The 42,086-nt window shown below is 60.6% G+C and carries 43 protein-coding genes and 1 tRNA gene; 26 read left to right on the forward strand and 18 right to left on the reverse strand.

Annotation, left to right across the window (positions count from 1 at the left end; genetic code table 11):
* Positions 1-22: 22 nt before the first annotated feature.
* Together HMPREF2565_RS09975 and HMPREF2565_RS09980 are read left to right on the forward strand one after the other, a co-directional pair.
* A complete protein-coding gene (locus HMPREF2565_RS09975; RefSeq protein WP_046648617.1) occupies positions 23-409 on the forward strand; it encodes a hypothetical protein in 387 nt (128 codons plus the stop codon).
* Positions 351-920, forward strand: a complete 570-nt coding sequence (locus HMPREF2565_RS09980; RefSeq protein WP_049156695.1) for an HAD-IA family hydrolase — start codon at positions 351-353, stop codon at positions 918-920. The genes HMPREF2565_RS09975 and HMPREF2565_RS09980 overlap by 59 nt, the downstream gene beginning before the upstream one ends.
* Here the strand turns inward: HMPREF2565_RS09980 and HMPREF2565_RS09985 are convergent.
* Complete coding sequence (locus HMPREF2565_RS09985) at positions 917-1,993, reverse strand: ROK family protein (protein WP_046648615.1); 1,077 nt, start codon at positions 1,991-1,993, stop codon at positions 917-919. The two genes, HMPREF2565_RS09980 and HMPREF2565_RS09985, sit on opposite strands and share 4 nt — an antisense overlap.
* A gap of 97 nt (positions 1,994-2,090) precedes the next feature.
* Between HMPREF2565_RS09985 and HMPREF2565_RS09990 the strand changes: the two genes are divergently transcribed.
* Positions 2,091-2,660, forward strand: a complete 570-nt coding sequence (locus tag HMPREF2565_RS09990) for an LOG family protein (RefSeq protein WP_049156802.1) — start codon at positions 2,091-2,093, stop codon at positions 2,658-2,660.
* A gap of 70 nt (positions 2,661-2,730) precedes the next feature.
* Entirely contained in the window at positions 2,731-4,392 is a 1,662-nt protein-coding gene (locus HMPREF2565_RS09995; protein WP_070702518.1) for a DUF885 domain-containing protein, read from the forward strand.
* A 47-nt stretch (positions 4,393-4,439) separates the two neighbouring features.
* Here HMPREF2565_RS09995 and HMPREF2565_RS10000 read toward each other — a convergent pair whose 3' ends face one another.
* The gene (locus tag HMPREF2565_RS10000; protein ID WP_371441015.1) at positions 4,440-5,486 is read right to left on the reverse strand and encodes an AbrB family transcriptional regulator; all 1,047 of its coding nucleotides are present in this window, start codon (positions 5,484-5,486) and stop codon (positions 4,440-4,442) included.
* A gap of 16 nt (positions 5,487-5,502) precedes the next feature.
* Between HMPREF2565_RS10000 and HMPREF2565_RS10005 the strand changes: the two genes are divergently transcribed.
* Positions 5,503-6,279, forward strand: coding sequence for a TSUP family transporter (locus HMPREF2565_RS10005; RefSeq protein ID WP_371441016.1), 777 nt, complete (start codon positions 5,503-5,505; stop codon positions 6,277-6,279).
* Here the strand turns inward: HMPREF2565_RS10005 and HMPREF2565_RS10010 are convergent.
* Genes HMPREF2565_RS10010 through HMPREF2565_RS10020 form a run of 3 tightly spaced genes read right to left on the reverse strand, consistent with a single transcriptional unit; the run spans position 6,276 to position 10,238 of the window.
* The gene (locus tag HMPREF2565_RS10010) at positions 6,276-8,465 is read right to left on the reverse strand and encodes an ATP-dependent RNA helicase (protein WP_071407270.1); all 2,190 of its coding nucleotides are present in this window, start codon (positions 8,463-8,465) and stop codon (positions 6,276-6,278) included. The two genes, HMPREF2565_RS10005 and HMPREF2565_RS10010, sit on opposite strands and share 4 nt — an antisense overlap.
* Positions 8,458-9,072 (reverse strand): sugar O-acetyltransferase, encoded by a 615-nt coding sequence (locus HMPREF2565_RS10015; protein WP_371441017.1) that lies wholly within the window; start codon positions 9,070-9,072, stop codon positions 8,458-8,460. The genes HMPREF2565_RS10010 and HMPREF2565_RS10015 overlap by 8 nt, the downstream gene beginning before the upstream one ends.
* A 23-nt stretch (positions 9,073-9,095) precedes the next feature.
* On the reverse strand, positions 9,096-10,238 hold the full coding sequence (locus HMPREF2565_RS10020) for a Fic family protein (RefSeq protein WP_046648684.1): 1,143 nt from the start codon (positions 10,236-10,238) through the stop codon (positions 9,096-9,098).
* A gap of 82 nt (positions 10,239-10,320) precedes the next feature.
* On the opposite strand from HMPREF2565_RS10020, the gene HMPREF2565_RS10025 reads away from it, so the two are divergent.
* The 8 genes from HMPREF2565_RS10025 to HMPREF2565_RS10055 all read left to right on the forward strand — a co-directional run bounded on the left by HMPREF2565_RS10025 (position 10,321) and on the right by HMPREF2565_RS10055 (position 14,208).
* A complete protein-coding gene (locus HMPREF2565_RS10025) occupies positions 10,321-10,857 on the forward strand; it encodes an NADPH-dependent FMN reductase (RefSeq protein ID WP_046648604.1) in 537 nt (178 codons plus the stop codon).
* A 5-nt stretch (positions 10,858-10,862) separates the two neighbouring features.
* Complete coding sequence (locus HMPREF2565_RS10030; protein ID WP_053089091.1) at positions 10,863-11,555, forward strand: SDR family oxidoreductase; 693 nt, start codon at positions 10,863-10,865, stop codon at positions 11,553-11,555.
* Positions 11,556-11,635: 80 nt separating this feature from the next.
* Positions 11,636-12,322, forward strand: coding sequence for a LysE family translocator (locus HMPREF2565_RS10035; RefSeq protein ID WP_046648600.1), 687 nt, complete (start codon positions 11,636-11,638; stop codon positions 12,320-12,322).
* Entirely contained in the window at positions 12,303-12,581 is a 279-nt protein-coding gene (locus HMPREF2565_RS10040) for an RNA-binding S4 domain-containing protein (RefSeq protein WP_046648682.1), read from the forward strand. The genes HMPREF2565_RS10035 and HMPREF2565_RS10040 overlap by 20 nt, the downstream gene beginning before the upstream one ends.
* A complete protein-coding gene (locus HMPREF2565_RS10045; RefSeq protein ID WP_070517092.1) occupies positions 12,581-13,285 on the forward strand; it encodes a VOC family protein in 705 nt (234 codons plus the stop codon). The genes HMPREF2565_RS10040 and HMPREF2565_RS10045 overlap by 1 nt, the downstream gene beginning before the upstream one ends.
* Positions 13,257-13,550: an MGMT family protein gene (locus tag HMPREF2565_RS13540; protein ID WP_080975120.1), complete on the forward strand. Its 294-nt coding sequence runs from the start codon at positions 13,257-13,259 to the stop codon at positions 13,548-13,550. The genes HMPREF2565_RS10045 and HMPREF2565_RS13540 overlap by 29 nt, the downstream gene beginning before the upstream one ends.
* A 2-nt stretch (positions 13,551-13,552) precedes the next feature.
* Positions 13,553-13,903, forward strand: a complete 351-nt coding sequence (locus HMPREF2565_RS10050; RefSeq protein WP_049156726.1) for a DMT family transporter — start codon at positions 13,553-13,555, stop codon at positions 13,901-13,903.
* Positions 13,900-14,208, forward strand: coding sequence for a DMT family transporter (locus HMPREF2565_RS10055; RefSeq protein ID WP_049156727.1), 309 nt, complete (start codon positions 13,900-13,902; stop codon positions 14,206-14,208). The genes HMPREF2565_RS10050 and HMPREF2565_RS10055 overlap by 4 nt, the downstream gene beginning before the upstream one ends.
* Before the next feature lie 41 nt (positions 14,209-14,249).
* Here the strand turns inward: HMPREF2565_RS10055 and HMPREF2565_RS10060 are convergent, their stop codons facing one another.
* Entirely contained in the window at positions 14,250-15,524 is a 1,275-nt protein-coding gene (locus HMPREF2565_RS10060; protein WP_071407272.1) for an HNH endonuclease signature motif containing protein, read from the reverse strand.
* Positions 15,525-15,815: 291 nt separating this feature from the next.
* On the opposite strand from HMPREF2565_RS10060, the gene HMPREF2565_RS10065 reads away from it, so the two are divergent.
* Positions 15,816-16,583: a hypothetical protein gene (locus HMPREF2565_RS10065; protein WP_141745906.1), complete on the forward strand. Its 768-nt coding sequence runs from the start codon at positions 15,816-15,818 to the stop codon at positions 16,581-16,583.
* A gap of 100 nt (positions 16,584-16,683) precedes the next feature.
* Complete coding sequence (locus tag HMPREF2565_RS10070) at positions 16,684-17,286, forward strand: zinc metalloprotease (RefSeq protein ID WP_046647030.1); 603 nt, start codon at positions 16,684-16,686, stop codon at positions 17,284-17,286.
* Between the two features lies 1 nt (position 17,287).
* Here HMPREF2565_RS10070 and HMPREF2565_RS10075 read toward each other — a convergent pair whose 3' ends face one another.
* Both HMPREF2565_RS10075 and HMPREF2565_RS10080 read right to left on the reverse strand, forming a co-directional pair.
* Positions 17,288-18,130 carry a PrsW family intramembrane metalloprotease gene (locus tag HMPREF2565_RS10075; protein WP_049156732.1) on the reverse strand — a complete coding sequence of 281 codons (843 nt, stop codon included), beginning with the start codon at positions 18,128-18,130 and terminating at the stop codon, positions 17,288-17,290.
* Positions 18,130-18,621 (reverse strand): hypothetical protein, encoded by a 492-nt coding sequence (locus HMPREF2565_RS10080; RefSeq protein ID WP_049156735.1) that lies wholly within the window; start codon positions 18,619-18,621, stop codon positions 18,130-18,132. Before HMPREF2565_RS10080 ends, HMPREF2565_RS10075 begins: the two co-directional genes overlap by 1 nt.
* A 42-nt stretch (positions 18,622-18,663) precedes the next feature.
* Here HMPREF2565_RS10080 and HMPREF2565_RS10085 point away from each other — a divergent pair, with 42 nt between their 5' ends.
* Positions 18,664-20,580, forward strand: a complete 1,917-nt coding sequence (locus HMPREF2565_RS10085) for a M13 family metallopeptidase (RefSeq protein ID WP_071407274.1) — start codon at positions 18,664-18,666, stop codon at positions 20,578-20,580.
* Between the two features lie 13 nt (positions 20,581-20,593).
* The gene (locus HMPREF2565_RS10090) at positions 20,594-21,403 is read left to right on the forward strand and encodes an alpha/beta hydrolase (protein ID WP_246819143.1); all 810 of its coding nucleotides are present in this window, start codon (positions 20,594-20,596) and stop codon (positions 21,401-21,403) included.
* Positions 21,404-21,405: 2 nt separating this feature from the next.
* On the opposite strand, the gene HMPREF2565_RS10095 is transcribed toward HMPREF2565_RS10090, so the two are convergent.
* The 5 genes from HMPREF2565_RS10095 to HMPREF2565_RS10115 all read right to left on the reverse strand — a co-directional run bounded on the left by HMPREF2565_RS10095 (position 21,406) and on the right by HMPREF2565_RS10115 (position 29,328).
* Entirely contained in the window at positions 21,406-24,699 is a 3,294-nt protein-coding gene (locus HMPREF2565_RS10095) for an arabinosyltransferase domain-containing protein (protein WP_071407275.1), read from the reverse strand.
* 31 nt (positions 24,700-24,730) lie between these two features.
* Positions 24,731-26,677 carry a galactan 5-O-arabinofuranosyltransferase gene (locus HMPREF2565_RS10100; protein ID WP_071407276.1) on the reverse strand — a complete coding sequence of 649 codons (1,947 nt, stop codon included), beginning with the start codon at positions 26,675-26,677 and terminating at the stop codon, positions 24,731-24,733.
* A 38-nt stretch (positions 26,678-26,715) separates the two neighbouring features.
* Complete coding sequence (locus tag HMPREF2565_RS10105) at positions 26,716-27,474, reverse strand: decaprenylphospho-beta-D-erythro-pentofuranosid-2-ulose 2-reductase (RefSeq protein ID WP_049156749.1); 759 nt, start codon at positions 27,472-27,474, stop codon at positions 26,716-26,718.
* A 14-nt stretch (positions 27,475-27,488) separates the two neighbouring features.
* Positions 27,489-28,904, reverse strand: coding sequence for a decaprenylphosphoryl-beta-D-ribose oxidase (locus HMPREF2565_RS10110; protein ID WP_046647038.1), 1,416 nt, complete (start codon positions 28,902-28,904; stop codon positions 27,489-27,491).
* A gap of 145 nt (positions 28,905-29,049) precedes the next feature.
* Positions 29,050-29,328, reverse strand: a complete 279-nt coding sequence (locus tag HMPREF2565_RS10115) for a hypothetical protein (protein WP_046647039.1) — start codon at positions 29,326-29,328, stop codon at positions 29,050-29,052.
* Positions 29,329-29,364: 36 nt separating this feature from the next.
* Between HMPREF2565_RS10115 and HMPREF2565_RS10120 the strand changes: the two genes are divergently transcribed.
* Genes HMPREF2565_RS10120 through HMPREF2565_RS10135 form a run of 4 tightly spaced genes read left to right on the forward strand, consistent with a single transcriptional unit; the run spans position 29,365 to position 31,563 of the window.
* Positions 29,365-29,787, forward strand: coding sequence for a hypothetical protein (locus tag HMPREF2565_RS10120; RefSeq protein WP_071407277.1), 423 nt, complete (start codon positions 29,365-29,367; stop codon positions 29,785-29,787).
* Between the two features lie 20 nt (positions 29,788-29,807).
* A complete protein-coding gene (locus HMPREF2565_RS10125) occupies positions 29,808-30,683 on the forward strand; it encodes a plasmid pRiA4b ORF-3 family protein (protein WP_046647041.1) in 876 nt (291 codons plus the stop codon).
* Positions 30,684-30,694: 11 nt separating this feature from the next.
* Positions 30,695-31,105 (forward strand): GtrA family protein, encoded by a 411-nt coding sequence (locus tag HMPREF2565_RS10130; RefSeq protein WP_046647042.1) that lies wholly within the window; start codon positions 30,695-30,697, stop codon positions 31,103-31,105.
* A 2-nt stretch (positions 31,106-31,107) separates the two neighbouring features.
* On the forward strand, positions 31,108-31,563 hold the full coding sequence (locus HMPREF2565_RS10135) for a GtrA family protein (RefSeq protein ID WP_046647043.1): 456 nt from the start codon (positions 31,108-31,110) through the stop codon (positions 31,561-31,563).
* Here the strand turns inward: HMPREF2565_RS10135 and HMPREF2565_RS10140 are convergent.
* A complete protein-coding gene (locus HMPREF2565_RS10140; RefSeq protein ID WP_180963921.1) occupies positions 31,560-32,474 on the reverse strand; it encodes a galactofuranosyltransferase GlfT1 in 915 nt (304 codons plus the stop codon). The genes HMPREF2565_RS10135 and HMPREF2565_RS10140 overlap by 4 nt on opposite strands.
* A 34-nt stretch (positions 32,475-32,508) precedes the next feature.
* On the opposite strand from HMPREF2565_RS10140, the gene HMPREF2565_RS10145 reads away from it, so the two are divergent.
* Both HMPREF2565_RS10145 and HMPREF2565_RS10150 read left to right on the forward strand, forming a co-directional pair.
* Positions 32,509-33,114 carry a GNAT family N-acetyltransferase gene (locus tag HMPREF2565_RS10145; protein WP_071407281.1) on the forward strand — a complete coding sequence of 202 codons (606 nt, stop codon included), beginning with the start codon at positions 32,509-32,511 and terminating at the stop codon, positions 33,112-33,114.
* A gap of 63 nt (positions 33,115-33,177) precedes the next feature.
* Positions 33,178-34,068: a Fic family protein gene (locus HMPREF2565_RS10150; RefSeq protein ID WP_049156758.1), complete on the forward strand. Its 891-nt coding sequence runs from the start codon at positions 33,178-33,180 to the stop codon at positions 34,066-34,068.
* On the opposite strand, the gene HMPREF2565_RS10155 is transcribed toward HMPREF2565_RS10150, so the two are convergent.
* Both HMPREF2565_RS10155 and HMPREF2565_RS10160 read right to left on the reverse strand, forming a co-directional pair.
* Positions 34,065-34,862 (reverse strand): galactan export ABC transporter ATP-binding subunit Wzt/RfbE, encoded by a 798-nt coding sequence (locus tag HMPREF2565_RS10155; protein ID WP_071407278.1) that lies wholly within the window; start codon positions 34,860-34,862, stop codon positions 34,065-34,067. The two genes, HMPREF2565_RS10150 and HMPREF2565_RS10155, sit on opposite strands and share 4 nt — an antisense overlap.
* A 12-nt stretch (positions 34,863-34,874) precedes the next feature.
* On the reverse strand, positions 34,875-35,726 hold the full coding sequence (locus HMPREF2565_RS10160) for a galactan export ABC transporter permease subunit Wzm/RfbD (RefSeq protein ID WP_046647242.1): 852 nt from the start codon (positions 35,724-35,726) through the stop codon (positions 34,875-34,877).
* Between the two features lie 195 nt (positions 35,727-35,921).
* Here HMPREF2565_RS10160 and HMPREF2565_RS10165 point away from each other — a divergent pair, with 195 nt between their 5' ends.
* On the forward strand, positions 35,922-37,133 hold the full coding sequence (locus HMPREF2565_RS10165) for an aminotransferase class V-fold PLP-dependent enzyme (RefSeq protein WP_070510707.1): 1,212 nt from the start codon (positions 35,922-35,924) through the stop codon (positions 37,131-37,133).
* On the opposite strand, the gene HMPREF2565_RS10170 is transcribed toward HMPREF2565_RS10165, so the two are convergent.
* Both HMPREF2565_RS10170 and HMPREF2565_RS10175 read right to left on the reverse strand, forming a co-directional pair.
* Positions 37,130-38,086 (reverse strand): NAD(P)H-quinone oxidoreductase, encoded by a 957-nt coding sequence (locus HMPREF2565_RS10170; protein ID WP_049156764.1) that lies wholly within the window; start codon positions 38,084-38,086, stop codon positions 37,130-37,132. The genes HMPREF2565_RS10165 and HMPREF2565_RS10170 overlap by 4 nt on opposite strands.
* A gap of 15 nt (positions 38,087-38,101) precedes the next feature.
* A complete protein-coding gene (locus HMPREF2565_RS10175) occupies positions 38,102-38,998 on the reverse strand; it encodes an NAD(P)/FAD-dependent oxidoreductase (protein WP_049156767.1) in 897 nt (298 codons plus the stop codon).
* Positions 38,999-39,224: 226 nt separating this feature from the next.
* Between HMPREF2565_RS10175 and HMPREF2565_RS10180 the strand changes: the two genes are divergently transcribed.
* Positions 39,225-40,946, forward strand: a complete 1,722-nt coding sequence (locus HMPREF2565_RS10180) for a SulP family inorganic anion transporter (protein WP_071407279.1) — start codon at positions 39,225-39,227, stop codon at positions 40,944-40,946.
* 82 nt (positions 40,947-41,028) lie between these two features.
* Positions 41,029-41,116, forward strand: a tRNA-Ser gene (locus tag HMPREF2565_RS10185).
* Positions 41,117-42,086 lie beyond the last annotated feature (970 nt).

Raw genomic sequence — 42,086 nt, forward strand, 5'->3', positions numbered from 1 at the left:
GGTTGGTGGGAGAATTTCTTTTATGACTACAACGCGCCTGATGCTCATTTGCGGTGCCCTGGCCGGCCTTGTGATCGCATTGGTCGGCGGCACGTGGCTGGCGGCAACGAACATGGCGCTGGGAACCTTCTTCTTTGCTCTTGCCGTCATGCTTGGTCCGTTTGCAGGACTTGCCCTCTTGTTGGGCGCGGCTGCGGCATCGACGGCGCTGAGCCGCTCCTTGTTTAGCGTGGGCGGCTTGTTCCTCGTGGGAGCGATCTCGACGTTGTGGGCCCACGGCACGCTGTCGCTTCCGCTTTTCGTGGCGGGCACCCTGACCGGCGCTATTGCGGTCTGGCTACACTGGGCGCATGGCCACTTTGCTCTTCGACCTCTACGGCGTGCTCATGCGGCCCGCTGGGAACGCTGAGCTGGAGGATTATCTCCGTCCCGAAAACCCGGAGCACTTTTGGTCGCTCTATGAGGAGTTTCGCCCAGCTTATAATTCTGGGCACCTGAGTGATTCGCAATATTGGGGGCGCATCCGCGCGCTGACTGAACTGGACTCCTTTGACGTCAGCCACGCGACCGAACTGGACACTGAGCGCCTGCTGGTTGCCGACTCACAGGTAGTTCGTGCGGTGCTAAACCTCATCGGTCAAGGCCACAGCGTCGGCATCCTAGCGAATGTGCCGGCGGTACTGGGAACCCGGATCCGCCAGACGCAGACCTGGCTTCAGGAATGCGCCGCCGTGACGCTGAGCTGCGATATCGGGGTAGCTAAACCAGATCCGGAGGCCTACCTCGTGGCCGTCGATGCCCTGGGCGCGCAGGCCAAGGACACGCACTTCTTCGATGATCGGCCCGACTTCGTCACTGGCGCGCAGCGCCTCGGGCTCAAGGCCCACCTTTTTACGGGCATCAATTCGATCCCTTTTTAGGCAGCTTTCGCCTCGCGGCCGAGCTCCAGCGGTACGCGCAGCAGTGGATCGAGCGCCACAGCGCGGGTACAGGCGCGCACAATTTCGGTGTGCGAGGGGATCATGCGCAGCTCCACTGGGTGATCGGTGGCCTGGCGCACGGCGGAAGCAAAGAGCTTCGGGGCCGCCGGATCATCCGAAAAGGCACCGCCGGCCACAACGAGAGTATCGGGCGTGTGCTCCGTCAACAGCTCAGCGGCGGTGGTGCCGAGGGAGCGCGCGCGGTCGTCGAGAAGCGCTCGCGTCTGATCGTTAGCATTCGCCACCACGTCTGGGAATGAGTCTCCGCCGGTCTCATTCAGTATCGCCTGCGTGGCCAGGGCGTCAGCACCGTCGAGTTCGAGCTGCACAATTTCATCGCCGACTGTGAGCGCAGCACCGACGGAGTCATCCGCGTAGAGCACCATGACGGGCTTTTCCGCGCCCAGCTCCGCGGACTGCGTCTCGGATCCCAGGATGGCGGGGATGACGGAAGACACGACAACCGGAACGCCGAACTGGTACTCCAGACGGCTGGCGATGTCCATCTCGTCCCAGCCCAGGTTGTGGGCAGTGATGCGTCCGGCCTCGTTGACGCTTCCGGAGGTGGTCACGCCGACTGAAACCAAACGGAGATCCAGGCCGGTCATGAGGCGATTGACACCAGCGATGATGTGCTCGATGACATCGCTTGCACTCAAACGCGAAACCGGGGTAGCCACGTCTTCCTCGCGGAGGGTGCGCCCCTTGGTATCGAAGAAGGCGATGTGGGTAAAGGCGGTACCAACCGCAATGCCGGCGAGCATCCAGTTATTATCCGCTACCTCTAGGGGCACGGTGGGGCGTCCGCGCCCGCGGGACTGAGTCAAATCCGTGCGCTCGCGAATCAGCCCAGCGCCCAGCAGCGCGGCAGTGGCGCGGGTAATCGTGGGCTGGGATAGCCCCGTGGCTTCGACAAGTTCACTGCGGGTCACAACGGGATTGAGTCGAATGATGTGGAGGCACTTCGCCGCCGGGGTGCGGGGGCGAGTGAACACGGGACCAGATTTAATCATGGCGCAAGTATAAATTCACCAGACCGCATTGTCTAATAGAAATTGGGATTCAGTAGACATCATAGTCTAGAAGTGTGCCTGCGTTAGAGTGGTGTTCATGGATTCTGTTGCTGTGTACTGCGGCTCCGCCGTCGGAAACTCTGAAGCCTATGGCCAAGCCGCACACCTTTTGGGGGAGGAGCTCGCGCGGCGCAACCTCACCCTGGTCTATGGCGGCGGTGACGTGGGCCTGATGGGCATCGTCGCGGATTCCTGCTTGGCAGCCGGCGGCACCGTCATCGGAGTAATCCCGCGGCAGCTCGTCGATTACGAGATGTCACACCAGCGGGTAACCAAGCTCGAGGTCGTGGACACCATGGCGCAGCGCAAGACGCGTATGGAGGAACTCGCGGATGCCTTCGTGTGCCTGCCGGGCGGCGTGGGAACTCTAGAGGAGCTCACCGAGGTGCTTACCCTGCAACAATTAGGCAACCTTGATGGCCCGGTGGGCCTAGTAGACGTCAACGGTTTCTGGCAGCCGTTTATAAACATGTACTCCGCAATGGTGCAGGAGGGGTTCGTTCAAAAACGCTTCCTCGACGCGCTCGTGGTCAGCCCGTTTCCAGCTGAAGTCCTGGATCAATTTGCATCATGGACGAGCCCGGGAAGTAAGTGGAGCAACAATTAGCTAACAACCTGGTAAATAAGGCGGCGCTGGGTTGGCCCAACCCCCTGGATCTTCGTTAGACTTCGCCCTTATGAGTTTTGACCAGAACGCAGAGCGCCAGCCTTCGCTGCTGGACGCGTCGTGCGATAACTTCGTCCACGACCTCGCGCAGCTCACGCCCACCGCTGCCACCGCGTGGGGAATTCCTGGCTTCGACGGAGAGTTGGAAGATTTCTCCCCGGAGTACTACTCCTCCGTGGCGGATCGCACTCGTGAGATGATGGCGGATCTCGATGCCCTCGATGACACCACCGACGAATCCGACGATGACGACGATTTTGACGAGGTGGACTACGTCACCGCCGCCGTCTTGCGCGACCGTCTCTGCCTGGATCTTGACCTGCACCATGCCGGTGAGGACATCCGCTGCCTTAACAACATTGCCTCCCCGGTGCAGACCATCCGCGACACCCTCATGCTCATGCCGAAGGACACCCCGGAACAGCTTGATGCGTTGCGTTCGCGCCTGTCGAAGGTGGCAACCTCGCTCAACGGCTACAAGGAGTCCCTCACCGAGGCGGCCTCGCGTGGCATGGTCGCGCCGCAGCGCCAGATCTCCGATGTCTTCGTGCAATGCGAGCGGCTTGCCGACGCCGGCTCCATGCTCGAGGACCTTGGCGTTGAGGGCCCAGAGGTGGACGCGGCTAAGGAAGCCTTCGGCGAGTTCGCCGATTGGCTCTCTAACGAGCTGCAGCCGCAGGCACCATCGCAGGACGCGGTGGGCCGCGAGCGCTACGAGCGCTTCTCCAAGCTCTTCGTCGGCGACGCCGTGGACCTCGACGAGGCCTATGAGTGGGGCATGGACCAGGTGCGCTCCATCAAGGCGGAACAAGAAAAAATCGCCCACGAGCTCTACGGCTCCGACGTCACCGTGCGCGCGGCCATGCGCAAACTCAACGAAGAGGAGCGCTACCAGCTGCACGGCACCGACGCGTTAGTGGAGTGGATGCAGTCCACCGCGGACCGCGTGATCAAGGACCTCGACGGCACCGCCTTCGACATCCCGGAAGCGGTTAAAGAGATCGAGTGCTGCATCGATCCGGCAGGCACCGGCGGCATCTTCTACACCTCGCCTTCTGACGATTTCTCCCGCCCCGGCCGCATGTGGTGGTCCGTACCGGCTGGCCAGGAGCTTTTCCACACCTGGCAGGAACTAACCACCGTCCACCACGAGGGCGCGCCGGGCCACCATCTGCAGATTGGCGCCGCGCTGACCCAGCCGGACCTCAACCTATGGCGCCGTGCGGTGACGTGGAACTCTGGCCACGGTGAGGGCTGGGCTCTGTACGCTGAAGCACTCATGGCGGAGCTGGGATACATGGATGATCCGGGCTTCCGCATGGGGCTTCTCGACGCCCAACGCTTCCGCGCCGCCCGCGTCGTGGTGGACATCGGACTCCACCTGGGCAAGGCGTTGCCGGAGTGCACCGCGTCCGGCGTCTGGGACAAGTCCCACGTCAAGACCTTCATGCGTGAGAACACCGCGATGGATGACGCCAACCTCTCCTTCGAGGTCACCCGTTACCTGGGCTGGCCGGGCCAGGCGCCGTCGTATGCCTTGGGCCAGCGCCTGTGGCAGCAGACCCGCGACGCCGCAGTCGAACAGGGGATGGACGTACGTGACTTCCACTCCCAGGCATTGGCCCTAGGTTCTGTGCCGATGTCGATCCTGCGCGAGACGATTCTGGACTAGCTGTCAGACTCTTGGATTTATCCACACCTGACTCTTGGATTTATCCATTAGCGGCGGAATAGCCGCAAAATCTGCGGCAGGTAGCCGGCGATGACCAGCACGATGATGAGCCGGATAATCTGCACGGCCACCACGGCTGGGCCCGCGCCTCCTTCCGCAGACAGCGCAAGCACCGTCTCCAGCGCGCCGGGTGAGGTGGCGAGGTAAGCCTCGAAGTAGGTTATGTCCAGCCATGCGGTCAGAGGCAGTGCGGTCAATGCGCACACGCCGATCACGACAACGATAAAGAGGATCGTCGCCGGTAGCTGCTTGGCGAAGGCCCGCAGTGCCGGTACCGAAAGCCCACCACCGCAGACCCAGCCGATGGACATAAAGGCCATGATCTTGAACACGTAGAGCGGCTCCAGTGTGTGGCCGGCTGGAATAACCTGCGCAACCAGCACCGTCAAGATGAGCGGCCCCAAAACAGCAGCAGCTGGCAAACGCACCAGCTTGCCCAGCTGTTCACCAACCACAGCGATGGCGAGAGTCAGCAGTACGATCCACCACGTGACCTCGCCGTCAACGCTCATGTCGACACCGTGACCAGCGGGGGCATCCAACAACGACACCACCAAAGGCAGCGACACCGACACCGCCAGAAGGCGCAGGTATTGCGTCAGCGCCACGTAGCGGTAGTCCGCGCCGAGCTCGCTAGCTAGTGCCGGCATGAGGGAGGCCCCGCCCGGCAGCATCGACAAAATACCCGTCTCCCAGGAAATATCCTTCGGCTGCGAACGATGCAGCAGAACACCGCCAGCGACGCCGATTAAAACAGTAATGAGTGACATCGTCACCGCGGCTGGCACAAAGCCGATGAGGGTGGAGGCAGGAACTAAGGTCAAAGGTATGCCCGCCATCATTCCGATGAATCCGCGGGCGACAGAATAAAAGTGCTCATTAACGGCGAGTTCTTTGCCCGTCGTCAAGGCCATGGCTCCCGAGACCACGATGGCGCCGAGGATCCAGGCTGCGGGTACGTGAAGGTAGCTAAACAATGCCCCCAGTGCTGCAGACCCCGGGGCCACGATGACCCATCTCGTACGAACAGACATGGAATCGAGTTTAATGATGGACATGGATTTCGGATTAAGCGGTTGGGCGATTCTCACCATCGGCGCTGCCGTGGCCGGATGGATCGATGCCGTCATTGGTGGCGGCGGGCTCGTGCTCATTCCGCTCATCCTGGCGGTCGCGCCCCAGCTTGCGCCCGCCACAGCCCTGGCCACGAACAAGGTGGCGGCGGTCTCTGGAACGGCCTCTGCTGCCGTCACGCTCGTCAAGAAGGTCCGCCCGCCGAAGGGCGAGCTCATCCGTATGGGCCTTATCGCCCTCCTATGTTCCGGGCTCGGCGCTGCAGCAGCCGCACTCATGGACAAGGACGTCATGCGGCCGGTCATCATCGTGCTCATGGTGGCAGTCGGCATTTTCGTGGCCTTTCGCCCAGACTTCGGCAGCGGCGAAGGGGACGGTATCCGTGGCGGCTGGCGCACGTGGACCGGGTTAGCCGCCGTGGCGGCCATTGCCTTTTACGACGGTATTTTTGGGCCCGGCACCGGCATGTTCCTCATCATGGCCTTCACCGCCATCTTTTCCCAGAACTTCCTTACCTCCGCCGCGATGTCCAAGGTGGTCAACACATGTACCAACGTCGGCGCGCTCGTGGTCTTTATCGTGGGCGGGCACGTGGTATGGGGCCTAGCACTTGTTCTCGCAGCAGCAAATATCATCGGCGCGCAGCTGGGTGCGCGAACAGTGCTCGGCGGCGGTGCGAAGCTCATCCGCTATGCACTGCTCACTCTCGTCGTGGTGATGAGCGTGTACCTGGCCTGGCAGCAGTGGGGTTAAATCCGGTTCTTCGTCTTTGCGGTTGCTACCGCATTCCACGGATCCTCCGGCCACGGGTGCTTGGGATAGCGCCCGCGCATGTCGGCGCGCACCCCGGCATAGGGCCCAGACCAGAAGCTCGCTAGATCATCGGTGACGGCAAGTGGCCGGCCGGCGGGGGATAACAGATGAAATTGCACGCGATGGCCGCAGTATTCGGGAGACTCCGCCAACCCGAAACATTCCTGCAACTTGATGGAGACCACTGGGCGCTCGCCGGACCAATCGATCCTCGCAGCACGTCCGGACGGAACCGATAACCGTTCCGGCGCGAGCTCATCCAAGCGGCTAGCTTCGGGCCACGGCAGCAGGCGCTGCAGCGCCGGATACATGTCTGGGCGCTTACCGGAAGCCAGTTCATACAGCTCCGGCTCCAGCCAGCTCAGATCATCACCGTCCACGTCCGGCCATGGCTCACCGTATGCAGCGTGTAAGTGCCGCATACGTTCCCGCAGGTTCTGGGCCTTCTCGCTGAAGTGAAACAGGTTTAAACCCTGTCCGGAGTTGCGTAGTGCCTCCACCGCCTCATCACCGGAGACCTTCACTGGGGTTTCCGACAATACGATGGCGCCTGCCGCACGCACACGGATTCCCCGCACTTTGGAGCCGTCGAGAAAAGCCCGCGTCTCTTCGGTCACGCCGATGATCTCGAGCGCGTCCTTCTCCGCAATGGGCACTGCTTCACGAATGATGGCGTTTCCAGATTGCGCCAACGACACCTCAGCCACCGCCAACCACTCGTGACCATCCTCGAGAAACCGCGCGCGGGTGCCACTCGCCAACAAATACTCCTTGTCACCTACGCGCTTAGCCACGAACTCCGGGAAGGCAGTAGCGACCACCACGCCTGGGTCCACCGGACCTTTGTTGGGCACCAGGCGGGCAAGCCGCTTCGGATCCGAATCATCCAGGCGGGCAATCGTCTGCGCCGCCCCCGCACCGTACTTCAACAGTGCCGCGCCCCACCGTGGGTGCGTCGGCAGCAGCGCCAGTTCTTCGCCAGCGTTGAGCAGATCTAGGGTGCGGTGGGCGTCGGCAAGCGCGGGCCCCGGTGGGGGATCCAGCAACGGGAAGTCCGGTCCCGCGCCCCAACAGTCCATGAACAACGCCGCCTGCGTGAGGTCCGCGGAAAGGATCTCTGGAATCACGTGCGGAGAAAAGTGCTGGTAGTCCTCCTGCGAATAGCAGCGGACGACGGTACCCGGCGCCTCACGCCCGGCACGTCCGGCGCGTTGGTCGGCGCTGCTTTTCGACGTCGATACTGTCACCAACCCACTCATCCCGCGCTGCACATCCCGCTTGGGGACGCGGGACAACCCAGCATCGACGACGGTGCGCACACCCGGCACGGTCAGCGAAGATTCGGCGATGGACGTGGCGACGACGATGCGCTGTTCTCGCGTATACAGCGCAGCGTCCTGCTCCTGCGTGGTTTGGCGGCCATGGAGCGGAAAAACGTTGTGGCCGCTCAAGGCATCACACACCAGGTTGACCTCGCGAACTCCCGGCACAAAGACCAGCGTGGACTCGTGCTGCCGCGCGGCAACCCTCGCCACGCCTTTCCAAAAGTCTCGATCTCCCGCAGCGCGCCCCGGAATCGGTTCATAGGAGATGTTGAGCGGATATGTAACGGCCTCAGTGGAATGGATCGGCGCCCCTCCCATGAGCTGGGAGAAGCGGGAGGCGTCGACAGTCGCGGACATGGCAATGACCCGAAAATCATCGCGGAGCTGCGCCAACTCCAAGCACATGCCGAGTACGAGGTCAGTATCGAGCTGGCGTTCATGCACCTCGTCGATGGCTACGGCGGAAATTCCTTCAAGTTCCGGATCCCGCAGCAGGCGGCGCAACAAAACACCTGGGGTAACAAACTCGACGTCTGCGCCTTTGCGGGAATCACCGCGCACCGCATAGCCGATGCGCTGGCCTGACAACTCTTGAAGGCGGTTTGCCGCAGCACGCACAGCTACGCGGCGCGGCGCGGTGACGAGAACCTTGCCCTCTACTTGGTTAGCCAGCGCCGGCGGAACGAGCGTGGTCTTACCCGTGCCGGGCGGAGCCTGGACTACGACGTGACCGGCGGAAGGCAGAGAATCGATGGTCTCTAGGACGGGTAGCCCCTTGCCGATCGCCTTGAGATCAAACATCGAGATCCTGGCGCTCCCACCTATCTTCGTTGTCCTCCAGCGTGCGCACCACACGACCGGGTTGACCCAGCACCAGTGACCTATCCGGGATATCTGTGGTGACCAGTGTGTTCGCTCCAACGACACAATCCTCGCCGATGGTCACGCCCGGCAGCACCGTGACGTTGGCGCCGAACCACGTGTTGCGTCCGACGCTAATGGGCTTCGCAATCTCCCAACCTTCTGCTCGCATCTCATGGTCGTTGACAGGATGCCCCACGGTAATAAGCGAGCAGTTCGGACCGATCATGACGTGGTCTCCGAGGGTTACAGGCGCCTGCGCCAGGATTGTCGCACCAAAGTTGATGAACACGTCTTTTCCGATGGTCACATTGCAGCCATACTCGACGTTGAGCGGCGTGTGCAGCCCGGGAACCTCGGACTCGGGCGACAACAGTTCCCGCAAAATCTCCTTCGCGCGCTCTGGGTTGGTGTTTTGCAGCTCATTGAGCTCCTTGGCCAGCAGGAAGCCGCGTCGATGTTCGGCGCTAACCTCCTCGTTGACACTGGGCATGAACCACTGCCCGCTGGTCATGCGTTCAAAGGATCCTTCGTCTGGGTGATGCATGTCAGCCATCCTATTCCCTCCTCTTAGTCTCGAGTCAGAACATCGAGAGCGGCACGGTGAAGGAAAACCTTGGAGCGGCCTTGTTGGATTTCTTCTAGGATTCCTAAATCTACGAGATGCGCCAGCCACGCGCTGGCGGTTTGGCGTTTGACGAAGCCCGTCTCTACCACGTCAGTAATGCGTACATAGGGCTTGATAAGAATGAGCTCGGCCATCTCGAGGGGATGGTTAATCACGCCCGCAGAACGTATTCGTTGCGCAGTGTTTTCCTGGATAGCCCGAAGCTGGGTAATCATCGAGGAGGCGTCGGCAGCCGCTGCGTGAACGCCGCGGATCATAAAAAGAAGCCAGTCTTCCCATGCTCCCTTAGCTGTCACAGCGTTGAGATGGCGATAGTAGTCTGCTTTGTTTCCGACGATATACCCGGACAGGTACAAAACCGGCAGCTCAAGAAGATCTTCTTGGATGAGGTAGAGGACGTTAAGGATTCGTCCAGTGCGCCCATTGCCATCGTAGAAAGGATGGATTGCTTCAAATTGATAGTGAAGCAGTGCCATCTTTACAAGGGAATCAACGTCGTGGCTGCAATATATATAGTCCTCCCACGCTGCGAGATGGTCCTCGATAATCTCCCTTCCTTCAGGTGGGGTGTAGAGCCTCTCCTTCGTTACAGGGTTACCGATAAACGTGCCCGGAAGTGAACGCACCTCGGCCTGAGTATCTAGAAGGGTGCTGCATACGATTTTTGCTGTCTTTTCTGATAGAGGTCGCTGCGATAGTGAGGAAAGTCCAGCGTGGAGCGCGGCGTTATAGCGAAGAGCCTCCTTGGTGGCAGGAGTCGGCTCGGCATCGACGTGCCACGCCGCACGGAAGAGCTCGTCATTAGTGGTGACGATGTTCTCAATCTCGGAGGAAGCACGAGCCTCACGCAGTGGAATCGTTGAGGTGATGATCTCCGGGTTAGGGATGAGCTGGCAGGCCGTACGCAGTTCAGCCAGTTTTTCCTTAGCATCGATGATGGCCTTAAGCACGGGAACGGTTTCCACCACTTCTGCAGGGGGGAGGGGTGGAAGCTCATTGTAGGGGGTGTCCGGGCTATAGGTTGGCATGGTAAAAGAATAGACATGTTGAGCAGATATGTCGATTTTTTTCAGAATTTTCGACATATCTGGATGACTTGTCGATTGCGTCGACATATCGGCGTACCCTCAGACGTTGACGTGTTAACAAATTAAGAAAGGCATCCTTATGGCGAAAATCGGCATCATCCTCGGCTCTACCCGCGACGACCGCGCCGGACTGGCCATCGCCCAGTGGGTCACCGACCTCGCTCAGGGGCGCGACGTGGACTACGAGCTCATTGACCTCAAGGCCTTCGACGTTCCGATCCTCACCACCTCCGTCATTCCTATGGCGGCAAACAAGAATTACGAGGATCCGCAGGTGCAGGCTTGGTCCGATGCTGTCGATTCCTGCGACGGCTATATCTTTGTCACCCCGGAGTACAACCACTCCGTGCCGGGCGCTTTCAAGAACGCCGTCGATTCCCTCGGCGCCGAGTGGGTAGGCAAGCCGATTGCGTATGTGGGCTACAGCTTCAGCGGCGGCATCCGCGCGGTAGAGGCGTGGCGCCTCATCATGGCGAACTTCTCTATGAAGCAGCTGCGCACCCAGCTGGATATCTCGCTGAATACCGACATGAAGGATGGCACCTTCACCCCGGCTGATTTCAAGGCCGGGATCGTCGAAAACATCTGCGCCGAGCTGGAAGAAGTCCTATCCTAGGGCGCATGGAAAAGGTAGCAGTCGTCACAGGAGCATCGTCGGGGATCGGGGAGGCGTCGGCAAGAGCGTTGGCGGCCGACGGTTGGCATGTTGTCGTCGGTGCGCGTCGCGTAGAGCGCCTTGAGGCCCTCGCGAAGGACATCGGCGGCGAGGCGCACGCCCTCGACGTAACCTCGGACGAGTCCGTGGCTGAGTTCGTCTCCCACCTCGACCGCGTGGACCTCTTGGTCAACAACGCCGGTGGCGCGAAGGGCTTGGAACCTCTCGTGGAGACCACCGTAGAGGACTGGCAGTGGATGTACGACGTCAACGTCCTAGGCACTGTCCGTATGATCCAAGCCCTCATGCCGAAGCTGCGGGGTGGGCTCATCATCAACATGGGCTCCGTTGCCGGTTGGAACGTCTACGAGGGCGGCTCCGGCTACAACGCCGCTAAGCACGGTGTGCGCGTGATTTCCCGTGCACTTCGTATCGAGGAGCACGGCGTTCGTGTCACCGAACTCGACCCGGGCCGTGTAGCCACGGCGGAGTTTTCCCTCAATCGTTTTCGGGGCGACACCGAACGTGCTGCACAGGTGTATGACGGCGAACTCAACCTCACCGCAGAAGACATCGCTGAGGCCGTGCGTTGGGTGGCCTCGCTGCCGGAGCACGTCAACATTGACACCATGACCATTAAGCCGCGCACGCAAAGCTAAATTACCTGTTTCGCTGCAGGTGAGACGCCTCTTATAGTGGCATGCGTTAGTGAAAACACATGTGAGTATGGGGGTGTTAGATGGCATTCAGCGCCATAGTGGCCTTAATGGGTGTGTGGTTCGCGGCGATGGCCTCGCCAGGACCAGACGTGGTGCAGATTATTCGTTTGGGTGCACGCTCTACGCGCGCGGCGGTGTGGGCCGCAATCGGTAGCACCACCGGCTTGATGATGTGGACCGTTGCTTCGCTAGCGGGGCTTACCGCATTGATTTCGGCGCACCCGGAAATCCTGGTGGCGCTGCAGGTTGCCGGCGGCAGCTATCTGCTGTGGATGGCTTTTTCTGCCATCAGCGGTGGCATCAAAGAGCGCCGTGCACCGGCAACTATGAACCCTCAACCGCGCGGGTTCACCCCGGATGGCATCATCAGACTCGGCACGGCGTACCGCATGGGCCTGGTCAGCGACCTTTCCAACCCCAAGGTTCTGATTTTCTTCGGCGCTATCTTTGCCAATTTTATCGATCCGGACATGGGCTTGAGCGCCAATGCCACGGTTGGTTCTGTGTTGGTTATAGAAAGCCTCATTATTTTTGTTGGTGTCGCGCTGTGTACTCGTGCGGTGTCGAAGTGGATGGCGAAGAACTCCGCCAGTGTCGATATCTTTAGTGGCGTAGTGTTTGCCCTGCTTGGCGTCATCATTCTGGTGGAGGGACTGCTCAGTGCAGCCGCTGGGTATGCTGGTCAGCATGCTAGAAGTCTCAATTAAGGGAGAATCCATCAAGCTCGGCCAGTTCCTCAAACTGGCATCCTTGGTCGCCACCGGGGGTGAGGCCAAAGAACTTATCGAGCAAGGCCAGGTCACCGTCAATGGGGAAGTGACTAAGCAGCGCGGTGCAACGCTGGCGCTTGGCGACGTCATCTGCGTCTCCGACACCTGCGCCCGCGTCGTCGAAGACGACGACGATTATTTTGATGAGGCCACCGCCGATGATGACTTCGACCCGGAGAAGTGGAGGAACCTTTAATGCCCGCCTTTGAAGCAGAAGTAGGAATGCCCTACTGGATTACTCTGGCTAGCTCCGACGTGAAGGCTTCCGAGGAGTTTTATTCCGCCGTGTTGGGCTGGGAATTCGAAGAGGGCATTGCCCGTCTGGAGGGCCTGCCGATCGCGGAGATCGTCCCTGGCCAAGACACTTGGGCAACGTACTTCCTTTCCCGCGACTTGGAAGCCGACTGCGCCCGGGTAGAACAACTCGGCGGCAAGATCCTCGCATTAGGCGCGCCGTTGGCGCTTGTTCTGGACAACAGTGGTGCCATGTTTGGTTTGACGCAGCCGGAGCTCGACCGCTTCGTTGCTGGCGGCGAGCCGGGGACCCCGGTATGGCACGAGCTGACGGTCTCGGAGAATTTCCACTCGACGTTGGACTTTTATGGCGAGCTCTTCGACTGGGAAATCCGTGGTGATGAGCACTACGCGGTTGCAGAGGAGGAAGGCGCTGCCTTTGCCGGGTTCTGGCACGCGGAGGGCTTGCCGAGTTTCTGGCAAACCTACCTGGGCGTGCGGGATATCGACCAAGCGGCGAAGGCTGTGGTGGATAACGGCGGAAAAATCATTCGCGAGCCCCACGATTCACCATTCGGCCGCCTGTGCCTGATCGAGGATTCCACGGGCGCGACTCTGACCTTGTGTGAGGTCGAGGATGCCCCCGAAGAACCCATCGAACTCTAGGGTTACGGAGGTCGTGCGCCGCATACCGCCCGGCAATGTCTCCACATACGGAGAGATCGCAAAAGTGGCGGGCGTCGGCCCGCGGTATGTGGGCTGGGTGATGTCGAAAAGCACAGATCTGCCCTGGTGGCGGGTGGTTAACAGTACCGGCCGCGCCCACACTTCCGCCGCCCAAGTCCATTGGGATGAAGAAGGTATCCCACACCGTGGGGACCGCGTGATCCTTTCGAAGTGCGGTCTGGATGCGGCGGATCTGGGAGGGTGAAAGTGCGCGCTTGGCTCCTTTTGAGCATCGCCATCGTCAGCGAAGTGGTCGCGACTTTATGCCTCAAGGTGGCGCTGGAGCACCCCGCCGTCTATGTCGTGGTGGTGGCGGGCTACGTCGTCGCTTTTTCCGCCCTGCACCAAGTGTTGCGCTGCGGCATGCACGTGGGTGCGGCCTATGGCATCTGGGGCGCAACCGGCGTGGTGCTTACCGCAGGGTTGTCCGCGTACCTCTTTGGCGAACAGCTCACGCCGCTCATGTTGGTGGGCATGGGGTGCATCATCGTCGGCGTGGTCTGCGTTGAAATGGGCGGCAGGGAACCGAAGACCACGCTCGTGGAGGTGGATCCTTGATCTGGTTATCCCTTGCCATCCTCATCGAAGTCGCCGGTACATTGGGCCTGCGTATGCTGGCCGTTCATGGGCAGAAGGCGTGGGTGGCGTGGGTCGTCGTGGCCTATGTGTCCTCCTATGTTTTCTTGTCGTTGGCTCTCCGTCAGGGCATACCGCTAGGTGTGGCCTATGGAATCTGGACTGCCTGTGGCGTGGCGCTTACTGCTCTTTTATCCTTCCTGCTTTTCCGCGAGCCTTTCACTTGGCTTAAGGGTTTAGGGGTCGCGCTGATCATTGGCGGAGTGCTCCTAGTGGATATGGGGTAGAGCCGGCTATCCCATTCGTCGTTGTAAACGACGGATCCTTCCTAGAAGGGGATTTCTTCACCGCCTTCAGATTTTTTGTTCTTCGCCTTTTCTGTTTGGCGTGCGGCTTCTCGTTGTTCTTTGTCTAGCTCGGCTTTAAGCTCCTGAGCCTCGCGATGCTTCCTGGTGCGATATCCTTCAATATCTTGTGCGATGCTCCGTGCCCAGCGCTTGCGCTTAGGAGCCAGCGGCCCGGAAGGCTCTGTGATTGCCCAAGTTCCGTCCTCAAAAAGCCAGACCACATCCCCGGTATCAGGGTCCAAGATATAAAAGGCCCGTCCATCGGTTTTCATATTGTGGTGGTGCTGGCACAACGCCACCATGTTGTCCGGATGCGTTGGCCCACCATCGGCGTAGTTAATCCGGTGGTCTAACTGACACAACCACGCCGGCATTCCGCAGCCAGCGGCACGGCAGGTGCCATCGCGGCCTTCAACGTATTTGCGAACCATCGTGGCTGGTCCGTAGCTCTTAGAGGCCTCCGGCTTGGTGCTCAAATCTCTTACCGTTGTGGACTGAGCCGGGATGTCTCCCACTTGCCAGCCATGTCCTTCCACGTACACTGGGGCGTCCTCTACATCGTCGGCTTTATATGTGTGGAGCACTACTCGGGCAGCTTCTGGCTCCACCTTTCCGGTAGTGAGGAGGATCAGCGCTTCCGCCATGGACACCTCATGCTTTTCGGCTGCTGCCTTAATTGCTTCATGGATGATGATTCCGACGCTGCTGTCCACCTCGAGTTCTAGGGTGGCGCGCTGGGCGCGGGTCATCATGGAGTACCGATTCTTTGGGCGCTTATCCTCCACGGCGATGGAGTCATCATGAACCTTGACAAGGTCGCGTATCCGGCGACGAATCTGCGCGGTGGTGGGAAATACCTGATTCGGCTTAGTCGGGGTAAACCACCGAGCTAATGAGGCATCAATTGCGGCGACCACCTCCTTTGAAGGCTGGCCTAGTTTAGCCATCACCTGATCGATGGCAATCAAAGCCGCTAAATCCAGCAAATGGTTGGCATCTTGCAGAGCCTTTACTTGAGGAAGCTCGGTAAGGCGGTGAAGGCCCATGATAATGCGGGCTACCGCGCCAGCAGATTTACCGGTCTTTATCCCAAGGCGCATGCAGGCCGTATCGGCGTCCTCGTCAAGTGCGGGAAGAACGCTGGACCAGAATTCATAGTCTGCCTGGCGTACACCTTGACCTGCCACGCAGACTGGATCATTTGGATTGGAATGAGAAAAATAGGACGCATTAACAACGTCTGTAGTGGAAGACACGAAACGCGCAACCCCCCTCTTTCTTAAGTGAAATACTGAGAGGACCCGAACCCCCACTGCTCGAAACCCCTTTCGAAAAACGAGTTTATGCCACACCCTCCACGATGTCTACCCCTGTAGAAAAGTTGTTAAAGGGGAGGCGATTGAGATGGCAGATGTTGGTGAGGTGTGGTTTTAGTCGGTCTCCCGCTCGAAGCGGGGCGTGCGGGAGTCTCCTGGAGCGTACGTATGTTTGACAAATGCACCCTCACTAGGGGTTGTTAAAATTGTGACTTGAGTTAATCTATGCACGTGCTGAAACCTGCCCCGCTCATCGTTGGCCTTGCTCTTGCGGCTCTCACCGCGCCACCCGCCCATGCCCTGACGTTCGATCCTGAAAAGGTCCCACCACGCACCCAGATGACCGTGCGTTATGCCGACGGAAACTCAGTCTCCACCGGAAATGGCCATGAGTCCCGCGCCGCGCTATCCCTGGCCAAGCTATACCTCGGCATGTGGGTGCTGAAGTACGGCGCGCCGGAGGATAAAGCCCGCGTGGAGAACATGATTCGTTTCTCTGAGGACGGAACTGCCAGCGACTTAGAGTGGAAATATCCGCAGGCGATTCCCTCCATCATCGGTGAGTATCAGCTGGGGGAGACCCACCACAACGGCTACTGGGGAAATGTCACGACGTCGACGGAGGATCTCACGCGCTTCATCGGGGTGATTTCTGGCGATCCGGTTGCCGCGCCGATCACGAAGGGCATGGCGACGGCAGCGCCCACGGCGGCCGACGGTTACCGCCAGGACTTTGGCACCGCACGAATCCCGGGCATCATCGGCACGAAATTTGGGTGGTCGGATGATCGCCAAGTTCACGCGAGTGCCTCTTTTGGTCCGGGTTATAGTGTGGCGGCTAATACCTATGGTTCCCCGGCGGATCTCACGACGGATGTTCTCGGTGCGGTGGAGGTTTCTCCGCAGGCGCCGAGCTTGCCGACGCCCCTCCAAGATGCGCGCGATAGGGCGTGTGCGGAACTGAAGCGCGCTGTGCCGAGCTCGTCGCAGGTGTGCTGACCAACCAGGAAATAAGCTAAGAAGTACCTTTGCGCTTGCTAAGAAATCAATATATTCTCGGCTGTCAACGAAGCAGTTGCTAGCCCGAAAGGTATTTCTGATGCGCAAGACGTTGTCCATTTTGACCATTGCTGTTGCAGCTTTGAGCGCTGCCCCAGCAGCGACTGCGAAGAGCGACCAAACCCGTTCGCTTATTTCCCCAGGCACGTGTGCCACCATTACCAAGTTGGCAAATGAAGGAAAGCCCGTTCCGGATCCGTCTATTCTGCGCGATGCCGATTCCGTTCCTTCTTACTTCCAGAGCGGGGTCCTTAAGTACAAGGTGGCGGATGATTTCCCCTACCGCGAGCAGCTCGATGCCGCGGTAGCTGAGTGGAACGACGCGCTCGACGGGAAGGCCTCGCTTAAGGAAGTAGCGCCGTCCGAGGCTGATGAAGACACCATCGCCATCATCTACAAGCCGGAACCGAACGGTTACGTCCAAGGTACGGCCTACCCGGACCATGGGATGCTCTTCATCAAGACCGCTAACGCTCAGTACCCAGAGGCGCTCCAAGGCACTATCGCCCACGAGCTCGGCCACATGATGGGCGCGGGTCACTCCTGCGCCCACGCTCTCATGGCCGGTGCGAACCAGAATCCCATTTCTTATCATGTGACTCCGCTCGATGCGGTGGCTGTCCTGCAAGGACAGTTCGACTAGTTCACCGCAGGCTGGCCGCGCCCGGCGAATGCGAATAGGTGTCGTCGGTCTTGGCCAGGCGGTGAGCGCGGATTCCCAGGTAGATGACCGTCGGGTACATGATGAGCGCCACGAGGACATACTGCGTAACGAGCTGCCAGGTTTCCTCCCACATGTAGTTCCACGCGAAGTGGAGACAGAAGGAGAAAAACAGCGCGCCCACGCCAATGCCGAGGCGCCACCACCATGGTTTATGCGCGGCGTAGATAGCCCAGCCGATGCCAAAACCTGCGATGGCAGAGAAGCACATGTGCAGGCACGGGCCTGCAACAAGGCGCAGACCCCACATCTGGAGCATGCCGATCCAGTCTGAGGTCGGGTGCATCAGTGCACCCATCGCGGAGTACAGGCTGTTTTCCAGGACTTCGAAGCCCCAGCCCACGAGCGCACCGACGATGAAGCCGTGCCAAGGCCGGTTGAGCTGTCGGAAGCTGAGGAGGATGAAGACCACGCCGAGGGCCTTGGCAAATTCTTCCGGATAAGCACCGGCCCAGGACATCATGGATTCCTCCCAGCCCAGGCCCACGGAGAGGTCGGTCAGTGGGGAGGCTGACAGCAGCGCCAAGGTCACAGCAGCGCCGGCTCCCCAGAGCACGCTTGCCGACGCCCACCCTTTCCCCGGCCTTGCCCACATCGGACTGCGACTCCACAGGAACAGGCCCAGCGCTAAGAAGCCGACGCCGAGGATCAAGCTAACGAGGCCCGGCAGAGGAGCCACGAAGAAAATGCCGAGCAGATTAATCAGGGAAATCGGTAGGCAGAGACCAATGATGATCCACAAGGTAACGCGGAAGATTTTGCTCATCAGAAGGCCTCCATAAATTGTTGGGCAAGGTCGGTCGGGTCACCATTGGAGAAGACGATCTGATAGTTGAGATCGCCTTTAGCCACGCTGAAGGCGAAGACCGGAATAAAGCCATCCGTTTCAAGGGTGAGAATGCCTCCGGCATCTTTAACGTCTTCTTTCTTCGGCATGCCCTCGAAGCTGGTTGCGCGCACGGCGCGGCGCAAAGCGAGTGCATCGTCCTCGACGCCTTCGGTGACATAGGCCTCGACCAAGGTATCGCCGCAGTCCCAGGCCTGGTTGGCCATGGAATCATGATTTACGCTGCACGTAAGGCCCTCGATGGGTTGGCGCCACTCAGGGTCATCGAGCACCACTTCTTCCATTTCAGGTTCACGTTCCGGCAAGGCCAAGCTCAGCACAGCGGGCAGCCCAAGGACGAGCAAGGTTGCCCCGAGCACGGCGAAGAAAGGTCCCGTCATCTTCGCCGGAGGGAAACGATAAGAAGTCATGCACACCACACTAACGCGTGCTTCTGACATAGAGTGAAGTGCATGAAGGATCTGTATCAATTTGTTAATGGCCCATGGATTGAGTCCCACGTTATCCCCGATGATCGCGGTGTCGACGGCACCTTCCACGCGCTGCGCGACGAAGCCGAGGAACTCGTCCACGAGATCGTTAAGGAAGACGCTGGCCGTCCTGGGATCGTGTATTCCTCTCACATGGACGTTGAGGGAGTCAATGCTGCGGGGACGGCGCCACTTTCCGAAGATCTGGACAAGCTGGTTGCGGCTGATCCGGAGGAGCTGGCGCACAACCTGGGTATTCTGGAGCGCGAGGGCGTTGGTGCCCCAGTGACCTTCTGGGTAGAAAAAGACTCCGGCTCCGAGGACGCGGTGGCCTACATTATTCAGTCTGGTTTAGGTCTGCCGGATGAGGCTTATTACCGCGAAGAAGCTCACGCGCAGACGCTCGCTGACTACGAGAAGCACGTTGCGGCGATGCTGGGATTCTTAGATCCCGCTCGCCTCTTCGGGCTGGGCGCGGAGGTTGCAGCTACCCGCATCGTGAACCTGGAGAAGGAAATTGCGGCTGGGCATTGGGATGTGGTGGCCTCCCGTGATGCGGTGAAGACGTATAACCCGGTGGACGTCGCCAATCTGCCCAGCATCACCCGCGCCATCCTGCAGGGTGGGGGACTGCCGGAGCACCGCGTGGTGGCCATGATGCCGTCCTACTTTGAGCACCTCGAGGGCCTGTTCACCGCCGGCCGTATGGCGGATTGGCAACTGTGGGCTACGTGGCACATTCTGTTGTCGCGTGCCCCCTACCTCACCGAGGAGATCGGTAAGAAGAACTTCGAGTTCTATGGAACTAAGCTCTCGGGTGCTACTGAACAGCGTGCACGTTGGAAGCGCGCCGTCGGGCTGGCGGAAAACATGGTGGGCCAGGAAATCGGCAAGGTCTTCGTGGACAAGCACTTCCCGCCGTCCTCGAAGTCCGAGATGGATGAGCTGGTGGAATACCTTACCGCCGCCTACCGCGAGAGGATTTCGCAGCTGGAGTGGATGACCCCGGCTACCCGCGAGCGCGCGCTGGAAAAGCTCTCCCAGTTCAAGGCCAAGATTGGGTACCCGGATACGTGGCGCGACTACTCTGACCTGGAGTTTTCGCCGAAGGGTGCGGACTTGGTGGCCAATGTGCGCGCAGGCAACGCGTGGAACCACGATTATGAGTTGGCCAAGATTGGCAAGCCGGCGGACCGCGATGAATGGTTCTCCACCCCGCAGACGGTGAATGCTTTTTATAATCCGGTGGTCAATGACATCACCTTCCCGGCGGCTATTTTGCGCCCGCCGTTCTATAACCCAGAAGCTGATGCCGCGGAGAACTTCGGTGCTATCGGCGCGGTGATTGGCCACGAGATTGGGCATGGCTTTGATGATCAGGGCTCGCAGTATGATGGCCAGGGCAACCTCAACTCTTGGTGGACGGATGAGGACCGCGCGGCCTTCGAGAAGTTGACCGCGAAGCTGGTGGATCAGTTCCAAGGCCAGGTGCCCAAGGTACTGGAGGGCACTGATTCCGCAGGCGTCAACGGCAGCTTCACTCTGGGTGAGAACATCGGTGACCTGGGCGGATTGGGCATTGCCGTGGTGGCCTACAAGAACTACTGCGCCGACAAGGGCCTGGACATCAACGGTCAGGTCGCGCCCTTTGAGGCAGAAGGTGCTGAGCCTGAATTGGCAGAGCACGAGTACACCGGTCTGCAGCGCTTCTTCCTGGCGTGGGCGCGCGTGTGGCGTACTGCTATTCGTCCGGAGATGGCTACGCAGTACTTGGCTATTGACCCGCACTCGCCGGCGGAGTTCCGCTGCAACATCATCGCCGAGAACATTGACGAGTTCTACGAGGCTTTTGATGTCGAGGATGGATTGGTCCCAGAGGAGCGCGTCATCATCTGGTAGTACCCTTGGGTCCATGAGTGACTACCAACTAAGTCCGGAAAAACAGCTCGAGCAACTCTCCTCCTACATGGAGGTGCACTACCCGCTGCCGGACTTCCGCCCGCCGTGGGCAGGTGGAGGTTCGCCGGAGGCGGACCGCTACTGTGCGCTGCTGCCGGATCGCATCGTGCAGGCCTCGATGATGGTGCTGGGTTCCGCGGTGGATCACTCGCTGCCTGGTACTGCCTTCACGGAGGGGGTGCGTGTTGAGGAATCTGAGGTCGGAGCGATCTTTGTTCCCTCGGAACAGAATGGCCGTTGGGCAGTCTCGCTGCACTCCGGTGGTTGGTGGCGCGGTGACGGCAAGGCGCTAGAGATGCAGTGGCGGCCCGAAGTGGCTGCTGCGGCGCAGCTGTCGGGGACCACGATCATTGATGTGGATTATCCGTTGGCGCCCGAGCACACCGTGGCGCAGATGGTTCAGTCGGTTCAAGCGGCCGTCGATTATGCGCGCGCCCAGGGGGCAGAGCGCGTGACGGTGTGGGGCTATTCCTCCGGTGGCGCGCTCGCAGCGCTGGTGCCTGCCGACGCCCTCCTCCTCACCTTCCCCGACTTCGGTGCGTTGGCCAAGCTCCCGGAGGAGATCCGCGGCCACTATGTTCTTGATGTTGAGAAGCTGCCGGGCCTGTATTCCGACATCTTGGTCCAGACCGCAGTACAGGACGAGATTGCTGAGCGCGTGGAGATTCCCGGTGCACAGACCGCGGAGTACGTGTCGATGCACCGCATTTCTACCCCGGCCGTGGCGCGCCAGCGGGTGCGTGACGCTGCCAAGTTCCTCTAGCCTTACTGCTCGCCCTCTGGGCGAATCTTCATCTCAGAGTTCTTCCACCAGCCGGAGCGCTGAATGATTTCTTGGTCGATCTCCGCCTCCAGCGGGGCCTCGCCTTGGGAGTTGGTGCGCAGCTCGTACTTTTCAATGGATCCCCAGTCGCGCGCCCAATCGTTGTTGAGGTAGCTCGGGATCTCATAGGAGTAGTTCACTGCCTCCGCGGTTGCCAGCGCGCCACCACCGGAGAAGGACTGGAAGTCCGTGAGGGAAGTTTGCGCGGCGGCGTCGGGAAGAATGCGGAACTCCGGAATTTCGGTTACCCCGGCGTAGTGGTCAAAGGTGCGCTGGCAGGGGAACTGCAGAGCGACGGACCAGTCAAGGAGTGCCGGGGTGGAGGAATCGAATTGCGAGTTGATGGTGGCAAGCTCCGGCACGCGCGGCGGGGTAAACGCCATCCAATCATCCTCATCGGTGGAATCGTCTACCGCAACGAGGCGCACGACGTTGGCCTCGTCGGGGATCTTGTCCAGTTCGATTCGCAGGTTGCGCCACTTGGGGGTAGCACCGACGTCGGAAAGCTCGGCCTCACCCTTGTTGGTGACCTTGCCGTCCTTGAGGGTGCCGTACTCCAGGGTGAGCTCGGTGCCCTCCTGCTCCACGCCGTTGACGTCGTGGTGGTAAATCTTGCCGGCGGCAGAAACCGAGAGGATGGGGGAGTTTTCTGAGGATTCCGGCAGGTTGTACCACTGCGTGGTGATGGTGGCGGTGGAGCGCTGCGACTCATCGTAGGAGCCCATGACCGGGACCTTCGTGTAATCCAGGTTGAAGGGCAGGTGCATCTCGGAGCCGTTGACGCCCAAGGTTCCGCGCACGCCGCCGGCGGAAGAGTCGGTGACCTCGGTGGCCTTCTCCTCGGTCTCGGTGAGCTCCTTTTGCTCGTTAGAAGAAGCAGAGGAATCACCGGTGGTGTTGGCAATGGCGCCTACCGACGCCGAGTTGAGGTTCTCCGGTTCAATATCCTCCTTGATCATGTTCGGGCCGAAGCCGAAATTGTCTTCCTTCGGATCCACCAGGGAGTCTTTGAATTCGCCTGTAACCGGAGTGAGGAAAGCGTCGTTGGTGTTGGTTTCCACCAGCGTGGCATCCGCGAGCGAGCAGACATCGCCGCGTAGGGAGGCCAGGTTGCCCTTGCCCACGGAGTAAGAATCCGCCTGGGCCACGTAGCCCTTGGCAAAGGAGGCGCAGGAGAAGGCGACGATGAGGATGCAGGCCACTGCGATTGGTGCGGACATGGCGCCTGCCCAGCGGGACACTTCAGCCTTCCGGCTGTTGTGAGTAAGTGATTGGTAGAGGCCAATCGCCAGCACCACCATGCCGATGGCGAGCACCACGGTATTTGCCTCAATAGCCTTGAATTGCACCGTGCGGTCCCACCACGGGATGCCGAAGGAAGACACGTACCACCAGGCGTTCCAGCCGCCCAGGGAGATGGCCATGAGGAAAATCACCGCGGCGATGGAGAAGGTCCGGGCGCGCGGGGAGCGCATGGCGATCTGGGAAAGGACCACCGAGCCGAGCGCGGCGATAACGCCGGCGACACCGGCGTAGATGCCGAAGTGGTGCGTCCACTTCGTCGGCGTGAACATGAGGAAGAAGGCCGACAGCGCCATGATGGCTAGCAGGCGCTTGGTGGGATCTGCCTCCGCGCCCACGACGCGGTGGTCCTTAATGAAAGCGTAGATAATGAGCGCCAGGCAGAAGAGCATGGTGAACATGGCGAAGCGGCGCGTCAGGGAGCCATCCACGGAGGGCTCAAAGAGCGTGGAGTAGCGTACGAACTCCGAGTACCACGGCAGGGACGGGCCGACCGCGGAACGAACGCGAGTGGACTCGAGCACGGACGCTAACGTTTGATCCCCGAAGGCGGCAACCATGACCGCAGTGCCGCAGGCCAGAAACGGGGCGATGAGGGCTGTCCAGCCGACCTGGGAAGCGCGCGTGCCCATGATGCGGAACAGCGCGGGCAGGCAGACCAGGAAGATGCCCACCGCGGTAAGACCAGTGGGGCCTGCGGCCAGGGTAATGGCGGCGATGATGGTGCCCACGGCCGCTGGTAGGAGGCGCTGGTTGGAGATGGCGCGCTCAAAGGAGGCCCACGTCAGCATGACGCCGAGGGCCACGATGGGTTCCGGGCGGATGCCGTTGTTATACGGCAGCCAGAAAGCCAAGAACATGAAGGCCGCGGTCCAGTGCGCCAAGCGGCGCTCGTTGACGCGGGCACCGAAGCGCGGGAGCATCTCGCGCGACAACACGAACCAGATGATGAGCGCCGAGATGAGGGAGGGCAGGCGCACGATGATGGAGGCGCTGGAGAATTGCGCCAGCCATGCTACGAGGTCGTAGTAGGGAGCACCGAACGGGGCCTCGGGGACGCCGTACCAGCGGTAGTAGTTCGCCATGTAGGTCGCGTGATCGGAAACGCGGCCCATGGTGAGGATGAAGCCATCATCGGAGGTGTTGGCGCCGAAGATATACCACCAGCCGAGTACAGCAGCCACGACGCCATCCAGCGGGCGGATCTGCTTCCAGGTCTCCGGCATGAAGCCGAAGCGTTTGCCATCGAGGCGGTCAATTCGCCACAAACACACCAGGCTGATGACCACCATGGCCAAGCCCAGCCACATGGCGATGAGCTTGAGCGGTGTCGGGGAGGAGGTGAAGCGCGAGTTGATCTCGACGTGGATACGGAGGTCATCGCCCAGCGCTTTAAGGGCTTCCGGGGTGTCGTCGATTTCGGTGTAGACGCCGGTGACCTGTGGGCGCAGATCCTCATCGGAAGTTTTCTTGTGCTTGCCCAGGGTCACCGTGGTGCCGTCGCCGGTGGACTGGATGCGGAGGGTGGCGTCGTCAGGCAGCTTCGCCACTTGCTCGGCAGTGAGCGAGAAAATGACCTCATCGAGGCTGGTGACCGAGAGACCACCCTCGCCGGCACGGACAAACATGCCGCGGTTGGAGGCCTTCTTGGACTCCGGTGGCACGGTGCCGTAGAGCAGGTCCTGGCCATCGCGCAGCTTGTCGACGGCGCTCAGGGGGATCTCTGCATCAATTTCTTCCGGCGCCACCGAGATGAGCGGGGCGTTGATGGACTGCAGGGAGCCCTGCTGGGGCCAATCGAAGGAGGACTGGGTCTGGTTCACCGGCAGCAGCGGCGTGGCCACAAAGCAGAGGAACCCGATGAGTCCAGCGATGATGGCGGTGAGCCGCAGGGACTGCGGTGCACGTAATGAAGAGGTTTTCCGATCTGACACGGCGATCAGTGTACGTCACCGACGTGCCTTTTTAAGATCTGGCCGCGACGACGAAGGGGCCGATTTGTTTGACTTCCCAGCCCTTCTCAAAGACTTCCGGGTTGAAGAACACTGCGCGGTAGCGCACGTTGGGCTGGTTGGGGTAGATGTCCTCCGCCAAGTGGGTCTTGTAACCGTCACCGGGTTCTTCCATGTCGCCGCGGAAGATGAGGACGTCGGGCCCGCGCCACGGTGCGGACTCGAGGGACTGCGCGAACTCCTCCGGAGTTTGTTCCCAGGACTTCGAGGCCCACTCCTCGATTTGCAGGTTGCGGGTGCTGAACTCTCCCAGCGGGTTGGCGTAGTTGCTGGTGAAGGCGTTGAACCCGTAGTAGGGGTTATACGCCATGAAGAGCTTTTCATCCGTCAGGACAACTGTGTCGGTGGCGTCGTAGCCCTGGGAGTCGATGAACTCGCGGATCTTGGCGTAGTTGGCGGAAGAATCGCTGGTGTAGCGGTCCGCGCGCTCACCGTAGCCGTCGGTATCGGTATAGGCGTGGTCCAGGGCGGTCACGTTCGTCGCCGGAATCTGCTGGGCATAGTAAATACCACCAAGGCCCATGATGATGGCGAATACCAAGGTTATGCGCTTGCTCGTGGTCTCGGTGAAGCGTGCCGGGTAGAGCGTGGGAAGGCCCATGAGGCGGACGTCGGCCAGCGCGAGGATGCCGGCAGCGGCAAAGAGCACCGCGACGATCAGCTCGAGGCGGAAGCCCAGCAGCGTGCTGCCGGCGAGGGTCATGACCATAGAAGCCAAGATCCACAGGTAGGTGCCGACGATCGCGGTGCCCATTGACCTGATGTCGGGCTCGTCGATGCGTAGGACGAGGTAGATCAAGCCGATGAGGCTGAGAATGCCGATGACGGACAAGGAGAGGAAGGGGGCCGGGATCTGGGTTCCCTCCTCCGGCAGGTAATGCTGCGCGGTGGATTCCAGCGGGGCGGTGGCATGCAGAACCGCGTGCAGGTATGGCGCCCAGGCGATCGCGGCGATGGCCAGAGAACCGGCCGCGATAGTCGCGAGGTGTATCAGGGGAGCCCATGTACGTTCGGCCACGCAGGTGACGAGCGCAATGAGGCTGACGATGGTCAATGCCACGGCACCGGTATAGAGCGTGTAGAAGCAGGCGGAAACTCCCAGGTAGATGGCAATTCCGGCGGTGGAGAACCAGGAGGAGTTGTGGAAAGCATGCGAGCACAGCACGGCCACGGCCGGCACGCCCATGGCGATGACCGCGGAATAGGGCTCCTCAGCGCCGATGGCCAACGTCACCGCTGTGGTGGTGAGGGCAATGGCGGTGGCAACCGGCAGGGAACCGGACAGCCGTTGCCACAGGGGAACCAGGATGCACCCGGATACGGCCAGGGAGATGAGGCTCCACGGTTGGTATACCTCCCAGCCGGGCATGTTGAGGAGGTTTGCGAGGCGCCCGCCCATCCAGAACCAGCCCAGTGGGTAGAAGGTGGGCAGGCCCTCGTAGTTCATGTCCGCATAGGAACCGGCTTCCGTGGCGCGGGTCAGGAATTGGGTGCGGAAAACCTGGTCTACCTGGACGCCGTCGAGCCACAGGCGGGAGGCCGAAAGGGGGAGGCCGATACTGGTCAGCGTGAGCAGCGCTGGGGAGATATAACACACAGCGGTGGTGAGCCACGTTCGCCAGCGGGGGCGCGGGGAGGCGCCAATCACCCACCACACGCATAACGCGCCCACTAGGAGAACGGTGAGCGCAGTTCCCGCAGTGCTCAATGCGCGGGTCACCATCGACGTGCTGAACGCCGGCAGGGAGACCGTCTTGAAGGCGAAGAAACCAATGAGCGTGATAAGGCCGCCACCTACAGCGGCGGCGGCCATTCCCACGAGAGTGGCGCGACGCGTCAAGCGGTCGACGTTATATTCCACGGTGGGGGACATAGACGACGTGGCGGGAGACTCAGTCATGCACTTAGTCTCCCACACGCCGTGGACATAGCGGAACTTTAGAAAGGCAGCTTCCGGAAGATGGCCTGCGGGATGAACTTGAATCCCAAGGACACGTACTCAAAGAGCGGGTGCACGAAGATGGACTGCTTGCCGTCGAGCACTGCCTTGACGGTGGCCTTGGCCACGTCGGAGACGTTAACGGTCAGCGGCGCTTCGCCGGCCTCCGCCGACATCTTGGTGCGCACCTGACCCGGGCGAACCACCAGCACCTTGGCGCCGGAGCCGCGCAGGGCCTCACCGAGGTTGATGAAGAAGCCGTCGACACCGGCCTTGGAGGCGCCGTAGACAAAGTTGGAGCGGCGCACGCGCATGCCGGCGACGGAGGAGATCGCCACGATGGTGCCGTGTCCCTGCTCCTTGAACTTCTGGCCGAGTAAGACTCCGAGGGAGACCGGTGCGGTGAAATTGGTCTGGGCCGAGGCAACTGCCTTAGCCTGGTCCTGCCAGAGTTCCTCCTGGTCACCGAGGGTGCCGAAGGCGATGATGGCGACGTCGACATCGCCACGTTCAAACGCGCGCTGGACGACGTCCGGGTGGCCCTCGAAGTCAGTCGCGTCAAAGTCCAGGACCTCGACGTCGCCACCGCGGGACTCGATGGTGGCGCGGGCCTCCGCGATACGTGGGGAGTCGGCACGAGCGGCCAGGGTGACCTTGGCCGGGCCGCGCTCGAGGAATTCCTCGACGATGCCGAGGCCGATCTCGGAGGTGCCGCCGAGAAGGAGGATGTGTTGTGCTTGGCCTACTGCATTCAGCATGAGGTTAATCCTTTCTAGTGCAGCTCGAGGCGGCGGGACATGTCGGAGGCGAAGACGCCAGTCGGGTCGATGTCGTTGCGGGTCTTGAGCCATCCCTCGAGGCCCGGGTACATCTTGTGGAAGTTCTCCGCCGAAGTGCGGGACTCCTTGGCCAGGTAGAGGCGGCCACCGAATTCCATGACGCGCTTGTCCAGATCGTCGAGGAAGGTGCCCAGGCCCGGCTTGATGGGGAAGTCCACGCAGACATTCCAACCCGGCATCGGGTAGGACAGCGGGGCCTTGTTACCCGGGCCGAAGAGCTTGAACACGTTGAGCGCGGAGTAGTGGCCGGAGCGCTGCATGTCCCGGATGATGTCCTTGAAGGGCTCGACGGCGTCGGTCGGCACCACGAACTGGTACTGCAGGAAGCCGTTGGAGCCGTAGCCGCGGTTCCACTCGCCGATGAGATCCAGCGGCTGGTAGAACTGCGTGAGGTTCTTGACCTGGTTACGAGCCGGGGCGCCCATGAGGTAGTAGGCCTCGCCGATGGCCATGAGCGAGAGCTTGTTCATGGTGAAGTTCGGGAAGATATCCGGAACGGTCATCAGCTGCGGGGCGTTGAACTTCAGCGGGTCCTTCGCCAGCTTCGGGTTCAGCTCCTCCAGCTGCTCCAGGGTGGCCAGCGAGCCGCGGGAGATGGTGGAGCGGCCCAGCTTCGGCTCTGGGGAGATGACGTCGAACCACGCGGAGGAGTACGTGTAGTTGTGCTCCGATCCATCGGAGTGGAAGGCGATGGTTTCCTCGAGGTTATCCGTGCGGTCGGTGTCCGCGATGAAGTAGGCGGTTTCCGTCTTCGTCATCTTGATCTTGGCGCGCAGGATGATGCCGGTCAGGCCCATGCCGCCGACGGTGGCCCAGAAAAGATCTCCTTCTGGATCCTCATCTGAGCCCTCTGGGCTCAGATGTAGTACGCGGCCGTCGGCGACGAGCAGCTCCATGGAGGTGACGTGGTTACCAAAGGAACCGGCGGAGTGGTGGTTCTTGCCGTGGATATCCGGGCCGATAGCACCACCGATGGTGACCTGGCGGGTACCCGGCAGAACCGGAACCCACAGGCCATAAGGCAGGGCGGCCTTCATGAGCTGGTCGAGGGTGACTCCACCGTCGACGTCGACGATGCCCGACTCCGGGTCGATGGAGTGGATGTTGTTGAGCGGTTGCATGTCGATGACGAGGCCGCCGGCGTTCTGCGCGGGGTCACCGTAGGAGCGGCCCATACCGCGGGCGATGACGCCGCGGCGCAGGTGGGAAGGCTTATCAGCGTTATCCTCGGCCACCTGGGCGACGGCAGTCTTAATGACGTCGACGTCCGGGGTGGATAAAACATGGGCGGTTGTCGCCGCCGTGCGGCCCCAACCGTAGAGGGACTTCTCAGTAGTATGCAGTTCCATCTCTTACTCTTTAAATCGATGTGATGGGTCGGTTTTCTACACTACCTAGGAGGCAGTGCCTGTGGCGTCAGTGAAAACGTGAGATTAGGTACAAAAGCCAAGCAAACGGAACATTTGTGCCGTCCGGTTGTATGGTTTTCTATGGCTAGTACAGATCCATGATCTGCCGGATTTCCTCGGGAAGTTCATCCTGCGAGGTGATCTCAGGGCCTTCATAAGAACGCAGGATTTCATAGACGCGGCCGCGCGAGGTGGAGTCGAGGATGGGCAGTTCCTCGGCGATGAGCCGCGTCATAAAACCATTGAGTGGCAGTGAGGTGTGCTCGGTAGCGAGGAAGTGCCCGTGGCGCTTGTCGTCCTCGGCGCGCTCATCTTGCGCCGCGCGCTGTGCCGGAGTGAGGTGCTCTTTTTTGGAGGAGTACATGCACGGTAGCCTACCGCCCGCCTAAAGTGGTGCGGTATGACTTCTCCCAAGCAAGACAATTATGCCCTGGATGACACCCTCGCCGGACGTATCACCCAAGCCACGGCCGTGGCGATCATGACCTCTTATCCGGATTGGAGCAAGAACAAGACTGCGCTCGTGTCCGCCTATGTCCTGTCTTTCTTAGGCTTTGGTGCACTCGTGGCAATTACTAATGCCGAGAGCCACGAGGGGCAACCGGAGCCGGAGAAGCCGGAGGTGCCGCTGTGGACGCTTCCGGTTGGCCTTGGTGCGCTCGTGGTTGGCGGCTGGTTGGGGATTAAGGCACAGCGGGGAATCGTTGGCTTTATCCGCCGCCGCGGCGTGGCAAAACCGTGGACGGTGTGGGGTGGAATCGGGGCCGCCATCGTGTTCATCCTCAGCGAGCTCGAAGCACGCGAGAACGCCGCTCGAAACTAAAAGTGCGTATGGTGGGGCACATGAGCTCACAGGTCACAGATTTGGCGCAGGTCCGCGCCAAACGTGGTGATTCTGCTCGAACCCTGCTGTGTCAGGTGTCCAACGTCCGCGCGGAAGCTGAGGTGCACCGCCAGATTGGTTTCTCGGACGCACTCACGCTGGAAGAGCTTCATCATATTCTCGAGGTCTGCTTCGGACTGCCTCAAGAGGATTCGCCGTGGCACTTTTTTGAACATACCGATGCCCGCGGCCAACGAATCGATCCGAGCCATACCGTGCGCGAATTCTTAAGCCGCGAAGGCGAGCAGATTGATTATGCCTGGGGGCTGTGGGATTTCGAGATAGTCGTGGTGGAGACCTATCCGCGCGATAACGGCACGCCGGAGGCTCTGTGCGTGGGCGGCTCCGGATCTTTTCAGACACCGTTTGATCTCACCGCCGTGAATGCTGAGCTCACAGGCCAGGAAACCATTGATGAAGTTCTGGATCTTGTGGTTAGTCCCGTCCGCGCGCTCATTGAAAGAACCCGGCTCTATGACTTCGTTCCGCTCCTCCAAGCTTTGGACTTGCATCGCGAAGTCAGCATTGATGCTCGGGCGTACCGCCAGCTGCGTACTCTGCCGCGAGAAGTAACAAACGAAGGCAAGGACGCCTTTTGGTCGATGGCGCTAGCGCTGTCCTGTATGGGCGGGCGCGAGCTGACGGATTCCGTGGTGGAGACCGCCATGGCGGCGTTAGGCTGGGTCGACGATGACGGCGAGGAGCTTCGCGGTGCTGAGATTCGGGAGCTGTGCACGGCCTCCCTCAAGGTTCTTTCCTCCCTCGGCGCCTATGGTGAAGACGCCGTCGCACCCGTGGACCGCCTGGACATTTACCGCGCCCTCATCCGCGGGTAGAGTATTCCGCCGTGACTGAACCTACTTCCACCCTAAAGACACAGCTCGTGCGCTTTGTCTCCGTCGGTGTTTTCACTGCGGCCATCGACTATGGCCTCACCCTCTTCCTGACGTACCTAGGCCTGCACCGCTCCCTGGCCAAGGCGATCGGTTGGGTTTTCGGTACCATCGCCGCGTATGTGGCCAATGCTCGCTGGACTTTCGGTGCGCAAGTGTCTGGTCGTACCGCCGGTGCCGTGGGCATGCTGTACCTGTCTACCTTCGCCGTGCAGAATTTTCTGTATTGGGTGCTCAACGCTCCGCTGATCAGTCTGGGCTTTGAGGGTGCACTGAAGGACACTATCGCCTTCGTCATCGCGCAGGGCGTGGCCACGGTGACTAACTTCGCCATTCAGCGCGTGTTCATTTTTAAGGGCAAGTAACTATGGCAGGTCGCGCCGAACGCTTCTCCCAGTCGAACTCCTTGCATGCGCAGGGCGCGAAGTTCGCCATTACGGGAGCCATTGCCGCGCTTATCGACGTCTCCCTGACCTGGCTCTTCCAAATCGGATTAGGCGTATTCGGCGACGTGGGCTCCCGAACTATTGGCTTTGCTGTGGGCACCTTCGTGGCTTATCTGCTGAACCGGCGCTGGACCTTCAACGCGCGGGCCTCGAAGCGCCGCTTCGCTGCCGTGTTTGCTACCTACGCCATGACCTATGCGATCAACATTCTGTTGTATCGCTGGGCCTTTCCCTTCTTTGATCACACGCTGGACTGGCCCTCGTCCTGGGCACTGGCGGTGGCTTTCGTGATAGCCCAAGGCACCGCCACACTCATCAACTTTTTTGTGCAGCGCTGGGTGATTTTCCGCAGCACGCGCAAGTCCTTTGAGTTTTAGGGCCTGCGGAAGTCTTCCTTGCGGCCACGGTTGTGCAGGCGCAACCACTCTACAAAGCCCTTCACGTCATGTTGCTGGACCAGGAAAAACCAGCCAAAACGTGCGAATTCCTGCGGCAGCAGCTTGCGCATGCCGCGCTGCCACAGAAGGTAGCCGCGGTTGCGGTAGGTAAAGAAGCGCTTGAACTCGCCCTCCGGATATTGCGTATGCATTTTGCCACCGAGGATGGGCTTGAACTCGTCGGAGCCGTCCGGGTGCAGGTAGCTGGTGGTCAGCGCAGTGCCGAAGCTCAAGCCCGAGTTGACCAGGCGGCGGTGGTACTCCACCTCATCACCACGGATGAACAGGCGGTAATCTGGCACGCCGATGATCTCCATGGCCTCGGCGGAGATGAGCGCGCCGTTAAAAAGCGAGGCGATACCGGGCAGAAAGTCGCCCTCTAATTCGCTCATGTAGCGCCGCCATATCAGTCCCTGGCGAAGAGGGAAGGCGAGCTTGGCGGGCTCATTGATATTGCACACGGCGGGGGAGACTTCGTGGAGTGCGTTGTTTTCCGCAACGCGGTAGAGCTCCTCCAGCACGTGGTGGTCGGCGGGGCGGCCATCATCATCAGCGCACCACACTGCGTCCGCGCCGAGGGCGAGTGCGGTGAGGAATCCCAGCGCGAAGCCGCCCGCGCCACCGAGGTTGGTTTCGGAAGGCACATAGACGCCGCGCTCGCCGGCCAGTTCGTGGAGGAGATCCTCCACGGATTGTTCCGCACCGTTATCCACCACGATGACCCACTGCACCGGGTGTGTTTGGTTCACCACCTGTTCAAGGGAGGCGCGCAGCAGCTCCACGCGCTGGTGGGTGACGATCACAGCGGCCGTCGTTCCGGCCTGGGACAGAGTGGCAGTCATGCGTTCCATTGTGCCACCCGTGCTGAGCTATACGATGCTAGCCATGGCTGTAAAAGGTATTGAAGAGATGTGGGCTCCTTTTGGGATTTCCGTACAGGTCGGCGAGCTGACCTTGCGGGTGCTGCGCGATAGTGACATCGCCGCCATCCACGGTGTTAGCGCCGCTGCGATATTTGGTGAGCCGCTTCCGGAGTACACGTTCCCCTGGCTGAAAGAGAAACCGGACCCGAGCTTCCGGTGGGCGCACCGCGCGCAGATGTCCCCGGAAGAATGGTCGCTCGACTTCGGAGTGCATCTTGATGGTGAGATCATCGGCTCGGTGGATCTGCGGGCGAAGAATTTTCCCGATAACCATGAGGTTGTAACCGGATCGTGGATCTACCACCACCTTCAGGGCCGCGGTATTGGTACGCAGATTCGTCACGCCGTTGCGGTCTTCTGCTTTGATTACTTGGGCGCGCGCCAGCTGCGCTCGGAGTGGGAGCCGGGGAACGAGGCGTCCCAGGCGGTATCACGCAAGCTGGGCTACACCATCAACGGCAACAAAGCAGTGCTGCGCAAAGAGGATTACCAGCCGGGGCCGGAAGTGACTGTCAGTGGCATGACCGAGGAACTGCGCGCGATGTTGGGAGTTAACTTCGCACTATGACGGAGATTTCGTGAAACGGAGTAAATTTGTACTCATTTTCACGGAAACTTGTAGAATGTTGGCATGCTTAACGCGCGGACCACCTCAAAAATCGACGCTCTTCTTGATCAGTATGCGGCGTTGCGGGAGGACGCCCCCGAGGCCATCGCGGAGATAGCACGCGCAGAGGTGGCCGAGTCAGTGTATAACTCGAACGCCATTGAGAATTCCACGCTGACTTTGGAGGACACCGAGAACATTCTGGCCGGGCTTACAACTAGGGCGCATGATTTGCGGGAAGTCTTTGAGGCCAAAAACCTGGCGGACGTGACTGAGGAACTTATTCGGGGCGTCGGTAAGCTCGATGCAAACCTCATTCTGAAACTGCATGGCATGTTGCTTCGCGGCATCAACGACGACTGGGCGGGGCGCTTTCGTCGAAGGGGAGAGTGGGTTCGCGTGGGCGCTCATATGGGGGCCAACCCTGAATACGTGGACAGGCTGGTGGACACAGCCATTGCCGAATACTACGAGGACACTAGCTTCTTTGTTGACCGAATCGCGCGGTTCCACGCGGAATTTGAAACCATCCATCCTTTTTCAGATGGTAATGGGCGCATCGGGCGCGTCATTATCAATCAACAACTCTTAGAGCTAGGGGCGCCACCCATCATCATTCCGAACAAAGGAAAAGAGCGCCACTACTACCCAGTGTTCCGTGGCTACCCGGTGAGTGGTGATTTTTCAGCGCTGAGCACGCTCATCGCGCAGCAGCTCGTCGAGTCCTTGCACAAGCGCATCACGCTCATGACCGCGCCGAGGGTAATTCGCCTGTCGGAATGGGCAAAGGTTAACGGTGTCTCTGGGTCCGTCGCCGCCAATAAGGCGGCGCGGGGTACCATTCCCGCCTTCCGACAGCGCGGAACGTGGATGATTGACGCGCAATATGTCAACGAGGCAGGTAGCAGGGGCTAAACGTTCTCCTCGTTATCGAAGCGCTTGCGCAAATCCCGCACGTACTCGCCCACCTCGGGGCCTTCGTACTCGCCGACGACCTCGGAGACCTCGCCCACCGAGCGAATCTGACCGTGGTCGATCCACAAGGCGGTATCGCACAGCTGCGCCAGGAAGTCATTGGAGTGGGAAGCAAAGACTAGGATGCCGGAGCGTTTCACCAGGTCCTGGAGGCGGACGCGAGCCTTGGCCATGAAGGCGGCGTCGACGGCGCCGATTCCTTCGTCGAGAAGCAGGATCTCCGGCTCAATGGAGGTCACCACACCCAGTGCTAGGCGCACACGCATACCGGTGGAGTAGGTACGCAGCGGCATGGAGAGGTAATCACCCAGCTCAGAGAACTCGGCGATTTCATCCATCTTGGCCTTCATCTGCTTGATGGTCTGGCCCAAGAAGAGGCCGCGGATGATGATGTTGTCATAGCCGGAAACCTCCGGGTCCATACCTACGCCGAGGTCGAAGACTGGGGCAACGCGCCCGCGGACGTCGGCAGCACCGCGCGTAGGTTCGTAGATGCCGGAGAGCAGGCGCAGCAGAGTGGTTTTGCCCGCGCCGTTGTGGCCGACGAGGCCGACGCGGTCGCCCTCACGCAGGTGGAGGTTGATGTCTTTGAGCGCTTCCACCATGACCACGTTCTGATCATTCTTGCCAATGGAGCCACCGGCCGTGGAGAGCATCGCCTTCTTGAGTGAACGGGATTTGGCATCAAAGATGGGAAAGTCCACGCAAGCGTTATACGTATCAATGGAAACCATGGACGATCCTTTCTAGACCCAGTAGGAGACACGGAAGCGCCACTGGCGCATGGCCAGTCCGGCGATGAGCAGGCCGGCGACGGTGCAGCCGATGACGATAAGCCAGTGATAACCGGCAACGGGTTCACCAATCATGGGGGCGCGGATGATCTCCATGTAGTGATAGAGCGGATTGATCTCAGCGATGCGCGCGCGGCTGGCCACGGCACCTCCCTGTTCCTTCAGGGTGTTGGTCATCCACACGATAGGCGTGACGTAGAAGAGCAGCTGGGTTAGAGCCTCCAGCAGCGGGGCAACGTCACGGAAGCGGGTGGCGATGATGCCGAAGAACATGGCTACCCACACGCCGTTAACCAGGAAGAGTCCTAGCGCCGGGATGAACAGGAGGAACTCCCAGCCCAGGTGGCGCGGGAAGATAATGATGAGCAGCAGCCAGATGATGAGGTTGTGCCCCAAGAAGAGAGTTTGCCGCCAGACCAGGCGGTAGACGTGCACCGACAGTGGTGCGGGCAGCTGTTTAATCAAGCCCTCGTTGTCGATGAAGACCGTCGAGCCTTCCTTGATGGCGCCGGAAATGAAGTTCCACATGATAAGGCCCACGGTCACGTGGGGCAGGAACTCTGCCACGGGGATCTGGAAGAGCATGGAGTACAGCAGGCCAAGCGCCGCGGCCATCACACCGGTCGCGATGGTGATCCAGAAGGGACCCAATACCGAGCGGCGGTAGCGCTGCTTGATGTCTTGGATGCCCAGCTTGAACCACAGCTCGCGCTGGCGAGCGCCTTGCAACAGATCAGCGAAGGCCGCCGACATGGTCATGGAACGCGAGGCCGGCTCCTCGCCGGGTGCAGGCGCGGAGGTCATGCGGGCGACGTCGTCACGCAGGTTTTTCTTGTCTTGCACGCCATTCACCCTAGCGCGCACATCCGCTAAAAACCTACACACACGCCCTTAACCTGGGAAAACACGAGCGAGCTGGGAAAATCGAGGGTTAGGAAAGATTTACGTGGGGCGTATAGAGTAGGGAGTCGATCGGACGATTCGAGGAAGGGTTGAAGCATGACGGAACAGTATGACGTCGCCAGCGTGCGAGGTCTTTACACTGGTCTGTCCGATGGTTGGACCTACCTGAACGCGCACGCCGCGCCGCAGATTGCGGAACGCGTGGCCTCTGGGGTTGCCCGTTCTTTCCGCTTGTCCGCCACGGTGAAGCCGCTGGAGGATGCCGTGGGCGCGCACTCGGCGCATCACGACCCCGGGGAGCTCCACGCGGCGGACATGTATGACTCCGCGCGCCGGGCGGTGGCGGATCTCACGGGGGCGACAGCGCAGCGCGTCATCCTGGGCCCGTCGCTGCCGGTGCTGTACCAATCCTTGGGTGTCGCACTGCGCCCGCTCCTGCGCCGCCAGTCCTCGGTGGTGCTCTCCCGTTTTGATTCCCCGGAGTTTACGAGCGCGTTTGAGCACCTGGGTGCCGATATTCGGTGGTCGCAGCCGGACTTGGGAACTGGCGAGCTGCCGGCGTTCCAATATGCCGATCTGGTTGATGGTTCGACGCGTTTTGTCGCCTTTTCTGCCGCCCACGAGCTGCTGGGCACGGTCACGCCGGCCTCGGAGATTATTGATTCGGTCCATGAGCGTTCGCGCGCCTGGGTGCTTGTCGACGTTTCCGCTATCGCCCCCTACCGCCTCCTCGACTTTGACGCGATTGGGGCGGATATCCTCGGCGTGGATGTGGGCGCTCTTGGTGGTCCGCAGATGGCGGCGCTGGTCTTCCGCGACACCGCGATGTTCCGCCGCCTCGATGAGCTTGTTGTTGGCCCGGTCTCCGCGGGCTTGGCCGGTGGCGTTGGTCCCCTGGTGGATCATCTGGCAGAACTCGCCGGTGGGGAGCGCGGTTCGCGCCGCGTGCGCCTGACACGTTCGATGGAAGCCCTCTCCGGTTATATGGAGGATCTCACCGGGGATCTCTACAGCCTGTTGGGCACGCTGCCGGCCGTTCACGTCCTGGGAGTGACAGGGGAAGCGGCAGCCGACGCCTCCGATGACCGCCTCCCGCGCCTGACCTTCGCCGTGCGCGATGTGCCTGCGGACGTGATCCACCGCCGCCTCTTCGATAATGGGTTGGTGACTACCATCGCCCCGCACACCCCACTGCTTACGGAGATGGGTGTGGAGGAGGTTGGCGGTGCCGTTACGGTTTCGCTGAGTCCGTTTAGCACCTATCACGACGTCGAGCACCTCACCCGCGTGGTCGCGTCTTTGGCTTAGACCTCGAGGACGAGCTTGCCCGTGACCTCGCCGGAGTCGAGGGCTTTGTGGGCTTCGGCGGCGCGAGCAAGCGCAAATGTGCGATGCAGGTGGTGCTTGACGCTGCCGTCTTCCAACCAAGGCCAGACATTTTTGACGGTGTCCGCAACGATGGCGGCCTTGCCCTCCAACGAGCGGGAGCGCAGCGTGGTGCCCTGCAGGGTCAGGCGCTTGTTAAGCAGAATACCCATGTTGAGCTCGGCCTTCGTGCCACCCTGCATGCCGATGGTGACCATGTGGCCACCCTTGGCTAGCGCGATGAGGTTCTTTTTGAGGTACTTCGCGCCCATGATGTCGAGGATGACATCGCACTGGTTCTTCAGTTCCTCGGCGAAGTCCTGCTCGTTGTAGTTGATGAGGATGTCCGCGCCGAGTTCCTTGCAGGTCTCGAGTTTTTCGTCCGAGCCAGCCGTCACGGCGACGGTGGCGCCCAGTTGCTTCGCCACCTGGATGGCGAAGGTGCCGATGCCACCCGCGCCGCCGTGGATGAGGATGGTCTGGCCTTGAGTAAGACCAGCTTCCATAGCGATGTTGGACCAGACCGTGCAGGCCACCTCGATGACGGATGCGGCCTCGGCAAAGGAATAGCCGGTGGGGATGGGCAGCAGCTGGCCTTGGGGCACGGCCACGTACTCGGCGTAGCCGCCGCCGGCCAGCAGGGCGCCGACCTTGGAGCCAACCGCGACGTCGGTGTCGCCTGCGTCGACGACTTCGCCTGCGACTTCGAGGCCGATAATCTCCGAAGCGCCCGGCGGCGGTGGGTAGTGCCCGCGGGCCTGGAGCAGGTCGGCGCGGTTTACGCCGGCGGCTTTGACTTTAACGAGGACTTCGCCGGCAGCTAGTTCTGGTGTGGCGACATCCCCCAACTCCAGCGAGTGCGGGTCTTCCAGGTTGGTCTGAATGATAGCTTTCATGCCACACCACCGTACTTAAATCCAATCATCCTCGACGAGGAAGCCGTTGACCGTGATAGCAGCAGCATTGGCCTGGCCCATGGCCATCGCCACCTGTGCGGCTGGATTGACCACGTTGCCTACTGCCCAGACGCGCGGGTGGCTGGTGGCACCGGTGAGATCGGCCTTGATCAGGCTGCCGCCCATCGCAGGAGGCGGACTGTGGCGCTCGAGGTTGAGGTCAGCGAGGAACTCATCGTGGGGGCGGGGAATGGGCATGTAAAACAGTGCATCGACGGCATGCTCGTCGCTTTCCAGCAGGACTTTTCCGTCTTGGAAGGCGGTGACGGGGCCGTCGATAAGCGCAATGCCCCGCCGAGTCAGGTCCGCGCGCTGCTCGTCGGTGAATTCCATTCCATTGGTGAAGAAGGTGATGTCCTTCGACCACTGTCGCAGAACCGCGGCATGGTGGAAGGAGAACTCGCCGATGTAGAGCACGCCGAGCTTCTTGTCCGCCACCTCGTATCCGTGGCAGTAGGGGCAGTGGAGGACCGTATTTCCCCAGTTTTCTTCCAAGCCCGGGATGTTGGGGTGCTCGTCGTCCACGCCGCTGGCGACGATGATGGAGCGGGCAGCGACGGTCTCACCGTTGCTCAACGTGGCGGTGAGCGTGCGGTCATTATCGGTGACGGAATCCACGGTGGCGTTTATGATCTGCGCGCCATAGCTGCGCAGCTGCTCCTTGCCGCGCTCCTGGAACTCAAGGGGTGGCGTGCCCTCGAGGGCAATGACTCCATGAATTTCATGGGCGAAACGGTTGCGGGGAGTGGCGGAATCAACAATGAGCACGCTGCGGCGGGCGCGGACCATGACTAGGGCTGCCTGCAGGCCGGCCGCGCCACCGCCGATGATGAGGGTATCTACTGTCTGCATGGCCGCGAGTAAACCAGAGGAGGGTTTATATGGCAATGGTTTTCATTAATTTGTGGCAGGCGTCACGCCCAACCCTGACTTGGCCAAGTTAGTGTCGAAGGGTTGGGGTGTGGTGGGAATTCGTCAACATGAGGCATCGGCCAGAATTGCGAATGCGGCCCGTCGAAGGATGGCGCCTTGTGTATCCTTTGGATGTCGTTGAGCTTTTAAGGAGCAAGAAAGTAGCATGACCTACCCCTCCACCGTCTCTAAGGTGGGCATCCGATCGCGTGCCCTGCGTTTCGCACCGCGCCGCTCGGACTGGTCCCGCGCGACGATCGGGCGCGACCTTTCGGCAGGCCTCATGGTGGCCCTCGTCGCACTGCCCCTCGCGCTCGGCTTCGGCGTTGCGTCCGGTGTTGGCGCCGCAGCCGGAATTACGACGGCCATCGTCGCGGGCATCTTGGCCGCGGTCTTCGGTGGTAGCAATGTTCAGGTAAGCGGCCCGACCGGCGCAATGACCGTCGTGTTAATCCCCATCGTGGCCGACCATGGTGCCGATGGGGTGCTCGTTGTCGGCGTGCTGGCGGGACTCATGCTGCTCTTACTGGCATTCACCGGCGCTGGCCGCGCGATGAAGTACATGCCTTTGCCTGTCGTCGAAGGTTTCACAGCCGGTATTGCGGTGATCATCGGCCTCCAACAGCTGCCTGCTGCACTCGGTGTTGACGTCGACGGCGAGAAGGTCCTCGGGTTGGCGTGGGGCGCAATCAAAGCTTGGTTAGATGCCCCGGGATGGCAGGCGCCAGTGATGACCCTCGCGGTGGCGGCCGGAATCGTGGTTGCGGCGCGCGTTCGTAGTGGCTTTCCCGCGGCGCTGGTGTTGGTAGCTGCCGCGACGGCCATCAACATGCTGGCAGACAGTAACCTGAAGACAATCGGCTACATCCCGTCGACGTTGCCTGCTCCGCGCTTGCCGCACATCCCGTGGGAGCACCTGGATTCCTTGCTGTTGGCAGCGGTCGCCGTCGCAGCGCTCGGTGCGTTGGAATCGTTGCTGTCTGCGACGGTCGCCGACGCAATGACCGTCGGTGACCGGCACGATCCTGACCGCGAGCTCTTTGGGCAGGGCGTGGCCAACGTCGTCGCGCCCTTGTTCGGCGGGATCCCCGCGACCGCCGCGATCGCCCGAACTGCTGTCAACGTGCGGGCAGGCGCGGGTACGCGCCTGGCGGCGGTGTTCCATTCGCTGCTTTTGCTCGTCGCAGTGCTCGTCGCGGCCCGGTGGGTGGGCGAGATTCCTCTCGCTGCGCTTGCCGGCGTGCTTATCGCCACTGCGATCCAGATGATCCATCCGCGGAACCTCCGCTCGGTGATGCGCGCCACCAAGGGCGACGGAGTCACCCTGTTCATCACGGCTGCCGCCACCGTCGTGTTCGACCTTGTCGTCGCCGTGCTCATCGGTCTTGTCATAGCGGGCTTCTTCGCGCTACGCGATACCGCCCGCACGGCGGTGTTAGAGGCCGCCCCACTGGAGACGGGCGACCACCGCGACAAGGAACGCGAGCTTCTTGACGAGCACATTGCCGCCTTCCGCCTAGAAGGCCCACTCTTCTTTGGCGCAGCGCACGATTTCCTCCTCGATCTCGCTGATGCTTCGTCGGTCAAGGTTGTCGTGCTCCGCATGCGCTATGTCACGACGATTGACGCCACTGGCGCCCAGATGCTCGCTGACACGATCGGGCGCCTTGAACGTCACGGCACCCGGGTCCTACTCTCAGCCACGAAGCCCGAACATGTTCCGGTGTTGCGCGAACTCGGCGTATTTGACCAGCTTGCGCACGAGAATCACGTCTTCGACGACACTCTCGACGCCATCGCCCACGCCCGACTGCATGTCTCGCGCATTCAGCATGAGGAGTCGGATGGCGCACCCGCGGCGTCGCAAAGCAATCAGTACGACGAGTAGCGCTGACGAGTCGAATTCTTCTCCCGCGGCGGAGTCTAGTACTCTGAACGTGTTGCGCGCGGTGCATGCTGACGCGTGACGAGGAGGCGTGGCAGAGCGGCCGAATGCACTGGTCTTGAAAACCAGCGTGGGGAAACTCACCGCGGGTTCAAATCCCGCCGCCTCCGCCAATTTTTTTGGTGATTACACCAAAATCTTGCGTAAATTTAGCAGTGGCACTGGGCTATTCTAGTCCCATGGCCAACCGGCAAATATTCCTCCGCCCAGAGTACAGCCACCCAAGCTCGCTGTGGCCGTCTAAAGAACTCATAGTTTCTGGGGCTAATAGAATCGGATTCTATCTTCCTGAAGACTTAGGAATTGAGTCCGATCTGGGACGCGAAATCCTTGAGTGGACGGAGGAGTTTCAGCAGAATTTCCTCGAGATACCCGATAGCTTTCGCCAGCGTCCGCGTTGGAAGGACCAATTCGATAGATTTCGATGGTACGACGCGGGATGGCGTATTACTCACCAATTAAGGGAGCTTTTTCCATCGGTACAGATTGTTCCCCAGTTCGCTCAATTCGTTTTCTCCGTTAATGAGCGAAGAGAAAATGCAGGGAAGAAGCCCTTATGCCTCCCCGGAGAACAACTCACAGGGTTTGTATGCATTAGGGATGTGAGGAATGGCGATTAAGGGAAGTTATCGCTCTACGGCGTCAGGCATTGTCTCCGTTGTTCATCGCTGCAGTCACCCAGCTCAGAACGCATCCCACTAGTAGGAACCCGCTAATTTGCAGGTGGGTGGCCCAGTTTCCGCCGCCGCCAGGCAAGGCGAGAAAAATTGAAAATGCAACTGCGGCAAGGCAGTGGAGGGTCAACCGGCTATGTGCGCCTAGACGTCGTTGTGGCCAGGCTTTTTCGATGGCCCAGCTCACTGCTATGAGAATGGCGTAAAAGGTGATTCCCGCTAAGGCTCCTGGAACAAGGTAGAGCATGGATTCATCTCCTCTCGGGGGGAATCATGGTTGTGGTAAGGAAGGCGGTTTCGTGATGTCAGAGGATAACTATTCGGCGTGGGTAGAGACTGATTATCTTTTCGGCTCCCCAGTCAATGCTCGCCGGCTATTGGATGTTCAGAAGACTGAAATGGTAGCGGT

It is taken from the genome of Corynebacterium sp. HMSC072A04 (assembly GCF_001809235.1).
Lineage (GTDB): Bacteria > Actinomycetota > Actinomycetes > Mycobacteriales > Mycobacteriaceae > Corynebacterium > Corynebacterium hiratae.

What these genes read in the sequence shown, in the direction of transcription:
- HMPREF2565_RS10090 (WP_246819143.1), top strand. Translation starts at nt 20,594, where the DNA reads ATGAGTGACTACCAACTAAGTCCGGAAAAACAGCTCGAGCAACTCTCC.
- HMPREF2565_RS10030 (WP_053089091.1), top strand. Translation starts at nt 10,863, where the DNA reads ATGGAAAAGGTAGCAGTCGTCACAGGAGCATCGTCGGGGATCGGGGAG.
- HMPREF2565_RS10120 (WP_071407277.1), top strand. Translation starts at nt 29,365, where the DNA reads ATGACTTCTCCCAAGCAAGACAATTATGCCCTGGATGACACCCTCGCC.
- HMPREF2565_RS10040 (WP_046648682.1), top strand. Translation starts at nt 12,303, where the DNA reads ATGCTAGAAGTCTCAATTAAGGGAGAATCCATCAAGCTCGGCCAGTTC.
- HMPREF2565_RS09990 (WP_049156802.1), top strand. Translation starts at nt 2,091, where the DNA reads ATGGATTCTGTTGCTGTGTACTGCGGCTCCGCCGTCGGAAACTCTGAA.
- HMPREF2565_RS10010 (WP_071407270.1), bottom strand. Translation starts at nt 8,465, where the DNA reads ATGTTTGATCTCAAGGCGATCGGCAAGGGGCTACCCGTCCTAGAGACC.
- HMPREF2565_RS10125 (WP_046647041.1), top strand. Translation starts at nt 29,808, where the DNA reads ATGAGCTCACAGGTCACAGATTTGGCGCAGGTCCGCGCCAAACGTGGT.
- HMPREF2565_RS10080 (WP_049156735.1), bottom strand. Translation starts at nt 18,621, where the DNA reads ATGACTTCTTATCGTTTCCCTCCGGCGAAGATGACGGGACCTTTCTTC.
- HMPREF2565_RS10180 (WP_071407279.1), top strand. Translation starts at nt 39,225, where the DNA reads ATGACCTACCCCTCCACCGTCTCTAAGGTGGGCATCCGATCGCGTGCC.
- HMPREF2565_RS09980 (WP_049156695.1), top strand. Translation starts at nt 351, where the DNA reads ATGGCCACTTTGCTCTTCGACCTCTACGGCGTGCTCATGCGGCCCGCT.
- HMPREF2565_RS10085 (WP_071407274.1), top strand. Translation starts at nt 18,664, where the DNA reads ATGAAGGATCTGTATCAATTTGTTAATGGCCCATGGATTGAGTCCCAC.
- HMPREF2565_RS10135 (WP_046647043.1), top strand. Translation starts at nt 31,108, where the DNA reads ATGGCAGGTCGCGCCGAACGCTTCTCCCAGTCGAACTCCTTGCATGCG.
- HMPREF2565_RS10145 (WP_071407281.1), top strand. Translation starts at nt 32,509, where the DNA reads ATGGCTGTAAAAGGTATTGAAGAGATGTGGGCTCCTTTTGGGATTTCC.
- HMPREF2565_RS10105 (WP_049156749.1), bottom strand. Translation starts at nt 27,474, where the DNA reads ATGCTGAATGCAGTAGGCCAAGCACAACACATCCTCCTTCTCGGCGGC.
- HMPREF2565_RS10035 (WP_046648600.1), top strand. Translation starts at nt 11,636, where the DNA reads ATGGCATTCAGCGCCATAGTGGCCTTAATGGGTGTGTGGTTCGCGGCG.
- HMPREF2565_RS09985 (WP_046648615.1), bottom strand. Translation starts at nt 1,993, where the DNA reads ATGATTAAATCTGGTCCCGTGTTCACTCGCCCCCGCACCCCGGCGGCG.
- HMPREF2565_RS10170 (WP_049156764.1), bottom strand. Translation starts at nt 38,086, where the DNA reads ATGAAAGCTATCATTCAGACCAACCTGGAAGACCCGCACTCGCTGGAG.
- HMPREF2565_RS10115 (WP_046647039.1), bottom strand. Translation starts at nt 29,328, where the DNA reads ATGTACTCCTCCAAAAAAGAGCACCTCACTCCGGCACAGCGCGCGGCG.
- HMPREF2565_RS10165 (WP_070510707.1), top strand. Translation starts at nt 35,922, where the DNA reads ATGACGGAACAGTATGACGTCGCCAGCGTGCGAGGTCTTTACACTGGT.
- HMPREF2565_RS10160 (WP_046647242.1), bottom strand. Translation starts at nt 35,726, where the DNA reads ATGACCTCCGCGCCTGCACCCGGCGAGGAGCCGGCCTCGCGTTCCATG.
- HMPREF2565_RS13540 (WP_080975120.1), top strand. Translation starts at nt 13,257, where the DNA reads ATGCCCCCGAAGAACCCATCGAACTCTAGGGTTACGGAGGTCGTGCGC.
- HMPREF2565_RS10150 (WP_049156758.1), top strand. Translation starts at nt 33,178, where the DNA reads ATGCTTAACGCGCGGACCACCTCAAAAATCGACGCTCTTCTTGATCAG.
- HMPREF2565_RS10155 (WP_071407278.1), bottom strand. Translation starts at nt 34,862, where the DNA reads ATGGTTTCCATTGATACGTATAACGCTTGCGTGGACTTTCCCATCTTT.
- HMPREF2565_RS10020 (WP_046648684.1), bottom strand. Translation starts at nt 10,238, where the DNA reads ATGTCGAAAATTCTGAAAAAAATCGACATATCTGCTCAACATGTCTAT.
- HMPREF2565_RS10075 (WP_049156732.1), bottom strand. Translation starts at nt 18,130, where the DNA reads ATGAGCAAAATCTTCCGCGTTACCTTGTGGATCATCATTGGTCTCTGC.
- HMPREF2565_RS09995 (WP_070702518.1), top strand. Translation starts at nt 2,731, where the DNA reads ATGAGTTTTGACCAGAACGCAGAGCGCCAGCCTTCGCTGCTGGACGCG.
- HMPREF2565_RS09975 (WP_046648617.1), top strand. Translation starts at nt 23, where the DNA reads ATGACTACAACGCGCCTGATGCTCATTTGCGGTGCCCTGGCCGGCCTT.
- HMPREF2565_RS10110 (WP_046647038.1), bottom strand. Translation starts at nt 28,904, where the DNA reads ATGGAACTGCATACTACTGAGAAGTCCCTCTACGGTTGGGGCCGCACG.
- HMPREF2565_RS10025 (WP_046648604.1), top strand. Translation starts at nt 10,321, where the DNA reads ATGGCGAAAATCGGCATCATCCTCGGCTCTACCCGCGACGACCGCGCC.
- HMPREF2565_RS10070 (WP_046647030.1), top strand. Translation starts at nt 16,684, where the DNA reads ATGCGCAAGACGTTGTCCATTTTGACCATTGCTGTTGCAGCTTTGAGC.
- HMPREF2565_RS10005 (WP_371441016.1), top strand. Translation starts at nt 5,503, where the DNA reads ATGGACATGGATTTCGGATTAAGCGGTTGGGCGATTCTCACCATCGGC.
- HMPREF2565_RS10140 (WP_180963921.1), bottom strand. Translation starts at nt 32,474, where the DNA reads ATGGAACGCATGACTGCCACTCTGTCCCAGGCCGGAACGACGGCCGCT.
- HMPREF2565_RS10015 (WP_371441017.1), bottom strand. Translation starts at nt 9,072, where the DNA reads ATGCATCACCCAGACGAAGGATCCTTTGAACGCATGACCAGCGGGCAG.
- HMPREF2565_RS10100 (WP_071407276.1), bottom strand. Translation starts at nt 26,677, where the DNA reads ATGACTGAGTCTCCCGCCACGTCGTCTATGTCCCCCACCGTGGAATAT.
- HMPREF2565_RS10175 (WP_049156767.1), bottom strand. Translation starts at nt 38,998, where the DNA reads ATGCAGACAGTAGATACCCTCATCATCGGCGGTGGCGCGGCCGGCCTG.
- HMPREF2565_RS10000 (WP_371441015.1), bottom strand. Translation starts at nt 5,486, where the DNA reads ATGTCTGTTCGTACGAGATGGGTCATCGTGGCCCCGGGGTCTGCAGCA.
- HMPREF2565_RS10045 (WP_070517092.1), top strand. Translation starts at nt 12,581, where the DNA reads ATGCCCGCCTTTGAAGCAGAAGTAGGAATGCCCTACTGGATTACTCTG.